Origin of the sequence: Marinobacterium marinum, from assembly GCF_013868415.1 — a bacterium.
Lineage (GTDB): Bacteria > Pseudomonadota > Gammaproteobacteria > Pseudomonadales > Balneatricaceae > Marinobacterium > Marinobacterium marinum.
This window is the reverse complement of sequence record NZ_JACEMT010000046.1, coordinates 170,851-217,643: the sequence shown is the minus strand read 5'-3', so window position 1 is coordinate 217,643 and position 46,793 is coordinate 170,851. Positions and strand designations below refer to the sequence as shown.

General features: G+C 54.9%; 42 protein-coding genes and 2 tRNA genes (1 of these 44 running past the window's edge). 30 read left to right on the top strand and 14 right to left on the bottom strand.

Annotated features, from left to right (window positions below; all coding sequences use genetic code 11):
* Positions 1–43: 43 nt before the first annotated feature.
* Together H1S06_RS09135 and H1S06_RS09130 are read right to left on the bottom strand one after the other, a co-directional pair.
* Positions 44–1,587 (bottom strand): IS3 family transposase gene (locus H1S06_RS09135; RefSeq protein WP_407658761.1). Its coding sequence is split into 2 segments (ribosomal slippage): positions 44–1,119 and positions 1,119–1,587, totalling 1,545 coding nucleotides; the frame shifts between segments, so codons are not numbered across the junction.
* Positions 1,562–3,667, bottom strand: coding sequence for an AAA family ATPase (locus tag H1S06_RS09130; RefSeq protein ID WP_181739391.1), 2,106 nt, complete (start codon positions 3,665–3,667; stop codon positions 1,562–1,564). Before H1S06_RS09130 ends, H1S06_RS09135 begins: the two co-directional genes overlap by 26 nt.
* A 712-nt stretch (positions 3,668–4,379) precedes the next feature.
* Between H1S06_RS09130 and H1S06_RS09125 the strand changes: the two genes are divergently transcribed.
* From H1S06_RS09125 to tadA, 6 genes are all read left to right on the top strand, one after another.
* On the top strand, positions 4,380–4,910 hold the full coding sequence (locus tag H1S06_RS09125; protein WP_181739389.1) for a hypothetical protein: 531 nt from the start codon (positions 4,380–4,382) through the stop codon (positions 4,908–4,910).
* A gap of 41 nt (positions 4,911–4,951) precedes the next feature.
* Complete coding sequence (locus H1S06_RS09120) at positions 4,952–5,521, top strand: TetR/AcrR family transcriptional regulator (protein WP_181739387.1); 570 nt, start codon at positions 4,952–4,954, stop codon at positions 5,519–5,521.
* A gap of 150 nt (positions 5,522–5,671) precedes the next feature.
* Positions 5,672–6,715, top strand: coding sequence for an NADP-dependent oxidoreductase (locus H1S06_RS09115; RefSeq protein ID WP_181739385.1), 1,044 nt, complete (start codon positions 5,672–5,674; stop codon positions 6,713–6,715).
* Between the two features lie 244 nt (positions 6,716–6,959).
* A complete protein-coding gene (locus H1S06_RS09110) occupies positions 6,960–7,523 on the top strand; it encodes a LemA family protein (protein WP_220183831.1) in 564 nt (187 codons plus the stop codon).
* Positions 7,520–8,575, top strand: a complete 1,056-nt coding sequence (locus H1S06_RS09105; RefSeq protein ID WP_181739381.1) for a DUF3137 domain-containing protein — start codon at positions 7,520–7,522, stop codon at positions 8,573–8,575. Before H1S06_RS09110 ends, H1S06_RS09105 begins: the two co-directional genes overlap by 4 nt.
* Positions 8,576–8,650: 75 nt before the next feature.
* The gene (gene tadA, locus H1S06_RS09100) at positions 8,651–9,127 is read left to right on the top strand and encodes a tRNA adenosine(34) deaminase TadA (RefSeq protein WP_255482975.1); all 477 of its coding nucleotides are present in this window, start codon (positions 8,651–8,653) and stop codon (positions 9,125–9,127) included.
* Positions 9,128–9,131: 4 nt separating this feature from the next.
* Here tadA and mltF read toward each other — a convergent pair whose 3' ends face one another.
* Positions 9,132–10,631, bottom strand: a complete 1,500-nt coding sequence (gene mltF / locus H1S06_RS09095) for a membrane-bound lytic murein transglycosylase MltF (RefSeq protein WP_181739377.1) — start codon at positions 10,629–10,631, stop codon at positions 9,132–9,134.
* Positions 10,632–10,738: 107 nt separating this feature from the next.
* On the opposite strand from mltF, the gene purL reads away from it, so the two are divergent.
* Positions 10,739–14,644: a phosphoribosylformylglycinamidine synthase gene (gene purL, locus H1S06_RS09090; protein ID WP_181739375.1), complete on the top strand. Its 3,906-nt coding sequence runs from the start codon at positions 10,739–10,741 to the stop codon at positions 14,642–14,644.
* Positions 14,645–14,717: 73 nt separating this feature from the next.
* Here the strand turns inward: purL and H1S06_RS09085 are convergent, their stop codons facing one another.
* The 4 genes from H1S06_RS09085 to H1S06_RS09070 form a co-directional block, all read right to left on the bottom strand.
* Complete coding sequence (locus H1S06_RS09085) at positions 14,718–15,149, bottom strand: DsrE family protein (protein ID WP_181739373.1); 432 nt, start codon at positions 15,147–15,149, stop codon at positions 14,718–14,720.
* A 78-nt stretch (positions 15,150–15,227) separates the two neighbouring features.
* Positions 15,228–15,827 (bottom strand): OmpA family protein, encoded by a 600-nt coding sequence (locus H1S06_RS09080; RefSeq protein ID WP_181739370.1) that lies wholly within the window; start codon positions 15,825–15,827, stop codon positions 15,228–15,230.
* Positions 15,828–15,974: 147 nt separating this feature from the next.
* Positions 15,975–16,274: a YciI family protein gene (locus H1S06_RS09075; protein WP_181739368.1), complete on the bottom strand. Its 300-nt coding sequence runs from the start codon at positions 16,272–16,274 to the stop codon at positions 15,975–15,977.
* Positions 16,274–16,828: a septation protein A gene (locus H1S06_RS09070; protein ID WP_181739366.1), complete on the bottom strand. Its 555-nt coding sequence runs from the start codon at positions 16,826–16,828 to the stop codon at positions 16,274–16,276. The genes H1S06_RS09075 and H1S06_RS09070 overlap by 1 nt, the downstream gene beginning before the upstream one ends.
* A 49-nt stretch (positions 16,829–16,877) precedes the next feature.
* Between H1S06_RS09070 and H1S06_RS09065 the strand changes: the two genes are divergently transcribed.
* The 4 genes from H1S06_RS09065 (at position 16,878) to rluB (ending at position 19,924) form a co-directional block, all read left to right on the top strand.
* On the top strand, positions 16,878–17,747 hold the full coding sequence (locus tag H1S06_RS09065; RefSeq protein ID WP_328515326.1) for a PHP domain-containing protein: 870 nt from the start codon (positions 16,878–16,880) through the stop codon (positions 17,745–17,747).
* A 34-nt stretch (positions 17,748–17,781) separates the two neighbouring features.
* The gene (locus H1S06_RS09060) at positions 17,782–18,402 is read left to right on the top strand and encodes an L-threonylcarbamoyladenylate synthase (protein WP_181739364.1); all 621 of its coding nucleotides are present in this window, start codon (positions 17,782–17,784) and stop codon (positions 18,400–18,402) included.
* A 76-nt stretch (positions 18,403–18,478) separates the two neighbouring features.
* Positions 18,479–18,880: an H-NS histone family protein gene (locus H1S06_RS09055; RefSeq protein WP_181739362.1), complete on the top strand. Its 402-nt coding sequence runs from the start codon at positions 18,479–18,481 to the stop codon at positions 18,878–18,880.
* A 114-nt stretch (positions 18,881–18,994) separates the two neighbouring features.
* Positions 18,995–19,924: a 23S rRNA pseudouridine(2605) synthase RluB gene (gene rluB, locus H1S06_RS09050; RefSeq protein WP_181739359.1), complete on the top strand. Its 930-nt coding sequence runs from the start codon at positions 18,995–18,997 to the stop codon at positions 19,922–19,924.
* A gap of 60 nt (positions 19,925–19,984) precedes the next feature.
* On the opposite strand, the gene H1S06_RS09045 is transcribed toward rluB, so the two are convergent.
* The 3 genes from H1S06_RS09045 to ubiG are packed head-to-tail and all read right to left on the bottom strand — an operon-like array spanning position 19,985 to position 22,176.
* Positions 19,985–20,740, bottom strand: coding sequence for a YciK family oxidoreductase (locus H1S06_RS09045; RefSeq protein WP_181739357.1), 756 nt, complete (start codon positions 20,738–20,740; stop codon positions 19,985–19,987).
* A 39-nt stretch (positions 20,741–20,779) separates the two neighbouring features.
* A complete protein-coding gene (locus tag H1S06_RS09040; RefSeq protein ID WP_181739355.1) occupies positions 20,780–21,457 on the bottom strand; it encodes an HAD family hydrolase in 678 nt (225 codons plus the stop codon).
* Positions 21,454–22,176, bottom strand: a complete 723-nt coding sequence (gene ubiG / locus H1S06_RS09035) for a bifunctional 2-polyprenyl-6-hydroxyphenol methylase/3-demethylubiquinol 3-O-methyltransferase UbiG (RefSeq protein ID WP_181739353.1) — start codon at positions 22,174–22,176, stop codon at positions 21,454–21,456. The genes H1S06_RS09040 and ubiG overlap by 4 nt, the downstream gene beginning before the upstream one ends.
* Before the next feature lie 262 nt (positions 22,177–22,438).
* On the opposite strand from ubiG, the gene gyrA reads away from it, so the two are divergent.
* The 12 genes from gyrA (at position 22,439) to H1S06_RS08975 (ending at position 35,900) form a co-directional block, all read left to right on the top strand.
* Positions 22,439–25,087: a DNA gyrase subunit A gene (gene gyrA, locus H1S06_RS09030; RefSeq protein WP_181739351.1), complete on the top strand. Its 2,649-nt coding sequence runs from the start codon at positions 22,439–22,441 to the stop codon at positions 25,085–25,087.
* A 31-nt stretch (positions 25,088–25,118) separates the two neighbouring features.
* Complete coding sequence (serC, locus tag H1S06_RS09025) at positions 25,119–26,201, top strand: 3-phosphoserine/phosphohydroxythreonine transaminase (protein WP_181739349.1); 1,083 nt, start codon at positions 25,119–25,121, stop codon at positions 26,199–26,201.
* 1 nt (position 26,202) lies between these two features.
* Positions 26,203–27,093, top strand: a complete 891-nt coding sequence (gene pheA, locus H1S06_RS09020) for a chorismate mutase (protein WP_181739347.1) — start codon at positions 26,203–26,205, stop codon at positions 27,091–27,093.
* 29 nt (positions 27,094–27,122) lie between these two features.
* Positions 27,123–28,226, top strand: a complete 1,104-nt coding sequence (hisC, locus tag H1S06_RS09015; RefSeq protein WP_181739345.1) for a histidinol-phosphate transaminase — start codon at positions 27,123–27,125, stop codon at positions 28,224–28,226.
* Positions 28,220–30,460 (top strand): bifunctional prephenate dehydrogenase/3-phosphoshikimate 1-carboxyvinyltransferase, encoded by a 2,241-nt coding sequence (locus H1S06_RS09010; RefSeq protein WP_181739343.1) that lies wholly within the window; start codon positions 28,220–28,222, stop codon positions 30,458–30,460. The genes hisC and H1S06_RS09010 overlap by 7 nt, the downstream gene beginning before the upstream one ends.
* On the top strand, positions 30,460–31,155 hold the full coding sequence (gene cmk, locus H1S06_RS09005; RefSeq protein ID WP_181739341.1) for a (d)CMP kinase: 696 nt from the start codon (positions 30,460–30,462) through the stop codon (positions 31,153–31,155). The genes H1S06_RS09010 and cmk overlap by 1 nt, the downstream gene beginning before the upstream one ends.
* A gap of 27 nt (positions 31,156–31,182) precedes the next feature.
* Entirely contained in the window at positions 31,183–32,865 is a 1,683-nt protein-coding gene (gene rpsA, locus H1S06_RS09000) for a 30S ribosomal protein S1 (RefSeq protein ID WP_181739339.1), read from the top strand.
* Between the two features lie 64 nt (positions 32,866–32,929).
* Positions 32,930–33,226, top strand: a complete 297-nt coding sequence (gene ihfB, locus H1S06_RS08995) for an integration host factor subunit beta (protein ID WP_181739337.1) — start codon at positions 32,930–32,932, stop codon at positions 33,224–33,226.
* Between the two features lie 44 nt (positions 33,227–33,270).
* Positions 33,271–33,576 carry a LapA family protein gene (locus H1S06_RS08990; RefSeq protein WP_181739335.1) on the top strand — a complete coding sequence of 102 codons (306 nt, stop codon included), beginning with the start codon at positions 33,271–33,273 and terminating at the stop codon, positions 33,574–33,576.
* A 1-nt stretch (position 33,577) separates the two neighbouring features.
* Positions 33,578–34,765, top strand: a complete 1,188-nt coding sequence (gene lapB / locus H1S06_RS08985; protein WP_181739333.1) for a lipopolysaccharide assembly protein LapB — start codon at positions 33,578–33,580, stop codon at positions 34,763–34,765.
* 12 nt (positions 34,766–34,777) lie between these two features.
* Positions 34,778–35,497, top strand: coding sequence for an orotidine-5'-phosphate decarboxylase (pyrF, locus tag H1S06_RS08980; RefSeq protein WP_181739331.1), 720 nt, complete (start codon positions 34,778–34,780; stop codon positions 35,495–35,497).
* Between the two features lie 118 nt (positions 35,498–35,615).
* Entirely contained in the window at positions 35,616–35,900 is a 285-nt protein-coding gene (locus H1S06_RS08975) for a ComEA family DNA-binding protein (RefSeq protein WP_181739329.1), read from the top strand.
* Positions 35,901–35,941: 41 nt separating this feature from the next.
* Here H1S06_RS08975 and H1S06_RS08970 read toward each other — a convergent pair whose 3' ends face one another.
* On the bottom strand, positions 35,942–36,844 hold the full coding sequence (locus H1S06_RS08970; protein WP_181739327.1) for an AEC family transporter: 903 nt from the start codon (positions 36,842–36,844) through the stop codon (positions 35,942–35,944).
* A gap of 510 nt (positions 36,845–37,354) precedes the next feature.
* Here H1S06_RS08970 and aceE point away from each other — a divergent pair.
* A complete protein-coding gene (gene aceE, locus H1S06_RS08965; RefSeq protein WP_181739417.1) occupies positions 37,355–40,003 on the top strand; it encodes a pyruvate dehydrogenase (acetyl-transferring), homodimeric type in 2,649 nt (882 codons plus the stop codon).
* 48 nt (positions 40,004–40,051) lie between these two features.
* The gene (gene aceF / locus H1S06_RS08960) at positions 40,052–41,983 is read left to right on the top strand and encodes a pyruvate dehydrogenase complex dihydrolipoyllysine-residue acetyltransferase (RefSeq protein WP_181739325.1); all 1,932 of its coding nucleotides are present in this window, start codon (positions 40,052–40,054) and stop codon (positions 41,981–41,983) included.
* Positions 41,984–42,113: 130 nt separating this feature from the next.
* Here the strand turns inward: aceF and H1S06_RS08955 are convergent, their stop codons facing one another.
* From H1S06_RS08955 to H1S06_RS08945, 3 genes are all read right to left on the bottom strand, one after another.
* Positions 42,114–43,406: an NCS2 family permease gene (locus H1S06_RS08955; RefSeq protein ID WP_181739323.1), complete on the bottom strand. Its 1,293-nt coding sequence runs from the start codon at positions 43,404–43,406 to the stop codon at positions 42,114–42,116.
* A 93-nt stretch (positions 43,407–43,499) separates the two neighbouring features.
* Positions 43,500–43,576 (bottom strand) — tRNA-Pro (locus tag H1S06_RS08950).
* A 23-nt stretch (positions 43,577–43,599) separates the two neighbouring features.
* Positions 43,600–43,676 (bottom strand) — tRNA-Pro (locus H1S06_RS08945).
* Positions 43,677–43,854: 178 nt separating this feature from the next.
* On the opposite strand from H1S06_RS08945, the gene H1S06_RS08940 reads away from it, so the two are divergent.
* From H1S06_RS08940 to rpsI, 5 genes are all read left to right on the top strand, one after another.
* Complete coding sequence (locus H1S06_RS08940) at positions 43,855–44,211, top strand: CidA/LrgA family protein (protein WP_181739321.1); 357 nt, start codon at positions 43,855–43,857, stop codon at positions 44,209–44,211.
* Positions 44,211–44,921 carry an LrgB family protein gene (locus H1S06_RS08935; RefSeq protein WP_181739319.1) on the top strand — a complete coding sequence of 237 codons (711 nt, stop codon included), beginning with the start codon at positions 44,211–44,213 and terminating at the stop codon, positions 44,919–44,921. Before H1S06_RS08940 ends, H1S06_RS08935 begins: the two co-directional genes overlap by 1 nt.
* 114 nt (positions 44,922–45,035) lie before the next feature.
* Positions 45,036–46,145, top strand: a complete 1,110-nt coding sequence (gene zapE / locus H1S06_RS08930) for a cell division protein ZapE (protein ID WP_181739317.1) — start codon at positions 45,036–45,038, stop codon at positions 46,143–46,145.
* A gap of 169 nt (positions 46,146–46,314) precedes the next feature.
* Positions 46,315–46,743 (top strand): 50S ribosomal protein L13, encoded by a 429-nt coding sequence (rplM, locus tag H1S06_RS08925; protein ID WP_181739315.1) that lies wholly within the window; start codon positions 46,315–46,317, stop codon positions 46,741–46,743.
* A 13-nt stretch (positions 46,744–46,756) separates the two neighbouring features.
* A protein-coding gene (gene rpsI, locus H1S06_RS08920; RefSeq protein ID WP_181739313.1) for a 30S ribosomal protein S9 crosses the window boundary here: on the top strand, positions 46,757–46,793 show its start. The gene runs 356 nt beyond the window's last position; the window shows 37 of its 393 coding nt (coding positions 1–37); the start codon lies at positions 46,757–46,759; its stop codon lies off the right edge, out of view.

Genomic DNA, 46,793 nt, shown 5'->3' with positions numbered 1-46,793 from the left:
CGGTAACTGTCAACGTAGTTGTCGCGTATAAGTTATCAGCTCTTTAAAAACTCGCCGCCTTTTCCGGGTTCAGTGTGACTGACTCCGGCAAGCTGAAGTCACGGATATCACCTGACCAGCGTTGGGGGTTCTTGGCCTTCTCGACTTCGAGAACCCGTTTGCGTTGCGCCAGGATATACTCGGCCTCGCCGTTATGACGCTGCTCAGGTGTCACGTATTTCAGAGCACTGTGCCGATGCTCGGTGTTGTACCAGCGCACGAACTTCAACACCCAATGCCGTGCCTCTTCGAGCGTCTTGAAGCCATTCACCGGGAACGCCGGTCGGAACTTCAGGGTTTTGAACAGTGACTCCGAGTAGGCGTTGTCGTTGCTGACGCGAGGTCGGCTGTTCGAGGGGGTAATGCCCAGGTCGTACAGCTTTTCCAGGAACGTCGCGGCCTTCATGGGGCTGCCGTTATCAGAGTGCAGCACCAGCGGCTTGGATCGGGCGGCCAGATGTTCCCGCCAGTAGGCCTTTTCGACGAACTCGCTGGCCAGTTCTCCGGTTTCACGCGCGTAGACTTCGTGGCCCACGATCTTACGGCTGTAGACATCCATCATCAGGTACAGGTAAAACCAGGTGCCACGGGCAGGTCCAGGCAACCAGGAGATGTCCCAGCACCAGAGCTGATTAGGCTCGCTGGCTTCATGTGTGGTTGCCTGGCGTTTGCGCTCAGGCGGTTTCTGCCGGCCTCTGGCATGCAGCTGATCGTATTCGTGCAACACCCGGTAGAACGTAGATTCCGACGCCAGATAACGCCCTTGATCCAGCTGATCCGCCACAATAAACGCCGGCGGGGCACTGCGATATCGCGGTTGATTACAGAGCGATACCACGGCTTCACGCTCCTGCTCTGACAGCTTGTTATGCGGTGCAGGTCTGGGCGCGATCGGTCGTTGATCCGCATGGACCAACTGATTCGCCGTCCAGCGCTGGTAGGTGCGCACACTCAGGTTTAGCAAGGCACAGGCCTTGACCAGCGGAGCACCGTTGCTCTGAGCCTCCTGGATCAGACTAACGGCATGCTGGCGATCCGGGAGGCTGGTCATTCGTCCTCGTCTTTGGGGCCCCAGATCGCCTCTGCTTTTTTTGACAGTATTAGCAGCGCGGCCGTCTCCGCGAGCGCCTTCTCCTTGCGGCGTAGATCAGCTTCTAGCTGCTTGATCCGTTTGCGCTCGGCCTTGGTCGCTTGGCGATGCTGTTTGGCTTGCTCATCTGCTTGCGCATTGGCGCCCATACAGGCCGCCTTCCAGGCTTCGATCTGCTCCGGGTACACACCGCGCTGGCGGCAATATTCGCCGATCTCCGCTTCGCTCATCGGAGCGGTCTCCAGCACCATGCGGAATTTTTCTTCGCTGCTCCACTTGTCCGGGGCGGCTGAGTTGGATGGCAAAACGGCACCTCGTTCTCTGGCGGCTTTACGCCAATTGTACAGGGTCGCGGTACTGATGCCTTCCTGACGAGCCAGCTCGGCTACTGTCATGCTGTGAGGCGGCGCCATTTTTTGGAGGATGGCTTCCTTACGTTCCGGTGAATAGTGGGGCATGGTTGTCCTCTGAAATTTTCAGGCGACAACTACGCTGACACATAGGGCGAGAAAGTGATTCTGAAATAAGTCTGGCGGCTACTTTGCTACTCCACTGATGACTTAGTGAGTTCACAGGGTCATCGAATATGACAGCAGACAGTCTATTATCTGCTTTCATCTCTGCTAAAAAAGCTGCAATTGCAATGCATCTTTGCTCCCCCTCGCTAGCAACTTTAGCAACTATTGGTTCGCCAGCATTTGCGATTGCTAACTTAAATTGTTGTTGTCCTCCGGTGTTTCTTGTTTGAACATCCACCGAGAAGCGCGTGAATCCAAATTTTTTAAGTTCGTCCCTGAAAGCAGAGGTAAGAGGTTCTATGACTCCTTGCTGGTAAATTTTTGAAGAAAGATCGGAGACTTTGCGAGTGTTGCATTCACTCTTTATTGCTTCCATCTTTCTGATGACTTTATAACGGCGTATATTTTTTATTATTGATTCATAGTTATCATTGATATGTTTTTTGTCTAATAGGACCTGTAAATTTTTTTCTTTCCTTTTGATGAGCTCAGCTAAGTCTTGGTTGGTTTTAACTGATTCTATTTGTTCATCAATATTTTTTAATATTGCGTTTATGTCAACTGAAGATGAAATATCTAGTGTGGATTGAAGATCGGGTAATTTTGAGGAGGTGGTAAATATCTTTTGACGCTCGGCTAATATTTCAAACAGAGCTATGATCTTTTCGTTTATACCGGGCTTTAGCTTGTTGGATTCTTCTAGTGCAGCCTTATAGTTTTCCAAGCTAAGGTCTTGTGATGAAATCATTCTTATAGCATTGCTCAATAGGTCATGAGCCTTTTTTGCTTCTGTAGCAGCATTGTCGGCCAAGAAACTATTTAATGAGGCCAGCCGATTACTACTGTTCTCTGAGATTTCCTGGAGGCATAGAGGGCAATTTTCACCTTGGATAGGTGGGAAGTTGTGAGAATTCGGCTCGTTTTCAATGAAGGTTTTTGCTGCACTCCATAGGCTTTGCCAGTTTATACCTGCAACAGTTTCTAGAGGTAGGCCTTGTAGAGTGGCCTGCATTATTTTGTCGGCAGTCCTCTGCTTTGTGTTGTAATCTTCTTGCAGTTCTTTAAGCCTGTCAAAAGCTTTATCGCTTAGAGGTTTTAAAGCGTTATTAATAAATCTTTGCAACGGTGTTATTATTTGCTTTTGTTGATTGAGATTGGCTTTTAAACTTTCTGGAGTTTGTAGCTTATCTTTTGCAATTTCTTGTCTTAGAGGTTCTATATGCTCAAGATCCTCTGTTGTAGCTCTATGAGTTTGCACATCTTCTTCTTTAGTGTCGGCAGATATTCCGTTGAAGAATCGTGCTGTATTGGTTTCGGAAGTTATTGGTTTTAAGGATATAAGGCCGTTTCCTGGCATTATATCTTCTTCAACAATAGCTTTGACTTGGTTGATGGCTCTAGTCAGTTCTGTTAATAAGTTTAAGCCAGAAGGCTTGAAACCTAGAGCATCCTCTTTGTTAACGTAATGATGAGCTGAATCTGTATCGAAAACCCTAATTGCCTTCAGGGGGGCAATGCTTGAAGAGTTCAAGCTCCAAGGGTGAGTTTCGTCCTTCCCGTCTACTAAGATTTTGATCGTTGCGCTAGGCGAAGGATTGGTTTGTTCAAATACATTCCCTAATATTTTGGGGCACGAACCGCGTGTTAGGCAAGCATTTTTCATTATGCTGGAGTAGCTGGATTTTCCTGCTCCATTGTCACCATAAACTATGAAGATGCCATCTCTGGAAAATGTTAGAACTTGTTTTTCAATGAGAGCACCAACACCATACACTTCGGATAATGATAGTAGATTGACTTTACCTTGCTCACTAGTATGTCCGGTGAAGTCTAAATCTTGGCTGCTAGAAGTAGAGCATTCTTCTGAGTGGACTAGTTGGTGTTCAACACGAGCAATATAGTAGATTTCATCGAGGTCACTCTGATCTAATTCTCCGTGTTCAAGTGCTAGTTTAATGCTGTGTTTCCACCATATAGGTTTATCTTCAATCCATGTCTGTATTTGTTCTATTGGTGTCATTTTATTTCCCTGTTTTTGATGCGCCGACGAAGTATATTGTTGACTTGCTATTAGATGGTTTTAAAGATAACGTTGATGCTATTATGCCTGATTAGATTTCATCGTTAAGTCGAGTTAGTTATACTTTTTGCCAAAAGAGTTACTTTGGTAGTACACAGACACAGTATGGCACCACATTCTGATGTCTCAAGGGCAGGCGTCGGTATAAACCGATAGATAGAAATCGCGATGAGGCATTACATATCTGCGTTTAATGATCGTGAAATCGCCACTTTTTGGCCAAGGCGAGTTCGCAGCATGGTACCCTCAGACAGTAACAAAGGAGTGGTGAACAGTGCGTCGATTGACCCCCGATGAGATAGAGCACCTTCGCCGGGATATGGCAGAAGCATCAGCATGGGCTAAGGCAGAGTTAAAGCGGCGACGAGCAGCAAAAAATCAAAAAAACTCTGCGCATGGTATAGATGATGGTATCGAGAAAGCTCGCCTTTCTAACTAGTTGTTATTTAAATTGTTTTTCCTCTCGTTGATATTAGAGTGGGAATGATCACACGTTAGGCATTAGCTGGTACTAACTGGCATTAAATTACATTTAAGCCCATGTTTTCATGGGCTTTTTTGTTTTTGTGTCTGGCAGTGTCTGGCCGATGGTAGGCTTGGTGTTGTCAATCGGCTGGCTGTGGGAGTGGTGGATTTTTAACCTGGAGTGGGCATGAATAATTTCGGATCGTGTATCTTCAAGACGTCACTCATTGGCGGGCTATTGGCGGTGGCTGCTTTACCTTCGTTCGTTCAAAGTGCTGAGCAGGCTGTTTCTGTCAAACATGAAATGCTTACCGAAGCGGGTGAGCATTTCGCACCGTCGCTGAGAAGGTTCATTGAAGAGCGGGAAAGGCTGTGCGCTGATTTTGAAGGCGGGGAGCTTGTTATCAATCCGGGAGGCGCGCAGTACGTCGCAGATTTTAACGGTGATGGGGTTACGGATCCAATAATTGATGGTGGCGTGTTCAGTTGTACAACCTCCGCGACTATGTTTCATGGGTTCTCTGGCGGTCGAGTGATTGATGTTTTTGTTTCGATGCGAGATTCGGAAAAACCGTATGTGCGTTTTTCTTTCATGGGACTGGGTAACATCACCACTTCTCTGGGCAATAAGGCAATTCTGCTGATGGTCAAGGATGGGGTGTACTGTGATGCGGCGGGTACTGAGTTCTGTTTTGCAGCGTACAGCTGGGCAGGGTAAAGTTATAGACGACCGGTCTAATCGTGTTTATACTGGTGACTATGAAAAGCAAACATGAAAACACCAAGGAACACCTGCTGGAAACGGGGCGGCAGATGCTGGCGTGCCAGGGGTTTGGCTCGGTCGGGTTAAGCAGTCTGTTAAAGACTGCGGGTGTACCCAAGGGGTCTTTTTACCATTATTTCCAGTCCAAGGAGCAGTTTGGCGAGGAATTGCTGGCGTCCTATTTCAGTCAGTATCTGGCTGAAATGGATAGCATTTTCGGTGTGCAGGGGAAAAGTGGTTGCGAGCTGCTGCTGGCTTACTTTGTACGCTGGAGGGAAAACTACAGCGGGTGCCTGGTAATCAAGCTGGGGGCCGAGGTGGCCGATATGTCGGATGCCATGCGTCTTACGCTCAAGACGGGGACTGATCAGGTTATCAGCCGTCTGACGGCGGCACTGGATGCGGCGATTGCTGATGGCTCTCTGTCACGGCAGGATAGTCGTGCATTGGCGGCGAACCTGTACCAGCTTTGGCTGGGTGCCGGTTTGCTCAGCAAGTTGAATCGAGATGAGGTGCATATGGACCACACCCTGCAATTGACGCGTCGATTGCTGGGGTGCGCCTGATCTTCAGGCAGAAATCAGCGAGGCTTTTTTTTGCCTTTTTTGTAGACGACCGGTCTATTCTTTTTGCGTTTTGCTGCCGTCACGGAAGGGGATGCAGGTATGGACAGACTTGAGCCGGTTTATTAATAACTTAATCCTTGAGGTTGCTACATGACACAAAGCTTATCTGAAAATCGTCAGTGGACGTTGGCGTCTCGCCCGGCAGGAGCGCCAGGTAAGGAAAACTTTCGGCTTCAAACCGGTGCCCTGCCGGAAATTGAAGAGGGGCAACTGCTGCTGCGTACTGTCTATTTGAGTCTGGATCCTTATATGCGCGGTCGGATGAGTGATGCCGAGTCCTATGCCGAGCCTGTTGCTATCGGTGACGTTATGCTGGGCGGCACGGTAAACCGTGTGGTGTCGTCCAGGCATCCTGACTACCAGACTGGTGACTGGGTGCTCAGCTACACAGTGGGCTGGCAGGATTACGGGGTGTCCGACGGTTCCATGCTGTTCAAGCTTGATCCGGCTCATGGTCCCGTTTCTCATGCGCTAGGTGTACTGGGTATGCCCGGGTTTACTGCCTATATGGGGCTGATGGACATTGGCCAGCCCAAGGCAGGCGAAACACTGGTGGTTGCGGCCGCTACCGGGCCTGTTGGCGCGACTGTGGCTCAAATCGGCAAGCTGCAGGGCTGTCGAGTGGTGGCGATCGCGGGTGGTGAGCAGAAGCGCAGGCACTTGGAAAGCCTGGGTGTTGATGTTGCGTTGGATCATCGTGCAGAAGATTTTGCGGCTCAATTGTCAGCAGCCTGCCCTAAGGGAATCGATGTCTACTACGAGAATGTGGGAGGAGCAATATTCGATGCGGTACTGCCGCTGTTGAATACCCGAGCACGTATTCCCCTGTGTGGTTTGGTTGCACACTATAATGATAGTGAGTTGCCGGCGGGACCGGATCGGTTGAGCCTGCTGACGAGTACGATACTGGCCAAGCGCTTGACGGTACGGGGGTTCATTATCTTTGATGACTATGCTGATCGTTATACCGAGTTTGCGGAGCAGATGGGCCGTTGGGTTACCGAGGGCAAAATCGACTACCTGGAGCAGGTGATCGATGGCTTGGAGTCGGCGCCGGAAGGGCTTAGAGGTCTGCTGGAGGGGGAAAATTTCGGCAAGCTGGTTGTCAGGGTTGGCCCGGATGTATTGGTCTGATCCTTCCTGATTCGATCCAGTGATACTCACAGGGTGGGTGCTGCTCGCGGCGGGTGAGCGGCATCCGTTCTGTCATGAAATTTTACCGAGTGAAGGCTTGCTCCCTTCCCTTTTAAAGGTACCTTAAAAACGCTTATCAAGCGGGGTTTCCCGTTCCGAACCAAAAAAGGTTGACCTGTTTTTACGTGCGCCATAACCTGAGCCTCCGCTGAAAATACTGCTAAGGAGAGGTGCCGTGAACTGGATGCTTGTGACAGTTGTTGTCGCTGTTGTGCTGCTTTATTTTTGGTATGCGACTATTGTTTCGCGTCGTAATGCGGCGGAAGAAGCGCTATCCGGTATCGATGTTCAGCTGAAGAAACGTACCGATCTGATTCCCAATATCCTGAAGATAGCGGCTCGCTTTATGGAGCATGAGCAGGCCTTGCTGACCGAGATTACACGTTTGCGTACCGAGGTGTTGCAAGCGGCTGAATCCGGCGGTGGCGCCGGTACCGAAAAGCGTTTTGAGCTGGAAGCGGCGCTGGAAAGCAAACTCTCCGGCCTGATGGTGGCGGTCGAAAACTACCCCGACCTGAAGTCGCATACGAACATGATGGAAGCGCAGCGGGTATACGCGGATGTGGAAGAGCACATCTCGGCTGCGCGTCGCAGTTATAATGCGGCAGGGCGGCGTTTCAAGGATGCCATCCAGATTTTTCCGGGTAACGTCATTGCGGCTGTGATGGGGCTGAAACCTCTGCCCTTTTTTGAAGTGGCGGAAGCTGAGCGTGCGCCAGTCAATGCTGACGACTTTCTCAAGCCATGAGTCTGCTGAGAACCTTATTGCAGGCGAAGGAAGCGGTTACACAGCTGGTTGATGGTACCGCTTATCGTTCACCTGAGGTGAGCGAGGAGCTGTCCGAAGAGTTTCGGGCCACGATCGAAGACAAGGTGAAACCTCTGTTGGAGCCGGTGGAAGGGTTTCGGCAGGAGAAGCTGGCAAGTAAAACACGTCGCAAGACCTGGTTTTTTCGGCTGGGCTGGCTGTTGTGGTTGCCCGTTCTGTTGCTGGATCTGTCTCAGTTGATATCGGGCGACATGAGCCTGTTAACCCTGTTCGTGTTGGGGGGCTTTGGGGTCTGGATTTTCTATCCACAAGTGCAATACATACGGCATTACAAGGAAAAGCTGATCCCGGTGCTGATTCAGGCTTTCGGCGATTATGAATACGACGAGTCCGGCTGTATCGATATGGAAGCCGTCAAGTCGTTCGATATCATGCCGTCTCATTCCAGCAAGAGCAGTGAAGACTATATTCGAGGTCAGGTCGAAGGAGTCGAGTTTGAATTCTGTGAATTGAAGCTTGAGCGCAGCGGCGGCAATTCCAGTAGTACCGTGCACCAGGGCGCTGTTTTGGTGATTACCATGCCGTTCACGTTCAGCGGTTATACGGTAGTGCGTGCGGATTACGGCAAGATTGGTAATGCGCTGGCGTCCCCGCTGGGGCGGAATCGGGTGGCGCTGGAGAATCCGGATTTTGAAGATCGGTACGAGGTGTACGGCTCCGATCAGCAGTATGCTCGTTACCTGTTGTCGCCAACCATGATGGAACGGATTATCGCATTGGATGACCTGTTCCGAACTCGGGCCAAGGGGGCGGGCGTTACCTGTGAATTCCGTGATAATAAGGCTTTGTTCATGCTGTCCTACTTTGGTGACCTGATGGAAGCGGCTGATATCGAGGTGTCAGCTTATGATCTGCAAAGGATGCCGTTGTTGGAGCAGGAGCTGGCGATGATCACGGGGATTATTCGCCAGCTTAAGCTGGATGGGCTTGCAGCCCGTAATGTGGCGGCCGAGCGTTTCGCCGAAGCCTGATTCGGGAGGTATTGTTACAAACCCATGGTTAACAGAGACAGTCCATTACAGGGGACGGATCTGGACCGTCCATATATGCAGCGGGCACTGGAGATGGCACAGCGAGCGGCCGATCTGGGTGAAGTACCCGTAGGGGCTGTGGTAGTACTGGACGGTGAGGTGATTGGGGAGGGCTGGAATCGTCCGATCAGCGGTCATGATCCTACGGCCCATGCCGAAATCATGGCGTTGCGTGAAGCCGCGGCTAAGGTCGGTAATTACCGGTTGGTCGGAGCGACGCTGTATGTCACGATCGAACCTTGCACCATGTGTGCCGGCGCGATCGTGCATGCCCGTATCGAGCGGGTAATATTCGGGACTACCGAACCGAAGGCCGGGGCTTTGGTAAGCAATCAGAAGCTGTTCGATCAGTCCTGGCTTAACCATCATCCGAGCTATCAGGGCGGGGTAATGGCAGAGCAGTGCGCAGCGGTAATCAGTGACTTCTTCAAGCGCCGCCGTGACGAGCGGAAGCAGTTGAAAAAAATGAAGCGCTTGGCGGATGCCGACTAGCAGCCTACAGGCTGCTGGGTAAATTGCTCAGCGGCAATGGTGGTTGTGGCCGGTTGGCGGGTGGGGTTGGTGCCGCTTCTTTACTCTCCTTCGGCTGTGGCAGCAGGTTGCGCGCGCCGGCTGTGTCCACTTCCCAGCTCAGCAGTTCCATGTATTTGCGGATATTGCTGACATATTGCACCGGTTCATGACCGCGGGCGTAGCCGTATCGGGTTTGAGGATAGAATTTCGGATCACTCAACCGAGGCAAAAATTCTCTGACATCCCGCCATCTGTCAGGATCTTTCCCCGCTTTTTGTGTCAGGATGCGCGCATCCTCCAGGTGGCCGAAGCCGACGTTATAACCGGCCAGTGCAAACCAGGTGTGGTCGGGGTCGGGGATGCGATCGGGAATTTTATGTTTGACGTTCACCAGATATTGAGCGCCCCCCAGGATGCTCTGTTTGGCATCGGTACGGTCACTGACGCCGACTTCGTTAGCAGCGGCGTTGGTCAGCATCATGATGCCGCGTACTCCGGTGGGGGAGACAGCGTCGGCTTTCCAGTGTGACTCCTGATAGGCGACTGCAGCCAGCAGCAGCCAGTTGATGCCGCTTTCCTTCTCGGCCTGTTTGAACCATGGGTAGAGGGGCAGGAAGCGCTCTTGCAGGTCGCGTCTGAAGGTGATCGTATCGAAGAAGTTGAGCGGGTTGGTGCGTGAAAAATAGCGTTCTTCCAAGGTCTGGATCAGGGCCTGAGTCGTGTCCAGTTGGAACCAATGGGTCAGCTCGGCCTTCAGCGTACCGTCGTGATGGCGGTTGAGCATCCAGGCAATGGGTTGAGGGTCCTGGAGTTCAATGCCGGCATTCAGGCCGGGGTAAAACGAATGATGTGCATTGAAAACGGCCGAATCGAGCAGGGTGTAGTCGATTGTGCCGTCGTAGAGCTTATCCAGCAGGTCGAGCACCGAGTCGTCGGCGTTGCTGGACCAAGTGATATCGGGGTACTGCTGCTCCAGCTGGCTCAGCAGTTCGGCATAGCGTGACCCGCTCCTGACCATGATGGTGCGATCATAGAGGTCTTCCAGGCTGGTCGGGGCCGGGTTGCCTCGGCGGACCCGGTAGATTACCACCGGGGAGCTGCTGCGGTAGGCCGGGGAAAAGTCGAACTGCTTGCGGCGCTCGGGAGTAGCGGCCAGGCTGGCGGCCGAAATGTGTGCGTTACGCTCCTGCAATACCTGGCTCAGGCCCTCGAAGCCTTCCGTAAATACCAGTTCCAGTTCGACGCCCAGGTGCTCCGCAAAGGCGCGGACCAGTTCATATTCGAACCCTGCGGGCTTGCCTTTGCGTATGTAGTAGGTGATGGGCGTTGTGGTGGTGGCCACGCGAAGGACGCCGTTCTGTTTGATGGCCTCCAGCTGGGTTGGTGTGTTGAGGCTCAGGAGCACCAGACCGAACGTCGTGGCGACGAGAGATGCGAAGTAGATCAGTTCACGGAAATGAGGTGACTTGCGCAGTTTAAACATAGGCTCTGCTATTCTGTATCTCGATGGCCTGATCGGGTAAAATCGTCATTTACTTTCTGCTCTCCAACGCCTGACTCGCAGGTAGAACCAAGAGGCTTGATATCAACATGCTCGTACTGCGTGGAGCTCCAGCTCTTTCGTCTTTTCGTCATGCAAAACTTCTGTCCCGGATCCAGTCACAGTTACCGGTCGTGACAGCTCTGTATGCAGAATACACCCATTTTGCAGATCTGCAGCGTGATCTGGAAGCGCACGAGTCTCAGGTGCTTGATCGTATCCTGCGCTATGGCCCCAAGGCCTGCTCCGAGGAGCCGGCCGGTGAGCTGTTTCTGGTCGTGCCGCGTCCGGGAACCATTTCGCCCTGGTCGAGTAAGGCTACCGATATTGCCCTTAACTGCGGCCTGAATGCAATCGGACGGCTGGAGCGTGGTGTCGCTTATTATGTGCGCAGCGAGCAGGCCCTCACGGCTGAGCAGCGAGAGCAGGTAGCTGCGCTGCTGCATGACCGCATGGTTGAAGTGGTCATGGCCGAGCTGAACCAGGCCGAGGCCCTGTTCCGTCACGAGCAGCCGCGTCCGATGTCGCAGGTTGATATTCTGGCGGGTGGCCGTGACGCTCTGGCCGCCGCCAATACCGAGTTGGGTCTGGCGCTTGCTGAAGATGAGATCGATTATTTGGTCGAAAGTTTCAACGGATTGGGACGTAACCCCAATGATGTTGAGCTGATGATGTTTGCGCAGGCAAACTCAGAGCATTGCCGTCATAAAATTTTTAATGCCAGCTGGGATATTGACGGTGTGCGGCAGGAGCATTCCCTGTTTGCGATGATCCGCAATACTTATAACCAGTGCGGTGAGAATGTTCTGTCCGCCTACAAGGATAACGCATCCGTTATTGTGGGCAGCACGGCGGGGCGTTTCTATCCGGATCCGGCCACCGGTCAGTATGGTTACAACACCGAAGCGATCCACATTCTGATGAAGGTGGAAACGCATAATCACCCGACCGCCATTGCACCCTTCTCGGGTGCGGCAACCGGTTCCGGTGGCGAGATTCGTGATGAGGGTGCGACCGGGCGTGGCTCCAAGCCCAAGGCAGGCTTGACCGGCTTCACGGTATCGGACCTGCGCATCCCGGGTTTTGAGCAGCCTTGGGAGTCGGACTACGGCAAGCCGGAGCGTATTGTTTCCGCGCTGGATATCATGCTGGAAGGCCCGATCGGTGGTGCCGCCTTCAACAACGAATTCGGCCGCCCCAACCTGACCGGTTATTTCCGTACCTTTGAGCAGCAGGTGCCGGGAGCCAACGGCAATGAGGTACGTGGTTACCACAAGCCGATCATGATTGCCGGCGGCTTGGGCAACATTCGTGAAAATCATGTCGAAAAAGGCGAAATCACCGTCGGTGCCAAGCTGATCTGCCTGGGTGGTCCGGCGATGCTGATCGGTCTGGGGGGGGGTGCCGCCTCTTCCATGTCTTCCGGCAGCTCTTCCGCCGACCTGGATTTTGCTTCCGTTCAGCGCGGTAACCCGGAAATCGAGCGTCGTTGTCAGGAAGTGATCGACCGCTGCTGGCAGATGGGTGACGACAACCCGATCGCCTTTATCCACGACGTGGGTGCCGGTGGTCTGTCCAACGCCTTCCCCGAGCTGGTAAAAGACGGTGGTCGTGGCGGCAACTTCGAGCTGCGTAACGTCAACAACGATGAGCCGGGCATGTCGCCGCTGGAAATCTGGTGCAACGAAGCCCAGGAACGCTATGTGATGGCGGTGAAGCCGGAAAATCTGGCGCGTTTTGAAGCTATCTGTGAACGTGAGCGCTGCCCGTTTGCGGTAGTGGGTGAAGCGACTGAAGAGCACCACCTGACTCTGGGCGATACTCATTTCGAGAACAAGCCGGTCGACCTGCCGATGAGCGTGCTGTTCGGCAAGCCGCCGAAAATGCACCGCAGCGTCGAGCGCAAGGCTTATGAAGTACCGGAATTCGATACCGCCAAGATTGAACTGGCCGAAGCGGCCGAGCGTGTGCTCAAGCTGCCGGCGGTTGCGTCCAAGTCCTTCCTGATCACTATCGGCGACCGCTCCATTACCGGTACGGTCGCACGTGATCAGATGGTGGGTCCCTGGCAGGTACCGGTAGCTGACTGTGCTGTTACCACGGCGTCCTATGACACCTATGCCGGTGAGGCGATGGCAATGGGCGAGCGTACCCCGCTGGCGCTGATCGACTCTCCGGCCTCTGGCCGCATGGCGATCGGTGAGACCATCACCAACCTGGCGGCTGCGCGTATCGGTCAGCTGGCCGACATCAAGCTGTCTGCCAACTGGATGTGTGCGGCCGGTCACGCCGGTGAAGATGAAAAACTGTATGACACCGTCAAGGCGGTGGGTATGGAGCTGTGCCCGGAGCTGGGCATCACCATCCCGGTGGGCAAGGACTCCATGTCCATGCGTACCGTCTGGGATGACAACGGCGAGCAGAAGAGCGTAACCGCGCCGATGTCACTGATCATCTCCGGCTTCGCGCCGGTGCTGGATGCACGCAAGACACTGACGCCTCAGCTGCGTACCGACAAGGGCGAAACCGATCTGGTCCTGCTGGATCTGGGTAATGGCCAGAACCGCATGGGTCTGTCCGCGCTGGCACAGGTGTACAACGAAGTCGGTCAGAACGTACCGGATGTGGATAACGCCGAGCTGTTGGCCAATTTCTTCGCTGCCATTCAGGAATTGAACGAGCAGGGCCTGATCCTGGCCTACCATGACCGTGCCGATGGTGGTCTGCTGGCGACCATTGCCGAGATGGGGTTTGCCGGTCGTACCGGTATTGACCTGAATCTGGATCTGCTGGCTGAAGACAGCTCTGAGCTGGCAGCAGCACTGTTCAATGAAGAGCTGGGCGCGGTGATCCAGATTCGTCGTGAAGATATGGAAACCGTTTTCAATGAACTGAACGCGGCGGGCCTGGCTGACGTGGCCAAGGTGGTGGGTACGTTGAACCCGGATCTGCAGCTGAACTGCTTCTTTGACGATGAAGAAGTGTATAGCGCCGATCTGATCCAGTTGCAGCGCTGGTGGGCGGAAACATCCTTCCGTATTCAGTCCATGCGTGACAACTCTGATTGTGCACAGCAGGAGTTTGATCGTTTGCTGGATCGCGAAGATCCGGGTCTGAATGTCGGCTTGAGCTTTGATCAGAATGATGATGTGGCCGCTGGCTTCATCGCGTCTGGTGTGCGCCCGAAAGTTGCAATTCTGCGAGAGCAGGGCGTGAATGGTCAGGTCGAAATGGCGGCGGCGTTTGACCGTGCAGGCTTCGAAGCGATCGACGTGCATATGAGCGATATCCTGGCGGGCCGTATCACCCTGGATCAGTTCCGTGGCCTGGTCGCCTGTGGCGGCTTCTCGTACGGTGATGTTCTGGGTGCCGGTGAAGGCTGGGCCAAGTCGATTCTGTTCAATACTGTTGCGCGTGAGCAGTTCAGTGCCTTCTTTGAACGTGAAGAAACCTTTGCGCTGGGTGTGTGTAACGGCTGTCAGATGCTGTCCAACCTGCATGAGCTGATTCCGGGGGCTGATCTCTGGCCGCATTTCGTGCGTAACCAGTCCGAGCAGTTTGAAGCGCGGGTGGCCATGGTTGAGGTGCAGGACAGCCCGTCAATCTTCCTGCAGGGTATGGCGGGTTCCCGTATGCCGATCGCGATTGCGCATGGTGAAGGACGTGCGGAATTCGAAGATGATGCTCAGATGCGCATGCTGAACGAATCCGGTACTGTATCGCTGCGCTATGTGGATAACCGAGGCGAGGTAACGACTCTGTATCCGGCAAACCCCAACGGTTCTCCGCTGGGTATTACAGGTCTGACAACGCCTGATGGGCGGGTGACCATTATGATGCCGCACCCTGAGCGTGTCTTCCGTAGTGTCCAGAATTCATGGGCTCCGGATGATTGGTCAGAAGACGGTGCCTGGATGCGGATGTTCCGCAATGCCCGTGTTTGGGTCGGTGAATAATCGAGCCTGACGGGACAGCAAATGAAAACGGCAGCTTCGGCTGCCGTTTTTTGTATGTGGGTGATGACGATAGTCAGGGGTTGACGTAGCTGAAGCCTTGTTGCTGTAAGCGGATGATTTCCGGCAGTCCGGCCTGAACAACCTCATCCGCCTCCACTTCATATAATGCATCGCGAGTGATGTTGTAGCCATCCAGGCTGTTGCCGCAAATGATGAAGCGGGCGCCGCTGAGGCGCAGGGTGTCGAGAGTGATTTGCTTGTCGCTATCCTGTTGTGCGGCGATGAAATACTCGATCGCCTTGCCGTGCACAATCGCTCTCAGGTCAATATTGGCCTCGCCCACCGCCTGGATGTGGTTGCTGATATTGTTGAAGGTGGCCGACAGTCGGGCGGGGTCATTGTAATTGATGTGGTAAACCACCTTTTGCGCTGGGTAAGCGGGCTCCGCGTGCAGGGGGAGGGTGGTGAATATGAGCACCCACGTCAGAAACAGTGACTTGAACATGAGGGGTATCTCCTGAAGCAGGCATAAAAAAAGCCGGCACTAGGCCGGCTTCCTTGAGCTTGAAGCGGTGTTGGCAGATTACTGCTGAACGCGCTTCTGGCCCATGATTTCTACGTCTACACGACGGTCCGGACGCAGACAAGCGATCAGCTCGGCGCCACGACCGGTGCAGTTTGCAACCGGAGCGGACTCGCCCATGAAGCCGATGGACATTTTGCTGGCGTCAACACCAGCCTGTTCCAGCTTGGAGGCAACTGCGCGTGCGCGACGCTCAGACAGCTTTTCGTTGTAAGCAGCGGAACCGATGAAGTCAGCGTAACCAACCAGTTTTACGCTCTGCAGGCTGGCCAGAGAGCCGATGTAGTTTACGACGTTGCTTACGTCGTCAACCTTGGTGCTGTCGAAGTCGAAGTACAGAGCGAACTTCTTCTCAACGTCAGCCATGGTTGCTGCCGGTACTGGAGCGGGTGCAGGTGCAGGCTCTTCAGCCTTGGCCATCACGTTGTCGCAACCTTCAACAGCCTGGTCTTCAGACCAGAAGCTGGTGTGCCAGCACTCACCGAAGCTGGTGCGCCAGATTGTGTCGTCAGAGTTTGCGGCATAACCCGGTACTGCAGCCTGAGCAGCAGAAGCTCCCAGAGCCATCGCCAGTCCAGCAGCAATTGCAATCTTTTTCATCATCATATCCTTGTGCCAGGTTGGATGTTTTAATTTGCAAAAAGTTTAGTACATTACAGCAGTTTTCGCCTTAACAGCAGCCGAAAGCCTGCGCTTCATGTGGCAGGTTGCTTGTGTCTGGGCTGTATCAGCTACCACTATACTAACTTAAGGCAGAACTTTTTTATACGGTTTAATGATTACTTTTTGGTAGACATCGGCCGCGCAATAGGGGTCGGCATCGGCCCACTGCTGTGCCGCTTCCAGTGAATCGAACTCGGCAATGATCAGGCTGCCGGTAAATCCTGCGGGGCCCGGGTCTTCACTGTCAATGGCGGGGTGCGGGCCAGCGACCAGAAGGCGGCCCTGCTGTTTCAGCTCTTCCAGTCGGGCCAGGTGCTCGGGGCGGGCGGCCATACGTTTATCAAGCACGTTGTCTTTATCTTCGGCCATGATTGCGTAGTACATCAGTGTTCTCCGTTATGTTGGTCCTGGTCAGGCATGTGGCGAGAGATATACACACCCTGTGCAATGATGAATACCAGGGTGCAGCCCAGCATGCCGAACAGTTTGAAATTGACCCAGGCTTCTTCGCTAAAGGTATAGACAACCGCCAGATTGAGTATGCCCATCAATACGAAAAATACGGTCCAGCCCATATTCAATTGTCGCCATATTCGTTTCGGGAGCTCTATACTGCTTTCCATCATGCGCTGTACGATGGTTTTTTGTCCGATAAAATGGCTGCCGAAAAAAGCGAGGGCAAAAAGCCAGTTGACGACGGTGGGCTTCCACTGAATGAAGGCCTTGTTATCCAGTAGGATAGTGGCTCCGCCGAGTACAACCACGAGGCCTAGTGTTACCAGTTGCATTTTCTCGATGCGGTGTGTTTTGAACCAGGTGTATGCCATCTGCAGCAAGGTTGCCGGAATCAGGACGGCGGTTGCCAGAATGATATCGCCACTGAATTTATAGACTGCAAAGAATATAATGACGGGAAGAAAGTCGAGTAATATTTTCATCGTCCTGCTAATCTGACAAGTAAGTGAATATGAAGGGGCGCCCCTTATCGTGACTGACCCTAATGTGGCGGAACAGCCCAAATTTGACCTGCACATGCATAGTACAGCATCCGATGGTGCCCTGTCCCCGACCGAACTGATCGCAAAAGCCGCCGAAGCCTCTATTCGCTATTTGGCCTTGACGGACCATGACACATTGGCAGGGCTGGGTGAAGCTAAAGAGGAGGCGGTGCGCAGGGGGATACACTTTATTCCCGGTGTTGAGCTGACCTGTCGTTGGAATAAGCGCACACTGCATATGTTGGGGCTGAATATTGATCCGGAATATGTCGGTTGGCGGGAGTATGAAGCGCGTCTTCAGGTGTTGCGTGAGCAAAGGGCTGGAACCATAGCGGCTCGTCTGCGTGGCAAGCGAGCACCGGATGATATTCTGGAGCGCGCGCGCGTCTGTGCCGGTCGTGGCCAAATAGGCCGACCCCATTTTGCCCGTGCTTTGCTGGAGGCGGGAATGGTTAGTAGCGAGAATGAGGCCTTTGATCGTTATTTGGGGCAGGGTAAAGTAGGGGACGTTAAGGCCGAATGGCCCGACGTCAGCGAGGTGATCGCTATTGTTCAAGCCAGTGGCGGTTTGGCCATCCTTGCCCATCCGACCAAATATAATATGACGTTTTCCCGATTGAGGTTGCTGTTGTCTTCGTTGGCGGAGGCGGGAGTGGATGGTTTTGAAATTGCCTATCCCGGTATCAGTCAGGATTATATTCGACTGTTGTTGAAGCAGGCCGAAACGCTGGACCTGAAAGTCTCATCGGGAAGTGATTTTCATAACCCCAAGCATCACTGGACAGGGTTGGGGCGTTTCCCTCGGGTCGAGACTATCAGGCATTTGATACATCAATTCTACACGGATATGCCCTGTTGACCGGGAGCGGGGGCGTGCCTATACAGGAGGCTTTATGAGCCAGTTTTTTCAGATCCACCCCGATAACCCGCAGGCTCGCTTGGTGCAGCAGGCGGTCGAGATTCTGCGTCAGGGCGGGGTGATTATTTATCCCACTGATTGTGCTTATGCCCTGGGCTGTTGTTTGGGTGATAAAAAGGCGGTTGACCGTATCAAGCGTATCCGTCGCCTTGATGACAAACATAACTTTACTCTGGTCTGTGACGATCTGTCCTCCATTGGTACATATGCCAAGGTGGACAATCAGCGGTTCAGGCTTTTAAAGGCACATACGCCAGGGGCTTATACTTTTATTTTGCCGGCCACAACCGAGGTTCCGCGCAGGCTGCTGCATCCGAAGCGGCGTACTATCGGCATTCGGGTGCCTGATAATGCAATAGTGGCTGCCTTACTGTCTCAGTTGGGTGAGCCTATAATGAGTACCTCACTGATACTGCCGGATGAAGAGCTGCCATTAACCGATCCTTATGAAATGCGGGACCTGCTTCAGCAGCAGGTCGATCTGATTATAGATGGCGGTTATTGCGGCATGGAAGCAACCAGTGTTATCAATATGATTGAAGATGCTCCCGAGATCGTGAGAGAAGGAGCGGGGAATACCGATCATTTTAAATAGTCGTTTTTTTCATTGAAAAAAAGTCTTTTATGGCGATAATTAAAGTTAATTAAACGACTGAAGACGGCTCTTTATAATGACTGACTTTATTAAGATACTGACTCGCAAGAACTCTTTGCGTAAGCAATGCAATGAAAATAAGCTGAGCGTGGCTGACCTGGACAAGGTAATTGCCGACCTGAACGATATTCGTGCTGAAATTGAAACCGAAGCTCTGCGTCAGGCTGAGCAAGAGCAGATGAAGCAGCAGCAGGTAGAAGAGATTCAGCGCCTGATGAAAGAAGCGGGTATTGGGCTGAATGAACTCAAGCAGGGTGCTGAGCCTGTTGCACGCAAGTCCGTCAAGGCCAAATACGTGATTGTCGACAGCGAAGGGCAAGAGCATAGCTGGTCTGGCCGTGGTCGCACGCCGATCATTTTCCGTGAATACATGGAGAAAAACGGTCTGAGCAAGGAACAGTTGCCGACTGTTGAATGATCAGGCATTATGCTGGCACGTTAGAAGCCTCTTCGGGGATACCTGAAGGGGCTTTTTTGATTGTTTGATATAAAGTGCGGTGCCCGAAGCGCGGGTGCTGCGGGAGACGTCAAAATGCATGATGAGAAGTTGCAAAAGGTTTTGGCGCGTTCCGGTTTTGGCTCGCGTCGTGAGATGGAGCGTTGGATTGAAAGTGGTCGTATTATCCTGAATGACCAGCCAGCGACTCTGGGCGATCGAGTGAGCAGCGAGGATCGTGTCAGTGTTGATGGTAAAGAGGTTGAGCTGACGTTTTCAGCGACAGCCGAGCGCCGGGTACTGGTGTATAACAAGCCGCTGGGTGAGGTGTGTACACGGCATGACCCGGAGGGGCGTCCGACGGTTTTTGATAATCTGCCACCTTTGAAGCAGGGGCGCTGGGTCGCCATTGGGCGTTTGGATATTAATACCAGTGGCTTGCTGATTTTTACCACCGACGGTGAGCTGGCCAACCGGATGATGCATCCGTCCATGCAGATCGACCGTGAATATGCCGTGCGCGTATTGGGTGATGTGGATGATGCCATGCTTGAGCGTCTGAAGCAGGGTGTACTGCTGGATGATGGCATGGCTCGGTTTACCGATGTGCGCTACTTCGACGGTGAGGGAGCCAATAAGTGGTATCACTGTGTGGTAATGGAAGGGCGTAATCGAGAAGTGCGTCGCCTGTGGGAGTCTCAGGGGTTGCAGGTCAACCGTTTGAAACGCGTGCGCTTTGGCCCGGTCTTTCTGCCCAGCGATATCAAGGTGGGTACCTGGCGCGAGCTGGGAACGAAAGAGGTGAACCTGCTCTCCGGTGAGCTGGAGCTGGATGTTGCGCTCACGCATCGCCCGACACCGTTGGAGTCGGAGAAGGAGCAGCGCCTCTACAAGCGTCAGCGGGTGCGCCAGTCTGTCATCAAGGGGCAGGCTGTAGAGGAGGGTGCGGCTGCCGTGCGCAAGCCACGCACCAAGGTGCGCTCGGTCGGCAAGCGTCATGTAAGCAAGCGTGGTCGTCGGGTCTAAGTGGTGGTGCAGACTTGAAATTGGATTAAGGGGGCGTCGGCCCCCTTTGTGTTTTGGGTGTCAGGCGGACGCGTCGCCCTGGGCATCCAAAGATTGGCCGTTGACTTGGCGGCTGTCAGCCCCCATCAGGTACAGGTAGACGGGCATGATGTCGGCGGGCGCCGGATTGCTTTCTGGTGGCTCGGCGGGGTAGGCATAGGCCCGCATTTGGGTACGTGTTGCCCCCGGATTGATGGCATTTACTCGAATGTTTGGCGTGTTTTCCAGCTCATCGGCCAGTACTTGCATCATGCCTTCGGTGGCGAACTTGGATACTGCATAGGCTCCCCAGTAAGCACGTCCCTTGCGCCCGACGCCGGAAGAAGTGAAAACAACAGAAGCATCACCTGAGCGCTGCAGCAGTGGCAGCAGTGTTTGTGTCATCAGGAAAGGGGCGTGTACATTGACGCGCATAACCTGTTCCCAAGTGATCGGATCGTAGTTTTCAAGTGGAGTGCGCATGCCCAGCAGGCTGGCATTGTGCAGAACGCCATCCAGGCGGCCGAACTCGTCGAACAACTGGTTGCTCAGGTCAATGTAGTCGTGTTCGGCGGCCGACTCCAAGTTCATCGGTACGATGGCCGGCTGAGGATAGCCCGCATTTTCAATTTCGTCGTAGAGTGCTTCCAGCTTTTCCAGTGTTCGGCCCAGCAATACAACGGTGGCACCGTGTGCCGCGTACTGCCAGGCCGCGGCGCGACCTATCCCGTCACCGGCGCCGGTTACCAGAATGATGCGGTCTTTTAGCAGGTCGGCAGGGGCGTTGTAGTGAAACATCCTAAAGCTCCTTGTAAGAGATCTGGCGAAAGCGGGTAGTTAGATCGCCTGCATCATGATTGAGTGTAGCAGGGGTTGTAAGTCGGTCGAGTCGTGGCTGATATAATCGCTGTGCCACTGTTCGGCTGTCTCGCCTGGGTTCAGGTATCCCCAGCCTGCCGCAACGGTTTGCATGCGAGCGGCACGGCCGGCTTCGATATCGCGGACATGGTCGCCTATATACAGGCTTTGCTCGGGCGTGGCGTTTAACTGTCGGCAGGCCAGCAGCAGTCCTTCCGGGTCCGGTTTGGTTTTGCTGACATTCTCCGGGCAGATAATGCTGCCGCAGCGGTGTTCCAGATTCAGAGCTTTCAGCAGAGGGCGAGTAAAGCGTTCTGGCTTGTTGGTGACAATGCCCCAGGGGATGTTGTGCCGTTCCAGCCAGTCAAGTAGTTCGGGCATGCCGGGGAACAGGCTGCTGCTGACGAGCAGTTGTTCGGCATAGTAATCGAGTAGTTGCTGGTGCAGATCAGGAAAGAGGTCGGCATCCGGGCTGATGCCGAAAGCATGGCTGACCATGGCGCGTGCGCCATTGGAAACCTGGCTGCGCAGGGAGTCATACTCGATTGCGGGGCGCCCGGCTTCCGTGAGCATGCGATTGATGATCAGATGAAAGTCGCGCGCGGTATCCAGCAGGGTGCCGTCAAGGTCGAATAGGACGGCAGTAGCGGCGTTCATCGGTGCGCCTCTTTCCGGCAAGCCAGCATGTAGTTGACGTCGACATCACCGGCGTCCAGCCGGTAGGCCTTGGTCAGCGGGTTGTAGACCAGACCGGTGATCTCGCTGATTTCCAATCCCGCCGAGCGGACCATTTGTCCCAGTTCCGCCGGGCGGATGAACTTGTTGAAGTCGTGTGTCCCGGCCGGCACCAGCTTGAGGACTCGTTCGGCTCCCAGAATAGCAAACAGGTAGCTTTTCGGGTTGCGGTTCAGAGTTGACAGAAATACGCTGCCGCCCGGTTTTGTCAGGCGAGCGCAGGCGCGTACGACCGATGCGGGGTCGGGGACGTGCTCCAGCATCTCCAGGCAGGTCACAATGTCGTATTGCTCAGGTTCTTCATCGGCCAGGGCTTCAACAGTGATGCGGCGATAGTTAACGTTTACACCGCTTTCCAGGCCGTGGAGTTTGGCTACCTTAAGTGGGGCTTCGCCCATATCGATGCCGCTGACTTCGGCGCCACGGTGTGCCATGGCTTCCGATAGAATGCCGCCGCCGCAGCCGACATCCAGTACCGTTTTGCCGGCCAGTTGGCCAATCCGGTCAATGAAATCGACGCGCAGCGGGTTGATATCATGCAGAGGCTTGAACTCGCTGTCACGATCCCACCAGCGGCTGGCGAGCTCCTCAAATTTGGCGATTTCAGCCGGGTCCAGGTTCAACCCGCGATCCTCTTTCATGCTCAGTATCCTTGGTCAAGGTTCCAGTTGGCCGCATTCTAGCATCATGGGGTCAGGCGCGGAAATCGGGGGCGGCTTCGTCAGGCCGGGACGGGCTGTGGATTCTGAACGGCCCAATTCGCGTTTCCGATGCAAGATTCCGATTCGGGGCGGGAGAAGAGTTGAGGTTAGCGTGAATTGATCAGTGCTGTGGTATACTTCTCCGGTTTATAAGCGCGCCATCAGGGCGTGCTCGGGTACCGGATCAAGGAAAGCTGTGCGAATGGGTGATTTAGCCAAAGAAGTTCTGCCAGTCAACATTGAAGACGAGCTGAAACAGTCCTACCTCGACTACGCCATGAGCGTAATCGTCGGCCGAGCTCTGCCGGATGTGCGTGACGGTCTGAAACCAGTTCATCGGCGCGTATTGTTCGCCATGAATGAACTCAATAACGCTTGGAACAGGCCTTATTTGAAGTCGGCCCGTGTGGTCGGTGACGTTATCGGTAAGTACCACCCTCACGGTGACAGTGCGGTTTACGACACCATCGTGCGCATGGCGCAGAACTTCTCCATGCGTTATATGCTGGTGGATGGTCAGGGTAACTTCGGTTCTGTCGATGGGGATTCGGCGGCAGCCATGCGTTATACCGAAATTCGCATGGATAAAATATCGCATGAACTGCTGGCCGACCTGGACAAGGAAACGGTCGACTTCGTCGATAACTACGATGGCACTCAGAAAATCCCGGCGGTTCTGCCGACTCGTGCGCCCAACCTGCTACTGAACGGCTCTGCCGGTATCGCGGTGGGGATGGCGACCAACATTCCGCCGCATAACCTGAATGAAGTGGTGCAGGGTTGTATCGAACTGATCAACAACCCGGATATCAGCATCGACGAGTTGATGGAATTCATTCCGGGACCGGACTTCCCGACCGGAGGGATCATTAACGGGCGTGCCGGTATTCTGCAGGCCTACCGAACAGGGCGTGGACGCATCTATGTTCGAGCTCGCCATCATGTAGAAGAGCATCCGAAGAACGGTCGCCCGGTTCTGGTCATCACCGAGATTCCCTATCAGCTCAACAAGGCGCGCCTGATCGAGAAGATAGCGGATCTGGTCAAAGAAAAGAAAATCGAAGGCATCAGCGAGCTGCGTGACGAATCCGACAAGGACGGCATGCGCATCGTGATCGAGCTGCGCCGCGGTGAAGTCCCTGAAGTGGTGATCAACAACCTCTTTACCCAGACTCAGCTGCAGAGCGTGTTCGGCATCAATATGGTCGCTTTGGTGGATGGCCAGCCCAAGATTCTGGATTTGAAAACGATCCTGGAATGCTTTGTGCGTCACCGCCGTGAGGTGGTAACACGCCGTACCCTGTATGAACTGCGCAAGGCTCGTGAGCGTGGCCATGTGCTGGAGGGATTGGCCATTGCGCTGGCCAATATCGATCCGGTCATCGAACTGATCAAACAGTCACCCACGCCGGCCGAGGCCAAAGAACGTTTGGTGGCGAAGGCCTGGGAGCCGGGCAATGTGACCGATATGCTGGATCGTGCCGGTGAAACAGCCTGCCGTCCGGAAGATCTGGCACCGGAGTTCGGTTTGCGTGACGGGCGTTACTACCTGTCCCCCGTACAGGCTCAGGCCATTCTGGATCTGCGCTTGCACCGCCTGACCGGGCTGGAGCATGAAAAGCTGATTGCGGAATATCGCGAGCTGCTGGAAAAAATTACCGAACTGATGCATATCCTGGGTTCTTACGAGCGCCTGATGGAGGTGATTCGCGAAGAGCTTGAAGCATTGGTCGCGGAGTTCGCTGATGAGCGCCGTACCGAAATTCAGGCGTCCATGCAGGATTTGACCGTTGCGGATCTGATTACCGAAGAGGATATGGTGGTGACCATTTCCCATGCCGGTTATGCCAAGACCCAACCATTGACGGATTATCAGGCTCAGCGTCGTGGCGGCAAGGGCAAGTCGGCCACGGCGATGAAAGATGAAGACTTCATCGAGCATCTGTTGATCGCCAATACACACGATACCGTGTTGTGCTTTACCAATATGGGCAAAGTGTACTGGCTGAAAGTGTATGAAATTCCGCCGGCCAGCCGTGCCTCCCGCGGTCGCCCGGTCATCAATATATTGCCACTGGCCGAGGGTGAATGGATCAGTACGATCCTGCCGGTAAAAGAGTTTGATCCGGAACGCTTCATCTTTATGGCAACAGCCAACGGTACCGTGAAGAAAACCCCGCTGGATGCGTTCTCGCGCCCACGCAGCACGGGTTTGATTGCGTTGGATATTGTCGAGGGTGACCGCCTGATTGGCGCGACTCTGACGAATGGCCAGGATGATGTCATGCTGGTAACAAGTGCCGGCAAGGCCATTCGTTTCAATGAAAACGATGTGCGCGCCATGGGACGTACGGCACGGGGTGTCCGGGGCGTGAAAATGGATGCCGAGGTCAACGTTATCGCCCTGATAGTGCCTCAGGAGGGCGGTGAAGTACTGACAGCATCCGAGCATGGTTACGGCAAGAAGACCCGGGTTGATGAGTTCCCGCTCAGAGGTCGAGGCGGGCAGGGCGTGATTGCCATGCAGTGCACTGACCGTAATGGTCAGCTGGCCGGAGCGGTGCAGGTTTTCGAAGGCGATGATGTCATGCTGATCAGTGATCGTGGCACCCTGGTACGGACACGTAGTGGCGAAATTTCCAGTCTGGGACGTAACACCCAGGGCGTGATGCTGATCCGTCTGGTTGAAGAAGAAGCCTTGGTCGGTATTGCTCGCATCGAAGAGCCCGAGGATGACGACGCCGAAGAAGAGATTGAGGGGAATGACGAGCAGCATGCCGTTGACCCGATCGACTCAGCTACATCGACAGCAGAGGCTGGCGATGCGCGGCTCGGTGCCAGTGACGAATAATCCCGTTGATATAGTGGAAGCAAGAATCGATATGACGCGCAAATACAATTTCAGTGCAGGGCCTTCCGCATTGCCGGAAGAGGTGCTCCTGCAGGCTCAGGCTGAACTGCTGGATTGGCATGACAAGGGGCTCTCCATCATGGAAATGAGCCATCGTAGCAGTGAATATGTTGGAGTGGCGGTGCAGGCCGAACAGGACCTGCGCGACCTGATGGGCATCCCTGACAATTACAAGGTGCTGTTTTTGCAGGGTGGTGCCAGCGCTCAGTTTGCCATGGTACCGATGAATCTGCTGCGAGACACGGGCGCGGCCGACTATATCAATACAGGTATCTGGTCGAAAAAGGCGATCAAGGAAGCCCAGCGTTATGGTCGCATCAACATTGCGGCCAGTGTCGAGGCCAACAGCTTTACTTCGGCTCCTTCACAGGCTGAATTGCAGCTGGACCCTAAGGCTGCCTATCTGCATTACACCACCAACGAAACAATTGGTGGTGTCGAATTTGATTACATCCCCGACAGCGGTGACGTACCGTTGGTAGCAGACATGTCCTCCGATATTCTGTCGGCTCCGGTGGATGTCAGCCGTTTCGGATTGATCTACGCCGGTGCGCAGAAAAATATCGGCCCTGCCGGTTTGACCGTGGTGATTGTACGTGAAGACCTGATCGGGCAGACGCTGCCGGGGACGCCCAGCATGTATGACTACAAGCTGCATGCCGATGCGGACTCCATGAACAATACGCCCCCGACTTTTGGCTGGTACCTGGCAGGGCTGGTGTTCCAGTGGTTGAAACGTCAGGGCGGTGTTGAAGCCATTGCGGAAGTGAATCGCCGCAAGGCTGCCAAGCTCTACGCAGCGATTGATGGCAGTGATTTTTACGGCAACCCGGTTGCAATCGCCAACCGCTCAATCATGAATGTTCCTTTCACTCTGGCGGATACGGCTTTGGAAAAACGATTCCTGGAGCTGGCGGAAGCCGAAGGCATGTTGAACCTGAAAGGGCATCGCTCTGTCGGCGGCATGCGGGCCAGTATCTATAATGCCGTACCCGAGTCGGCGGTGGATGCACTGATCGACTTCATGCAGCGTTTCGAGAAAGAGCAGGCTTGAAATGGACGCGAATCAACCGCCGACAGATGATGCACAAGAAGCGGAACTGCGGGTGTTGCGTGATCAGATTGATGCCGTTGATCGTCGTATTCACCAGCTGTTGAACGAGCGGGCGCGTCTTGCACAGCAGGTTGCTGATGTGAAAGAGCGCTATCGCCGTGGTGATGAGGTGCCCGCATTTTATCGTCCTGAGCGCGAAGCCCAGGTGTTGCGTGCCGTGATGGCACGTAACGAGGGACCACTGGCCGATGCAACAGTGGCGCGTTTGTTTCGCGAGATCATGTCGGTCTGTCTGGCGCTGGAGGAGCCGCTCAAAGTGGTGTTTCTGGGGCCGGAAGGCACCTTTACCCAGCAGGCCGCCCAGAAGCATTTCGGTCAGGCGGCGGAGTGTCATGCCTTGGCAGGACTTGAGCAGGTGTTTACGGCTGTTCAGCAGGGTGAGGCTCACTATGCTGTAGTACCGATTGAAAGCGAAGATGCGGGGCTGATTCGGCACACACTGGACCTGTTTCGCCGGTTTGACCTGTATATCTGCGGTGAGGTGGAACTGTCACCGGAAGCTGCAGCCAGCCGATTGAATCGTTGTCCGCGTTATCTGGTCATCGGGCGTGATGCCATTGGTCCCAGTGGCGAAGACAAAACCTCTCTGCTGCTGATTTGTCAGGATGAGGCCGGGGCTCTGCATGAGCTGCTGGCACCTTTCCACCGTCGTCAGATCAGTCTGACCCGGTTGGAAACCCGAAGCAGCGGGGAGCACGACTGGAAGACGCTGTTTTACGTCGATTTTGAAGGTCATTTCGGCGAAGCGCGTGTGGTTGAGCTGCTGGATGAGCTGAGTGGGCTTCAGGTCGAGGTTAAACATCTGGGGTCCTACCCGAAAGCTGTATTGTAAGTCTTACCCGATCAGAAGGATGCCAACACATGTCATGTGATTTTATGGCACAGGCAACACCTGGAGTGCAGGGACTGCACCCCTATGAAGCCGGCAAGCCGGTGGAAGAGCTGGAACGCGAACTGGGTATCAGTGATATAGTAAAACTGGCCAGCAACGAAAACCCTCTGGGGCCCAGTGATCAGGCGATGGCTGCTGTCCAGGCACTGTTGGCGGATTCAGCGCGTTACCCCGATAGCAACGGTTTTGGGCTCAAGCAGGCCCTGCACAAGCATTATGGCCTGGAGGGCGCTCAGCTCACGCTGGGCAATGGCTCCAATGATGTCCTGGAACTGATCGCTCGTGCTTTCCTGCAGCCCGACGATGAAGTGGTATTCTCCGAATATTCCTTTGCCGTGTATCCCATCGTAACCCAGGCCTGCGGCGCCCGAGCGGTTGTCACCCCTGCCATTGATTATGGTCATGACCTTGAGGCCATGGCGAGTGCGATTACGGAACGCACCCGGTTGCTGTTTATTGCCAACCCCAATAACCCCACTGGCACTGGCCTGATGCGCGAGGAGCTGACCGCCTTTCTCGATGCCGTACCGGAGCACGTTATCGTGGTCCTGGACGAAGCCTACACCGAGTATGTGGCAATGGCCGAGTTTCCGGATGGCTTGGCTCTGCTGCCCGATTACCCCAACCTGATCGTTACCCGGACCTTTTCCAAGGCCTGGGGGTTGGCGGGGCTGAGGGTTGGGTTTGCAGCGGCCACGCCGGTGATCACGGATCTGTTGAACCGGGTTCGACAGCCGTTCAATGTCTCTCATTTGGCGCTGGCGGCGGCCGAAGCCGTATTGACGGATGCTGATTATTTGCAGCGCAGTGTCGAAGTGAACAGAGCAGGCATGCGGCAGCTGGAAACCGGCTTGAAGCAGTTGGGGCTGGAATTCATCCCTTCATTTGGCAACTTCATCACCGCCGATATGGGGCGTCCGGCACAACCGGTGTTTGAGGCGCTGCTGCGAGCCGGAGTCATTGTACGACCGCTGGCACCCTACAGAATGCCGCAGCACCTGCGGATCAGCGTTGGTCTGCCGGAAGAAAATGATCGCTTCCTGCAGGCCCTGAAGCAGGTACTCGCGTGCTGAACTATCTTTCCGATTCGCAGTACCGGCTTGAGCGGGTCCTGATTATTGGTCTGGGCCTGATTGGCGGCTCCTTGGCCAAGGCGTTGAAAACACGTGCTTGCGTAGGTGAAGTCGTGGGGGCTGACCGCAGTCCTGATGAATGTCGCCTGGGGCTTCAATTGGGCGTGATAGACCGCATCGCGGAAGATCTGTCCGCCGAGGTCGCCCAGGCTGACCTGATCGTGCTGGCGGTGCCGGTCAAGGCGATGGAAGCCGTGCTGGAGCAGATCCGCCCCTATCTTCGTATGCAGACACTGGTGACTGATGTCGGCAGTACCAAGGGCAATTTGGTGCAGGCGGCGCGGCGTATTTTTGGGCACTTGCCCGGCACCTTCATTCCGGGGCACCCCATCGCCGGTGCGGAAAAAAGCGGTGTACGCGCCTCGGATGCGGATCTGTTTGAGCATCACAAGGTGATTTTGACACCTTTGCCGGAAACCGATTCGAACGCAACGCTGGAGTTGGCCCGGCTGTGGCAGACGGTAGGGGCAGAAGTTCTGCAAATGGAAGTGGGGCGGCACGATGAAGTGCTGGCCGCGACCAGTCACCTGCCGCACCTGCTGGCCTTTTCGCTGGTCGATACGTTGGCGCGGGAAGAGGAAAATCTGGATATTTTCCGTTATGCCGCCGGTGGTTTCCGGGACTTTACCCGGATAGCGGCCAGTGATCCGACTATGTGGCATGATATCTGTGTTGCGAACCGCGAGGCAATTCTGAGCCAGATTGACCGCTATACCGCCGGAGTGGCACGCTTGCGCGGTGCCATTGAGCAGGGCGACAGCGAAGGCATGCTGGGCATCTTTACGCGAGCGAAAGCGGCTCGTGAGCATTTTACCCGGTTATTGAACAAGGCGGCCTATTCATCGAATGATCATACACGAGCGGTAAACTTGCGCGCCCGTGGGGGTGCTGCACTCAATGGAGAGTTCAGCCTGCCCGGTGATAAGTCGATATCGCATCGTGCCATTATTCTGGCGGCGCTGGCCGAGGGTGTGACTGATATCAGCGGCTTTCTTGAAAACGAGGACAGCTTGGCAACCTTGCAGGCGCTGCGGGACATGGGCGTTGTGATTGAAGGGCCGCATCAGGGACAGGTTCGGGTGTTTGGAGTGGGGCTGAATGGCCTCAAGCCACCGCCGGGGCCCTTGTACCTGGGGCATTCAGCGACCGCCATGCGCTTATTGACTGGAGTGCTGGCAGCCCAGCCGTTTGATACCGAGCTTTTTGGTGATGAAGCGCTGTGTCGGCGTGACATGACACGAGTTACCGAGCCGCTGCGACAAATGGGGGCATCGATTACGACCGGGCCGAGCGGCGGAGCACCGTTGACAATCAAGGGTGGACAGCGGTTGTGCGGAATCGATTACCAGTTGCCGGTGCCCAGTGCACAGGTGAAATCGTCGTTGCTGTTAGCGGGGCTCTGGGCCGAGGGTACGACCTGTATCCGAGAAAAAGTCGCGACGCGAGATCATACGGAGCGCATGTTGGCGGCTTTGGGGGCCGATATTCGTGCATCAGAAGATGGCGTTCGGCTGGTGTCGGGGCCGCATCTGGAAGCAACGAATATAGAGGTGCCCGGCGATATTTCCTGGGCGACACTGTTTTTGGTGGCCGCCGGAGACCGCGGCAGCCAAGGCAGCTATTGTTTGCGGTCGGCAGGCATTAACCCCAGTCGTATTGGTGCGTTGCAGGTTTTGCAGCAAATGGGAGCCGATATTCGGTTTGAGCGACAAAGGGAGCAGTTGGGTGAGCCGGTCGCCGATCTGGTTGTGACTGCAGGTGCCCGTCTGAAAGGTATTGATGCGGATGCAGCCTTGCTGGCGGCTGCGGTGGATGAATTGCCGCTGTTGCTGGTTGCGGCCGCCGTGGCCGAAGGGCCGAGTCGCTTTACGGATTTGGCACGCTTGAAGCACAAGGAAGATGATCCGGTGCATAAAACCGTCGCCATGTTGATCGACTTGGGCATCGCGGTTGAGCAGGGCGACGATTATATCCAGGTGACAGGTGGCACTCTGCAAGGGGGTGTTATCGAGACTCAGGATAGTCTGCGCCTGGCAATGGCAGCCCTTGCCGCAGGCTTGTGCTGCACAGAAACAGTGACGGTGTCTCAGCGGGGGGCGCTGTTGGCGGCCTACCCGGATTTTGTTGAGCAGGCGCAACGAGTGGGTCTGAACGTTCATAAGGAGGAGGACTGATGTCCACTGAGAAAAAGCAGGTAGCGGTCATCACCGTTGATGGTCCGGGAGGATCAGGTAAAGGCACGATTTGCCAGTTATTGGCAACGGAGCTGGGCTGGCACTTGCTTGATAGTGGCGCACTGTATCGCCTTACGGCATTGGCGGCCCGCCACCATGGTGTAGCGCTGGATGACGTGGAAGCACTGGAAGTGCTGGCGGCGCATTTGGATGTGCAGTTCAAGGCATCGGACAGTGAGAAGGGTGTGCAAATCGTACTGGAAGGAGAGGAAGTGACTCAGGCCATTCGTAATGAACGGGTGGGTGAGGATGCTTCGGTTATCGCGGCCCTGGGGCCGGTGCGGGAAGCGCTGTTGAACCGGCAGCGTGATTTTGCGCGGGCGCCCGGATTGATTGCGGACGGTCGTGACATGGGCACCGTGGTGTTCCCTGAAGCGGAGCTGAAAATCTATTTGGATGCCAGTGCGGAAGAGCGTGCACGACGCCGTTATAAGCAGTTGATTAGCAAGGAACCCGGTGCTAGCCTTGATGATATATTGAACGATATCAAGGCACGTGATGCGCGGGACATGAATCGCACAATCGCGCCGTTGAAACCAGCACCGGACGCAGTGAGGCTCGACACCACGGCCATGACCATAGACGAGGTGTTGCAGGCTGTACTGGATGAAGCCAGACACAGAGGGCTGCGTTGATGTAGCCAAATTTGGGAAGGAACGGTAATGAGCGAAAGTTTTGCGGAGCTGTTTGAAGAGAGTTTGAAAGAGCTGGATATGGCGCCGGGGTCGATAGTGACCGGTACCGTTGTGGCGATTGATAACGACTTTGTGATCGTCAATGCAGGACTCAAATCGGAGGGGGTGATTCCTCTGGAACAGTTCCGTGATGACAGGGGGGAATGCCACCTTCAGGTTGGTGACGAGGTGCGGGTTGCACTGGAGTCGCTGGAAGATGGCTTTGGCTCTACCGTTCTATCCCGTGAGCGCGCCAAGCGCATTGAAGCTTGGGCCGTGCTCGAAGAGGCTTTTGCTGCCGGCAGCAATGTGCAGGGGCATATCGTTGGCCGTGTTCGGGGTGGCCTGACAATCAACGTCAATGGCCTTAATGCCTTTATGCCCGGCTCCCTGGTGGACATCCGTCCTTTGCGCGATACCACTCACCTGGAAGGTCAGGAATTGGAGATGCGCATCGTCAAATTGGATGCGCGCAGCAATAACCTGGTTGTATCCCGCCGTGCAGTGCTTGAAGAGGCCTATAGCCAGGAGCGAGAAAAGCTGCTGGAAAAAATGGAAGAGGGCCTGGTTATCAAGGGCGTGGTCAAGAACCTGACCGACTATGGTGCCTTCATCGACTTGGGCGGTATCGACGGCCTGCTGCATATCACCGATATTGCCTGGAAACGGGTCAAGCATCCGAGCGAGGTGCTGACCGTTGGCGATGAAATCGACGTCAAGGTTCTGAAGTATGATGCCGAACGCAAGCGTGTTTCGCTGGGTCTGAAACAGTTGCAGGATGATCCCTGGAACAAGTTGGCGGCCGAGTACGCGGTGGGGAGTCGAGTCAAGGCCAGAGTAACCAATCTGGCAGATTATGGCTGTTTTGCCGAAATTGCGCCGGGTATCGAAGGATTGGTGCACGTGTCCGAAATGGATTGGACCAACAAGAATATCCATCCTTCCAAAGTGGTGCAGCTGGGCGATGAAGTCGAGGTCATGATTCTCGATATCGACCAGCAGCGACGCCGTATCTCTCTAGGCATGAAGCAGTGCCAGATGAATCCCTGGGAACAGTTCTCCAGTCAGCATGCCAAAGGTGACGTGTTGAAGGGGCGTGTGCGCTCAATCACCGACTTCGGGGTGTTTATCGGTCTGGACGGTGGTATCGATGGGCTTGTTCATCTGTCTGACCTGTCCTGGGATGTGCCGGGAGAGGAGGCGATGAAGGCCTACAACAAAGGGGATGAGGTTGAGGCACTGGTGCTCTCCGTTGATCCTGAGCGCGAACGTATTGCGCTGGGCATCAAACAGTTGAATTCCGATCCCTTCTCGCTCTATGCCGATCAGCACCCGAAGGGCAGCATTGTACAGGGAAGGGTGCAGGATGTTACCCCGCGCCAGGCAACGGTTGCTTTGGCGGAAGGCGTGGAGGGCGTGCTCAAGGTTTCTGAGCTGTCCGAGGCGCATGTGGCAGATCTTACCACCGAACTTAAGTCCGGTGATGAGCTGGAAGCAGCTGTACAAAGTGTTGATCGTCGTAACCGAGCCTTGAATCTGTCTGTTCGTCAGATGGAGCGTGCTCAAGTGAAACAGGCGATGCAGTCGGTACAGGAACAGCCAGGGCAAGAACAGGGACCGACTACGATTGGTGACCTGATCAAGCAGCAGATGAAAAAGCAGGATTCCTGATATCCGCTTTGCTCTAGTCTGAGACCCTGTTGACACAGGGTCTTCGGTCCGAACCGGAGGTGTTATGACCAAATCAGAGTTAATCGAGCGTTTGATCGATGCCCACCCGGAGCTGTCAGTCAAGGATGTGGAGCTGGCCGTTAAGACCATGCTTGATCATATGACGGATGCTCTGTCCACGGGCGACCGCATTGAAATTCGCGGTTTTGGCAGCTTCTCGTTACACTATCGGGCGCCTCGTATGGGGCGCAACCCGAAAACGGGAGAGGCTGTTCCCCTGGCCGCAAAGCATGTTCCTCACTTTAAACCCGGTAAGGAACTGCGCGACCAAGTGAATGAAGGGCTAAAAGCCGGCTATTGATTTACCTGCCATGACAATGCCGGTCAACTGCAGAGGAAGAAAGCGTGAACTGGCTGAAAAAACTGATCCTGACCCTGCTGGCGCTGATTGTTATTGGCATCGGCATTCTGTTTACCATCCACAATACTCAACCGGTCAGTATTGATCTGGTATTTTTTGTATTACCGGAAGCCAGCCTTTCCCTTTGGCTGATCGCCGTCTTCGTATTGGGTGGTGCCTGCGGCATGTTCCTGAGTGCCTTCACGCTGTTGGCGCTGAAAACTCGCCTGAGTTCATCTCGTCGTAAAGAGCAGGCCTTCCGCAAGGAGCTTGACCAGCTGCGTACGGCCGGCCTGAAAAACGCCAACTGAAATGCTGTCGGATTACCTGCTGATTGTCCCGCTGTTTCTGGCGGTGGGCGCCGGCTGGTGGCTGGGCAGGAGCCAGGTCCAGGGGCGTCAGTCAGCGGAGCCTGCGGTCGCTGAATTGAGCAGGGAGTACTTCATCGGTCTTGATCACCTGATCAATGAAAACACCGATGAAGCGATCGAAAGCCTGATTCGCGCGCTGGAAATCAACTCCGAGACCATCCCCGCCCACCTGACCTTGGCGAAGTTGTTTCGCCGCAAGGGCGAGGTTGAGCGTGCCGTTGCCATCCATCAGAAACTGCTGGCGCGGCCTGACTTGCCGGAATCCGACTTTCTGCGTATTCAGATGGCCTTGGCTCGGGACTATGAGGCCTCGGGGCTGCTGGATCGAGCCGAAAAACTGTTGCTGGACATTATTCAGCGAACAACCGATACGGTGGCCCGTCGCAAGGCCCAGTTGTTACTGATCAAGCTTTACGAAAAAGAGAGCGAGTGGCAGCAGGCGCTGGATATGGCTGCGCAGCTGCAGAGCGGTGACCTGAGCGATATTCGGCATGAGCTGGCGCATTATTGCTGTGAGCGTGCGGAAGTGGTCTTGCGAGCCGAGGGCGCTGCCGCTGCCGAGCATTACCTGCGGCAGGCATTGCAGTATGACCGACAGTGCTGCCGGGCAACTCTGATCCGAGCCCGAGTGCAGATGGCAGCGTCGCGCTGGAATTCTGCGATCAAAACGCTCAAGCAGGTGTTGGAGCAAGATCCGCTACTGGTGCCGGAAACCATTGCGCCTCTGACCGAGTGTTATACCGCTCTGGGGGACGAATACGCACTGGAGAGCTATTTGCGTCAGTGCCTGCAGCAGGCTTCATCGACAACGGTGATCATGGCCCTGGCCGAGGTCATCTGGCGGCGAAAGGATGTGTATGCCGCCGGCAAGTTTCTCACGGAAGAATTGAAGAAGCGTCCATCTGTCCGGGGATTTAATCGGCTGATCGACATGCATATTGATTATGGTTCCCGTAGCGCACGTCAGAGTCTCAGTGTATTGCGAGGCTTGACCGGACAGCTGGAACAGAACAAGCCCATTTATCAGTGTAACCACTGTGGCTTTGCGGGACGCGCCTTGCATTGGCAATGTCCGTCCTGCAAGCAGTGGGGTACGACAGGCCCGATTCAGGGGCTTGAAGGCGAGTAAGAGATACTATACATGACCACAGATACCAACCGTATTATTGTTGCCCTGGACTACCCGGACCTGAACTCGGCCTTGCAGATGGCGCGGCAGCTGGACCCGGCCCTTTGCCGGGTCAAAGTAGGCAAGGAGCTGTTTACCCGCTGTGGACCTGCAGTGGTTGAAGCACTGCATCAGTTGGGGTTTGATGTTTTCCTGGACCTGAAATTCCATGACATCCCCAATACGACGGCACGTGCCGTGCGTGCTGCAGCGGAGATGGGAGTATGGATGGTCAATGTGCATGCATCGGGCGGTCGCCGGATGATGGAAGCGGCGCGTGAGCAGTTGGAGCAGGTTCAGGGCAACCGCACGCTGCTGATCGCGGTAACCGTTTTGACCAGTATGGAGCGCTCCGACCTGGCTGAAATCGGGCTGGATCTTGATCCCATGGAGCAGGTTGTGCGTCTGGCCAAACTGACGCAGGACTCGGGCCTTGATGGCATTGTCTGCTCCGCGCAGGAAGTGTCTGCGATTCGAGCTGCTCTGAAGCAGCCGTTTACGCTGGTGACGCCGGGAATTCGTCCGGCTGATGCCGAACAGGGCGATCAGCGTCGCATCATGACACCGAGCGAAGCAATTCGCACGGGAAGTGATTATCTGGTAATCGGGCGACCGATTACGCAGACCCGCGAGCCATCAGTCGTTGCGGAACGCATACAGCAGGAGGTAGCGCAGGCGCTTTCTGCTTTGTAAAACTGATCAGGGTCAAGGCAAGGCCGAACCCTGCTTCAGGTTCGGCGCCGGTCTGCCTATGATGATTTGTGTCGGCCAGGATGGCTGACGCATTGACCCTGACTGAAAGGAAGCAATCATGATCAAACGTCTATTGAGCAGTATGCTGCTCTCTTCAACCCTGCTGTTTTCGCCTTTTTCTCTGGCGGCAGAACCTGTCGATATCAATACTGCAACGGCTGAACAGATAGCGTCTGCGTTGAATGGCGTGGGTGCAGCCAAGGCTGAAGCCATAGTGGCCTATCGTGAAGCCCATGGGCCTTTTGTAGCCGTTGAGCAGTTAACGGATGTGAAGGGCATTGGCCCGGCAACCGTGGACAAAAATCGCACCCTGATTTTGCTGGAAGCGGGGCAGGCCGAGTAGCACTTTAGCCGGACCGGTTGCGCCGGTCCGGCCGTTTAGGCTCAACCGATCTGCAGTGCAAAGGCGAGTGCGACCGGAATCACGACCAGGCTGCTGATATTACCCAGTAGGACGATCGAGGCCACTTGCTGTGGTTCCTGATTGTAGCGTTCGGCCATCATGTAGTTGAGTACGGCGGGTGGCAGTGCACCGAAAATCAGCAGATAGCTGAACTGTACCGGCTCCAATTGCAGGATGGGTTGCAGAGCCAGTGCAATGACGACTCCGCTGAGAGGGGTCAGCAAACTTCCCCAGGCACCGATTTTCCAGTTGGAAAAATCCACATCGGTCATACGTACGCCCAGCGCAAACAGCATCAGCGGAATGGCAATTTGTCCCAGCATGTCAATGGGCACCTGTGCCGCTGCAGGCAGCGTCCATTCAAAGGTACTGACTACCAGCCCTGCGATGGTGGCGATAATCATCGGCATGCGCAGGACATTGAACGGGTTGGTGCGGTGGTCGAGCATATAAATACCGACGGTGAAGTGGAGCAGGTTCTCAACCAGAAACAGCACGACGGCTGCGGGCAAGGCCTGTTCCCCGAAGGCCAGTACCAGCAGAGGGATGCCGAGGTTGCCACTGTTATTGAACATGATAGGTGGCAAAAAGGTTTTGCTCTGTACGCCCAGAAGACGGCTGATGGGCCATAGCAGCAGGCCGGAGCCCAGTACGACGATCAGGGCGCCGATGGCCAGGCTGGAATAGGTCGGGAGGTCGAAGGACTTTGCCGACATGACCGAAAAAATCAGTGCAGGGCAAAAAACATCGATATTCAAGCGGTTGGCGATTGTCATGTCAGTGTGTTGCGCGCGAGCATAAAAAAAGCCGACGCTGACAATGGCAACCAGAGGTAAAACCGTGAGAAAAATGCGCTCCAGTAGCGCCAGGGTGGTGCTGTCCATGAAAAATCCTTTGGCTGGCCCGCCCGTTGGGTCAGTAGTAGTTTTTATTAGTGTCTTCGACAGGCAGTCAGAGCGGCCCCCAGCGAAGGGCGCACTTATTCTGTCTGACGGTAATAGCGGAACCTGTGTTCTGCGCCCGTGATGATAACATCAGTCACCGGTTTTGAGTCTGTCCCGCATACGTGTGTTTTTCAGGGCCGCTGTGGGCGGGTATTTTTGCAACAGGCCAGCACGTGGAATGCTTGGAATAACTGCGGTAGAGGTCTAGTCTAGAGTCAGTACGGTGCTCGAAAAGTGTCAAAATACTACAGTCTAAAAGGGCTTTATAGATGCAGCCTGCACGTCAGGGTTGGTAATAGACAAAAGTATGAGTCAAATGTAGTATTACTACATATAAAACCACAATAACCGGGACGGCTTACAGGTGCCTTGCGTGCAATCCATGCAGGATATCGGTCGATTCCGGCACGTCCACGCTTACAAGTGATCGGAGAAGGCAAAGTGCGAGACATGATTGAAGATATCGATCCAATCGAAACTCAGGAATGGATGGATGCTCTTGAATCCGTCGCCAAAAACGATGGAGATGAGCGCGCGCGCTACCTGCTGCGCGAACTGGGTGCCAAGGCATCCGATATGGGCGTTGACTCGGGAGCGACCCTCAATACCTCTTACGTCAACACCATTACACCTCGTGACGAAGTGCGCATGCCGGGTGACCTGTTCATCGAGCGTCGTATCCGCTCCTTTATTCGCTGGAACGCAATGGCAATGGTCATGCGAGCCAACGATAACGAAGATGCACTCGGCGGTCATATCTCCAGCTTCTCTTCTTCTGCAACACTTTACGACATCGGTTTTAACTACTTTTTCCATGGTCCCGAAGGGGATCGCGAGTCCGATATGGTCTTCTTCCAGGGACATATTTCTCCGGGGATTTATGCGCGCGCCTATCTGGAAGGTCGACTGACCGAAGAACAGCTGGATAACTTCCGTCGTGAAGTAGATGGCAACGGTCTGTCCTCCTATCCGCACCCCTGGCTGATGCCGGACTTCTGGCAGTTCCCGACCGTTTCCATGGGGCTGGGGCCGATCCAGGCAATCTACCAGGCACATGTCATGCGTTACCTCTCGGCGCGTGATTTGGTCAAGCGTGGTGATCGCAAGGTATGGGCGTTTCTGGGTGACGGCGAATGTGATGAGCCGGAAACTCTGGGTGCAATCTCTCTGGCTGGGCGCGAACAGCTGGAAAACCTGATCTTTGTCATCAACTGTAACCTGCAGCGTCTGGACGGCCCGGTACGTGGTAACGGCAAGATCGTTCAGGAGCTGGAAGGCATTTTCCGTGGTGCCGGCTGGAACGTGATCAAGGTCCTGTGGGGACGCCACTGGGATCCGCTGTTTGAAAAGGACGAGAAAGGTCTGCTGCGCAAGCGCATGGATGAAGTCTGTGATGGTGAATTGCAGAACTACAAGGCCAATGGCGGCGCCTATACCCGTGAACATTTCTTCGGCAAATATCCTGAACTGGCCGAGATGGTCAAGGATATGTCAGACGACGAGATCATGAATCTGAACCGTGGCGGGCATGATCCGTACAAGGTATACACGGCGTATCATCAGGCGTTCCATCACAAGGGGCAGCCGACCGTCATTCTGGCGCAGACCGTGAAAGGGTACGGCACCGGCCAGTCGGGGCAGGCGAAAAACGATACGCACTCGATGAAAAAGGTGGCGATGGACGACCTGATGGCGTTCCGCGACAACTTCAATATTCCATTGTCCGATGAACAGCTCAAGAGCGTCCCCTACTACCGCCCGTCTCCGGATTCGCCGGAAATGAAGTACATGTTTGAGCGTCGCAAGCAGTTGGGTGGTTTCTACCCGGCACGCCGCACAGAATTCGAGCAGCTGCAGGTGCCTGAACTGGATGCTTTCAAGGGACAGCTCAAGTCCAGCGGTGAGCGTACCCTGTCGACTCAGATGGCGCTGAACCGAGTACTCAGCACCCTGGTCAAGGATAAGCAGATGGGTGAGCGAGTCGTGCCGATCGTGCCGGACGAGGCGCGTACGTTCGGTATGGAGGGCATGTTCCGTCAGCTGAGCATTTATTCGTCTGCCGGACAGCGTTATGTGCCCCATGACTCCGACCAGATCATGTACTACAAGGAGTCGAAAAACGGCCAGATCCTGCAGGAAGGGATCAACGAGGCGGGTGCCATGTCGGCCTGGATTGCGGCGGCGACTTCCTACGCCAACAATGGCTGCACCATGGTGCCGTTTTACATTTTCTATTCCATGTTCGGTTTCCAGCGCATCATGGACCTGGCTTGGGCGGCCGGTGACTCTCAGGCGCGCGGCTTCCTGATTGGTGCGACCTCCGGCCGTACTACGCTGAATGGTGAGGGCCTGCAGCACCAGGATGGGCACAGCCATCTGATGGCGCAGATGATCCCGAACTGTATCTCCTACGATCCAACCTATGGCTATGAGCTGGCGGTGATCGTACAGGATGGCCTGCGTCGGATGTATGCGGAGCAGGAAAACAAGTTCTATTACATCACCACGCTGAATGAAAACTATCAGCATCCGGAAATGCCGCAGGGTGCCGAAGAGGGCATCATTAAGGGCATGTACTTGCTGGAAGAGGGTAAGCCTGCCGAGCTTAAAGTGCAGTTGATGGGCTGTGGTTCCATTCTGCGTGAAGTGCGTGAGGCGGCCGTTATTCTGCGTGAAGAGTTCGGTATTGAGGCTGATGTCTGGAGCATGACCTCCATCAACGAGTTGCGCCGTGAAGCCCAGTCGGCTGCTCGCTGGAATCTGCTGCACCCTGAACAGGATGCGCGTCAGTCCTATGTCGAGGCCTGCCTGGAAGGCCGCGAGGGGCCTGTGGTGGCTTCTACCGATTACATGAGAATGTATGCTGATCAGTTGCGTGAATATATCCCGCGTCGCTACAAGGTCTTGGGTACCGATGGTTTCGGTCGTTCCGATAGCCGAAACAAGCTGCGTGAATTCTTCGAAGTAAACCGTTATTACGTCACCGTAGCGGCGCTGAAGGCGTTGCAGGAAGAGGGCAAGCTGGAGGCTGCGGTTGTCGCCAAGGCCATTCAGAAGTTCAACATCAACCCGGACAAGCCGGCCCCCTGGACACTGTAAGTGGCAGGCGAGTGAACATCTGACTGGTTTATTGCGAGAGGATTTATTGTGACTACGACTACCATTACAGTGCCTGATATCGGCGGTAGCGAAAACGTCGACATCGTTGAAGTGTGTGTCAGCGTGGGTGACAGCATTGCAGAAGGTGATTCCCTGATCGTGCTTGAAACCGACAAGGCGTCCATGGAGGTTCCATCCACTCATACGGGGGTGGTGAAGAGCATTATTGTGGCTGAAGGCGGAACCTGCAGCGAAGGTGATGCGATTCTGGAGCTGGAAGTTGCGGGAGCCGTCGAGGCAGAGGCCGTGGCTACAGCTCCGGCGGATGTCGCTTCAGTCGAGCCGGTGCCTGCGGCAGAGCCGACTCCGGCTGTAGCAGCCTCTGGTGGCATTGAGCAGGTGTTGGTGCCGGACTTGTCCGGTGCCGACAATGTGGATGTGATTGAAGTGCTGGTGAAGGCTGGTGACGAGATCGCCGAAGGTGACAGTCTGATCACGCTGGAGACTGACAAGGCCTCCATGGAAGTACCGGCTCCGAAGGGTGGCAAGGTTGTTTCCATGAGAATTAAGGAGGGCGACCAGGCCAGTGAAGGTGATGTGCTGCTGGAACTGGAAGTCAGTGGTGATGCTGTAGCTCCCGCTCCCGCTCCCGCTGCTGAAGCGTCGCCTGCGCCTGCTGCAGCATCGGTCCAGGCCGGTGGTGTCGAGCCGGTGACCGTACCGGACCTGTCCGGCGCCAGTGATGTGGATGTGATCGAAGTACTGGTGTCTGTCGGTGACGAAATCGCCGAAGGTGACAGCCTGATCACGCTGGAGACTGACAAGGCCTCCATGGAAGTGCCTGCACCCAAGGGGGGTAAGGTTGTATCCGTGAAGATTACGGAAGGTGCTCAGGTCAATGAAGGTGACCTGATTCTGGAACTGGAAGTGGCGGGTGCACCGGCTGCTGCACCTTCTGCCCCGGCTGCAGAGGCGCCCACCACACCGGCACCGACTGTGCCAGTCAAGGCGACTGGGCCTGCCGCGGGTACGTCTGTTGACTTGAATGTACTGGAGCAGAAAAACCGCAAGGTTCATGCCGGTCCGGCGGTACGTGCGCTGGCGCGTGAATTTGGTGTCGAGCTGGCCAATGTATCCGGCAGCGGTCGCAAGGGACGTATCCTGAAGGAAGATGTCCAGGCCTATGTGAAGTCGGCGCTCAAGCAGCTGGCCGAGAAGGGGCCGGCGACCGTGACCGGTGGCAGCGGCATTCCGGTGATTCCTGCGGTGGACTTCAGCAAGTTCGGTGAAACCGAGATGGTCAAGCTGAGCAAGGTCGACAAAATCACACGTGACAACATGTCCCGATGCTGGCTGAACGTGCCGCATGTGACCCAGTTCGACGAGGCTGATATCACCGAGCTGGAAGCCTTCCGCAAGGAAATGAAAGATGCGGCGGCGAAAGAGGGCGTCAAGTTGACCCCGCTGCCGTTCATGATCAAGGCGGCTGCGATTGCACTCAAGCGTCACCAGAAGTTCAACGCTTCTCTGCATCACGATGGCGAGCATATCGTATACAAGAAATACGTTAACATCGGCATTGCGGTGGATACGCCGAACGGCCTGATGGTGCCGGTGATCAAGGATGCGGATCAGAAAAGCATTTACGAGTTGGCGCGCGAAGCAATTGAATTGGCCGGCAAGGCCAAGGATCGCAAGCTGAAGCCGAACGAAATGCAAGGTGCATGCTTCACCATCTCCAGCCTCGGCGGGATTGGCGGCACCGGCTTTACACCGATCGTCAATGCGCCGGAAGTGGCGATTCTGGGTATCTCCAAGGCGGACATCAAGCCGCGCTGGAATGGCAAAGAGTTCGAGCCGCGCATGATGCTGCCGCTGTGCCTGTCCTATGATCATCGCGCCATCAATGGCGGTGATGCGGGTCGTTTCCTGACTGATCTGAATGGTCTGCTCAGCGATATTCGTCGTCTGGTACTGTAGGCAGGTATCCGGGTGATATGAAAAAAGGGGTGAAGGCCGTTGGTCTTCACCCCTTTTTTGTATCTGTCTTAAACCGGCAGGCTGTCGGGTCGGTGGTGACGAGCTCAAGGAGGAGTCTCGCCGTTATGGTTCAGCCGTAAAATGCCATCTTGACGATAAACAGCGCCGACAGGATCCAAAGCGCCGGATTGAGTTGATCAAAGCGACCGCTCAATGCCTTGATGGCCGTGTAGGAGATAATGCCAAATGCGATGCCGGTGGTGATGGAAAAAGTCAGCGGCATGCTGACGGTTGCAATGACCACTGGTGCGGCTTCGGTGATATCGTCCCAGTCGATCTTGACCAGGCTGTGTGTCATTAGTACGGCTACGAACAGCAGGGCAGGAGCTGTCGCATAAAGCGGAATGGTACTGGCCAGTGGCGACAGGAACAGGCTGGCCAGGAAGAGGGCGCCGACTACAATGGCGGTCAGTCCCGTACGTCCACCGGCGGCAATGCCGGCGCCGGATTCTATATAGCTGGTGGTGGTTGAGGTACCCATCACGGAGCCGGCCATGGTGGCGGTGGAGTCGGCCATCAGTGCGCGTCCCAAACGTGGCAGCTTGCCGTCGCTGGTCAGCATCTTGCCCTTTTGTGCCACGGCGATCAGTGTGCCCGAGGTGTCAAAAAGGTCGACAAACAGAAACGAGAATACAACGCTGACCAAGCCGATGTTCAGGGCACCAATAATATCCAGTTTTGCAAAGGTCGGTGCCAGAGAGGGGGGGGATGATACTATGCCGTTAAATTCAACATGTCCGGTGGCGAGGCTTACCAGAGTGATGGCCAGGATTCCGATCATCACCGAGCCGGTCATGCGTCGGTAGTAAAGGGTTGCGATGATAACAAAGCCCAGGCATGCCATGATGGCACTCCACTGGCTCATGTCGCCAAGAGTGACCAGTGTGGAGTCTTCATTGATGACGATGCCAGCATTCTTAAGGCCGATAAAACCGAGGAAAAGGCCAATGCCGGCGCCGATACCGCCCTTAAGTGACAGTGGAATGCTATTGATAATCCACTCACGAATGCGAAATACCGATAGCAGGAAAAAGCAGACACCCGAGATGAAGACGGCTCCCAGTGCGGTTTCCCAGCTGTACCCCATCTGCCCGACCACGGTGACGCTGAAAAAGGCGTTCAGTCCCATGCCGGGAGCCAGGGCGATCGGGTAGTTGGCCCAGAATCCCATAACAAAACAGCCAATGGCGGCAGCCAGGCAGGTGGCAACGAAAACGGCACCGGAATCCATGCCGCTTGCTGACAGCATCGAAGGGTTGATGAAAATGACATAGGCCATAGTCAGGAAGGTGGTCAGGCCTGCAATGACTTCGGTCTTGATATTGGTTTGGTGCTCGGAGAGCTTGAAGAGCTTGTCCAGCATTGAAGTGATCCACTGATTACAGGAAAGGCGGTATTCTACCTTAGTCTGATATGTTTCTTCAGTGGGAAATAACAGGACAGAGGGAAAGGAAATTGGTCGGGATGACAGGATTTGAACCTACGACCCCTGCCTCCCGAAGACAGTGCTCTACCAGGCTGAGCTACATCCCGACGCAATACTTAGATTCAGCGAATGGTCGGGGTGACAGGATTTGAACCTACGACCCCTGCCTCCCGAAGACAGTGCTCTACCAGGCTGAGCTACACCCCGACAAAGCTGAAGCTAAGTGTTTGTTCTGATTGGTAGAATGGCGAAGGGAGCGCCTCAATCAGGAACGGAGCGCATTATAGAGAGACAGAGGGCATTTGCCAAGAGTCGAAGAGAAAAATGTTAAGAAAATAAGTACACTCCAGTTTTTTCCCACAAAGATGACCGCAGGAGAAGAGGGATGTTGGCAGGTCTGTTGTTGTTGCTGGTATGCCAGTTGCTGGGTGAGTGGATCGTGCTTGCACTGGCGTTGCCCGTACCCGGCCCCGTGATGGGAATGGTGCTGTTACTGATTGCCTTGATCGTGGCAAAGCGGGTACCGGAGGCAGTTCGAATGTCGGCCGAAGGGCTCTTGCGCCACTTGGCTCTACTGTTTGTGCCGGCCGGTGTCGGGCTGATGGTACATGCCGAGTTGATAGCGGCCGAATGGCTGGTCATCCTGTTGGCGCTGGTTGTCAGTACGGTTGTCACTATTGTGGTGACTGCTCTGGTGCTGAAGTATTTAACGCGCAACATGGATATGTCGGGGGGCAAGTGATGACGAGTTTTTGGGTGTATTTTGCGGCCAAGCCGCTGTGGTGGATCATCGTTACCATTGCCACTTTCATCTTCACGACCTGGCTGAATCGCCGTGTCGGAGGGACTCCGTTGCTGCATCCTGTGCTGGTGGCATTGTCACTGATCATCGTGCTGCTGCAGCTGACCGGTACCGACTACGATACCTATTTCGAAGGGGCTCAGTTCATCCATTTCCTGTTGGGGCCCGCGACGGTTGCGCTTGCCGTTCCGTTATATGACCACCTTGAGCGAATTCGGAAGATGTTGGTGCCGTTGCTGATCGCCTGTGCCTGCGGAGCCGTGACAGCTGCGTTGTCGGTGATCGCGGTTGCCTGGGCATTGGGAGCATCGGAGAGTACGTTGCTGTCACTGGCACCCAAATCGGTTACCTCGCCAATTGCGATCGGGATCGCGGAAAAAATCGGTGGGTATCCCTCGTTGGCGGCCGGATTTGCATTGATTACCGGGGCTATCGGCTGTCTTACGGCACCAATGCTGTTTCGCTGGCTAAAAATTGAAGACGATGCGCACAAGGGATTTGCTCTGGGTCTGTCATCTCATGGCTTTGGGACCGCATTCGCTTTCGAGTTCAGTACTCTGGCTGGCGCCTTTTCGGGGCTTGCCATGGGGCTTACCGGACTGGTTACGGCGTTCCTGGTGCCGGTGCTGATACGTTTGCTTGGTTTATAGAGCTGGTTGATGGGAGGGGCGAGCGGAAGCCGGATTTGCGCAAACGTGTGTTCGGCAGTAAAGTTCGCCCCCATTGTGGTGTGTGCATAAACCGACCAGAGGTACAGACTGAAGATGACTCCGCTTGAGCGATACCAGCAGGATCTGAAACGTGATGACTTTTCCTATGATCCGACCCAGGAAATGGCTGTGGGGCACCTGCAGCGCCTGTATGATGACCTGGTGGCCGCCGAGCGTGCACCCAAGCCGAGCCTGATGCAGCGCTTGGGCAGCCGGATCAAGCGACAGTCTCAGGAGCCGATCAAGGGGCTGTATTTCTGGGGCGGTGTCGGCCGGGGCAAAACCTACCTGATGGACACCTTCTACGACAGCCTGCCGTTCGAGCGCAAGATGAGAACCCATTTTCACCGGTTCATGCAGCGTGTGCATCAGGAATTGAAAGAGCTGGACGGAACCAAGAACCCACTGGTCGAAATTGGGCGCAAGTATGCTGACGAGGCCAGTATTATCTGCTTCGACGAGTTTTTCGTCTCCGATATTACGGATGCCATGATCCTGGGCGGGCTGATGCAGGAGTTGTTCAATAACGGCGTTGCTCTGGTGGCGACCTCCAACATCGTTCCGGACGGTTTGTATAAGGATGGCTTGCAGCGACAGCGCTTCCTGCCGGCAATCGATATGCTCAAGCGGTATACCGAAGTGGTCAATGTGGACGGGGGGATCGATTATCGTCTGCGTACCCTTGAGCAGGCCGAACTGTATCACTGGCCTCTGGATGCCGAAGCGGACGGCAGTCTGGCTCGTAGTTTCGAGAGCCTGGTGCCGGACTGTGAAGCTGAAGAGCGTGATGTCCTGATTGAGGTGAACGGACGTAACTTGAAAGCGCGTCGTGTTTGTGAGGATGTGGCCTGGTTTGACTTCAGTGCCCTGTGCGAAGGTGCGCGTTCGCAGAATGACTATATCGAACTGGGTAAGCTGTACCATGCGGTACTGTTGAGCAATGTGCCGCAGTTGGGGCGCAAGAATGACGATGCGGCTCGACGTTTTATCAACCTTGTCGATGAGTTCTATGATTCGGGGGTCAAGCTGATTATTTCGGCTGCAGTGCCGATTCATGAAATTTATACGGAAGGGCGCTTGAGTTTCGAGATAGAGCGTACGCAGAGTCGATTGCTGGAGATGCAGTCGCATGAGTATCTGGCTCGCGAGCACCGTTCGGCCTGAAAGACATACCTGCAGCCCTTCCAATATGAGGGAGGTGCGGGTATAATGCGCGCTCCCTGAAAACAGGGTGCCGAATAAGTGTAAGTTAGTGGCCGCGTGCTGCTAACCAATAACTATAAGGTAAGTCGGAATCTCGTATTCGAGACTTAAACTGTAAGGTGAAAAATCCATGAAAACTTTTACCGCCAAACCGGCCGAAGTAAAACGCGACTGGTATGTTGTGGACGCAGAGGGTAAAACTCTGGGTCGCCTGGCTACTGAAATTGCCCGTCGTCTGCGTGGCAAGCACAAGCCGGAATACACTCCGCACGTTGATACTGGCGACTACATCGTTGTAGTCAACGCCGAGAAAGTGAACGTGACCGGCAATAAGCGCAACGACAAGATGTACTATCGCCACTCCGGTTTCCCGGGTGGTCTGAAGGAAGCGAACTTCAACAAGATGGTACAGACCTTCCCTGAGCGTACAATCGAGCTGGCTGTTAAAGGCATGCTGCCGAAGGGTCCGCTGGGTCGCTCCATGTACAGCAAGCTGAAAGTATATGCCGGTGCAGAACATCCGCATCAGGCTCAGCAACCGAAAGAACTGAACATCTAAGGGGAAGGCGAATATGTCTACTACTCAGTATTACGGTACCGGCCGTCGTA

What these genes read in the sequence shown, in the direction of transcription:
- H1S06_RS09130 (WP_181739391.1), bottom strand. Translation starts at nt 3,667, where the DNA reads ATGACACCAATAGAACAAATACAGACATGGATTGAAGATAAACCTATA.
- H1S06_RS09125 (WP_181739389.1), top strand. Translation starts at nt 4,380, where the DNA reads ATGAATAATTTCGGATCGTGTATCTTCAAGACGTCACTCATTGGCGGG.
- H1S06_RS09120 (WP_181739387.1), top strand. Translation starts at nt 4,952, where the DNA reads ATGAAAAGCAAACATGAAAACACCAAGGAACACCTGCTGGAAACGGGG.
- H1S06_RS09115 (WP_181739385.1), top strand. Translation starts at nt 5,672, where the DNA reads ATGACACAAAGCTTATCTGAAAATCGTCAGTGGACGTTGGCGTCTCGC.
- H1S06_RS09110 (WP_220183831.1), top strand. Translation starts at nt 6,960, where the DNA reads ATGCTTGTGACAGTTGTTGTCGCTGTTGTGCTGCTTTATTTTTGGTAT.
- H1S06_RS09105 (WP_181739381.1), top strand. Translation starts at nt 7,520, where the DNA reads ATGAGTCTGCTGAGAACCTTATTGCAGGCGAAGGAAGCGGTTACACAG.
- tadA (WP_255482975.1), top strand. Translation starts at nt 8,651, where the DNA reads ATGCAGCGGGCACTGGAGATGGCACAGCGAGCGGCCGATCTGGGTGAA.
- mltF (WP_181739377.1), bottom strand. Translation starts at nt 10,631, where the DNA reads ATGTTTAAACTGCGCAAGTCACCTCATTTCCGTGAACTGATCTACTTC.
- purL (WP_181739375.1), top strand. Translation starts at nt 10,739, where the DNA reads ATGCTCGTACTGCGTGGAGCTCCAGCTCTTTCGTCTTTTCGTCATGCA.
- H1S06_RS09085 (WP_181739373.1), bottom strand. Translation starts at nt 15,149, where the DNA reads ATGTTCAAGTCACTGTTTCTGACGTGGGTGCTCATATTCACCACCCTC.
- H1S06_RS09080 (WP_181739370.1), bottom strand. Translation starts at nt 15,827, where the DNA reads ATGAAAAAGATTGCAATTGCTGCTGGACTGGCGATGGCTCTGGGAGCT.
- H1S06_RS09075 (WP_181739368.1), bottom strand. Translation starts at nt 16,274, where the DNA reads ATGTACTACGCAATCATGGCCGAAGATAAAGACAACGTGCTTGATAAA.
- H1S06_RS09070 (WP_181739366.1), bottom strand. Translation starts at nt 16,828, where the DNA reads ATGAAAATATTACTCGACTTTCTTCCCGTCATTATATTCTTTGCAGTC.
- H1S06_RS09060 (WP_181739364.1), top strand. Translation starts at nt 17,782, where the DNA reads ATGAGCCAGTTTTTTCAGATCCACCCCGATAACCCGCAGGCTCGCTTG.
- H1S06_RS09055 (WP_181739362.1), top strand. Translation starts at nt 18,479, where the DNA reads ATGACTGACTTTATTAAGATACTGACTCGCAAGAACTCTTTGCGTAAG.
- rluB (WP_181739359.1), top strand. Translation starts at nt 18,995, where the DNA reads ATGCATGATGAGAAGTTGCAAAAGGTTTTGGCGCGTTCCGGTTTTGGC.
- H1S06_RS09045 (WP_181739357.1), bottom strand. Translation starts at nt 20,740, where the DNA reads ATGTTTCACTACAACGCCCCTGCCGACCTGCTAAAAGACCGCATCATT.
- H1S06_RS09040 (WP_181739355.1), bottom strand. Translation starts at nt 21,457, where the DNA reads ATGAACGCCGCTACTGCCGTCCTATTCGACCTTGACGGCACCCTGCTG.
- ubiG (WP_181739353.1), bottom strand. Translation starts at nt 22,176, where the DNA reads ATGAAAGAGGATCGCGGGTTGAACCTGGACCCGGCTGAAATCGCCAAA.
- gyrA (WP_181739351.1), top strand. Translation starts at nt 22,439, where the DNA reads ATGGGTGATTTAGCCAAAGAAGTTCTGCCAGTCAACATTGAAGACGAG.
- serC (WP_181739349.1), top strand. Translation starts at nt 25,119, where the DNA reads ATGACGCGCAAATACAATTTCAGTGCAGGGCCTTCCGCATTGCCGGAA.
- pheA (WP_181739347.1), top strand. Translation starts at nt 26,203, where the DNA reads ATGGACGCGAATCAACCGCCGACAGATGATGCACAAGAAGCGGAACTG.
- hisC (WP_181739345.1), top strand. Translation starts at nt 27,123, where the DNA reads ATGTCATGTGATTTTATGGCACAGGCAACACCTGGAGTGCAGGGACTG.
- cmk (WP_181739341.1), top strand. Translation starts at nt 30,460, where the DNA reads ATGTCCACTGAGAAAAAGCAGGTAGCGGTCATCACCGTTGATGGTCCG.
- rpsA (WP_181739339.1), top strand. Translation starts at nt 31,183, where the DNA reads ATGAGCGAAAGTTTTGCGGAGCTGTTTGAAGAGAGTTTGAAAGAGCTG.
- ihfB (WP_181739337.1), top strand. Translation starts at nt 32,930, where the DNA reads ATGACCAAATCAGAGTTAATCGAGCGTTTGATCGATGCCCACCCGGAG.
- lapB (WP_181739333.1), top strand. Translation starts at nt 33,578, where the DNA reads ATGCTGTCGGATTACCTGCTGATTGTCCCGCTGTTTCTGGCGGTGGGC.
- pyrF (WP_181739331.1), top strand. Translation starts at nt 34,778, where the DNA reads ATGACCACAGATACCAACCGTATTATTGTTGCCCTGGACTACCCGGAC.
- H1S06_RS08975 (WP_181739329.1), top strand. Translation starts at nt 35,616, where the DNA reads ATGATCAAACGTCTATTGAGCAGTATGCTGCTCTCTTCAACCCTGCTG.
- H1S06_RS08970 (WP_181739327.1), bottom strand. Translation starts at nt 36,844, where the DNA reads ATGGACAGCACCACCCTGGCGCTACTGGAGCGCATTTTTCTCACGGTT.
- aceE (WP_181739417.1), top strand. Translation starts at nt 37,355, where the DNA reads ATGATTGAAGATATCGATCCAATCGAAACTCAGGAATGGATGGATGCT.
- H1S06_RS08955 (WP_181739323.1), bottom strand. Translation starts at nt 43,406, where the DNA reads ATGCTGGACAAGCTCTTCAAGCTCTCCGAGCACCAAACCAATATCAAG.
- H1S06_RS08940 (WP_181739321.1), top strand. Translation starts at nt 43,855, where the DNA reads ATGTTGGCAGGTCTGTTGTTGTTGCTGGTATGCCAGTTGCTGGGTGAG.
- H1S06_RS08935 (WP_181739319.1), top strand. Translation starts at nt 44,211, where the DNA reads ATGACGAGTTTTTGGGTGTATTTTGCGGCCAAGCCGCTGTGGTGGATC.
- zapE (WP_181739317.1), top strand. Translation starts at nt 45,036, where the DNA reads ATGACTCCGCTTGAGCGATACCAGCAGGATCTGAAACGTGATGACTTT.
- rplM (WP_181739315.1), top strand. Translation starts at nt 46,315, where the DNA reads ATGAAAACTTTTACCGCCAAACCGGCCGAAGTAAAACGCGACTGGTAT.